Annotated in this window: 43 protein-coding genes and 3 pseudogenes; 19 read left to right on the plus strand and 27 right to left on the minus strand. The window is 57.1% G+C overall.

Translation table 11 applies throughout. The annotated features are described in order from the left end of the window. Nucleotides 1-225 (plus strand): annotated as a pseudogene (locus tag JQ575_RS36135) (sugar ABC transporter substrate-binding protein); the annotation flags it as partial. A 184-nt stretch (nucleotides 226-409) separates the two neighbouring features. On the opposite strand, the gene JQ575_RS36140 reads toward JQ575_RS36135, so the two are convergent. From JQ575_RS36140 to JQ575_RS36170, 8 genes and pseudogenes are all read right to left on the minus strand, one after another. Then, nucleotides 410-775: a phasin family protein gene (locus tag JQ575_RS36140; RefSeq protein WP_212037977.1), complete on the minus strand. Its 366-nt coding sequence runs from the start codon at nucleotides 773-775 to the stop codon at nucleotides 410-412. Nucleotides 776-1,148: 373 nt separating this feature from the next. Continuing rightward, entirely contained in the window at nucleotides 1,149-1,766 is a 618-nt protein-coding gene (locus JQ575_RS36145; protein ID WP_212037978.1) for a tyrosine-type recombinase/integrase, read from the minus strand. Nucleotides 1,767-1,911: 145 nt separating this feature from the next. Continuing rightward, nucleotides 1,912-2,721 (minus strand): hypothetical protein, encoded by an 810-nt coding sequence (locus JQ575_RS36150; protein ID WP_212037979.1) that lies wholly within the window; start codon nucleotides 2,719-2,721, stop codon nucleotides 1,912-1,914. A gap of 21 nt (nucleotides 2,722-2,742) precedes the next feature. After that, on the minus strand, nucleotides 2,743-3,363 hold the full coding sequence (locus tag JQ575_RS36155; protein ID WP_212037980.1) for a hypothetical protein: 621 nt from the start codon (nucleotides 3,361-3,363) through the stop codon (nucleotides 2,743-2,745). A 3-nt stretch (nucleotides 3,364-3,366) separates the two neighbouring features. Then, complete coding sequence (locus JQ575_RS45860) at nucleotides 3,367-3,501, minus strand: hypothetical protein (protein ID WP_283842677.1); 135 nt, start codon at nucleotides 3,499-3,501, stop codon at nucleotides 3,367-3,369. A 119-nt stretch (nucleotides 3,502-3,620) separates the two neighbouring features. Next, on the minus strand, nucleotides 3,621-4,880 hold the full coding sequence (locus JQ575_RS36160) for a virulence-associated E family protein (protein ID WP_212037981.1): 1,260 nt from the start codon (nucleotides 4,878-4,880) through the stop codon (nucleotides 3,621-3,623). Further along, nucleotides 4,877-5,125, minus strand: a complete 249-nt coding sequence (locus tag JQ575_RS36165; RefSeq protein WP_212037982.1) for a hypothetical protein — start codon at nucleotides 5,123-5,125, stop codon at nucleotides 4,877-4,879. The genes JQ575_RS36160 and JQ575_RS36165 overlap by 4 nt, the downstream gene beginning before the upstream one ends. A 396-nt stretch (nucleotides 5,126-5,521) precedes the next feature. Next, nucleotides 5,522-5,959 (minus strand): annotated as a pseudogene (locus tag JQ575_RS36170) (cupin domain-containing protein); the annotation flags it as partial. A gap of 137 nt (nucleotides 5,960-6,096) precedes the next feature. Between JQ575_RS36170 and JQ575_RS36175 the strand changes: the two are divergent. Next, nucleotides 6,097-6,246: a hypothetical protein gene (locus JQ575_RS36175; RefSeq protein ID WP_212037984.1), complete on the plus strand. Its 150-nt coding sequence runs from the start codon at nucleotides 6,097-6,099 to the stop codon at nucleotides 6,244-6,246. Nucleotides 6,247-6,828: 582 nt separating this feature from the next. Here JQ575_RS36175 and JQ575_RS36180 read toward each other — a convergent pair. Beyond that, entirely contained in the window at nucleotides 6,829-8,229 is a 1,401-nt protein-coding gene (locus JQ575_RS36180) for a hypothetical protein (RefSeq protein ID WP_212037985.1), read from the minus strand. A 254-nt stretch (nucleotides 8,230-8,483) separates the two neighbouring features. Here JQ575_RS36180 and JQ575_RS36185 point away from each other — a divergent pair, with 254 nt between their 5' ends. After that, the gene (locus JQ575_RS36185) at nucleotides 8,484-11,186 is read left to right on the plus strand and encodes an AMP-binding protein (protein ID WP_312016082.1); all 2,703 of its coding nucleotides are present in this window, start codon (nucleotides 8,484-8,486) and stop codon (nucleotides 11,184-11,186) included. Between the two features lie 56 nt (nucleotides 11,187-11,242). Here the strand turns inward: JQ575_RS36185 and JQ575_RS36190 are convergent, their stop codons facing one another. After that, entirely contained in the window at nucleotides 11,243-11,737 is a 495-nt protein-coding gene (locus JQ575_RS36190) for a septal ring lytic transglycosylase RlpA family protein (protein ID WP_212037986.1), read from the minus strand. A 691-nt stretch (nucleotides 11,738-12,428) separates the two neighbouring features. Between JQ575_RS36190 and JQ575_RS36195 the strand changes: the two genes are divergently transcribed. Continuing rightward, nucleotides 12,429-12,698: a hypothetical protein gene (locus JQ575_RS36195; RefSeq protein WP_212037987.1), complete on the plus strand. Its 270-nt coding sequence runs from the start codon at nucleotides 12,429-12,431 to the stop codon at nucleotides 12,696-12,698. Between the two features lie 144 nt (nucleotides 12,699-12,842). On the opposite strand, the gene JQ575_RS36200 is transcribed toward JQ575_RS36195, so the two are convergent. The 6 genes from JQ575_RS36200 to JQ575_RS36225 all read right to left on the minus strand — a co-directional run bounded on the left by JQ575_RS36200 (nucleotide 12,843) and on the right by JQ575_RS36225 (nucleotide 21,841). Further along, nucleotides 12,843-13,658 (minus strand): DUF2066 domain-containing protein, encoded by an 816-nt coding sequence (locus tag JQ575_RS36200; RefSeq protein WP_212037988.1) that lies wholly within the window; start codon nucleotides 13,656-13,658, stop codon nucleotides 12,843-12,845. 1,178 nt (nucleotides 13,659-14,836) lie between these two features. Continuing rightward, the gene (locus JQ575_RS36205) at nucleotides 14,837-15,082 is read right to left on the minus strand and encodes a DUF6894 family protein (RefSeq protein ID WP_212037989.1); all 246 of its coding nucleotides are present in this window, start codon (nucleotides 15,080-15,082) and stop codon (nucleotides 14,837-14,839) included. Nucleotides 15,083-15,350: 268 nt separating this feature from the next. Further along, entirely contained in the window at nucleotides 15,351-16,343 is a 993-nt protein-coding gene (locus JQ575_RS36210) for a hypothetical protein (RefSeq protein WP_212037990.1), read from the minus strand. Nucleotides 16,344-17,897: 1,554 nt separating this feature from the next. Then, complete coding sequence (gene galE, locus JQ575_RS36215; RefSeq protein ID WP_212037991.1) at nucleotides 17,898-18,926, minus strand: UDP-glucose 4-epimerase GalE; 1,029 nt, start codon at nucleotides 18,924-18,926, stop codon at nucleotides 17,898-17,900. Nucleotides 18,927-19,050: 124 nt separating this feature from the next. Beyond that, complete coding sequence (locus JQ575_RS36220; RefSeq protein WP_212037992.1) at nucleotides 19,051-20,052, minus strand: hypothetical protein; 1,002 nt, start codon at nucleotides 20,050-20,052, stop codon at nucleotides 19,051-19,053. Between the two features lie 529 nt (nucleotides 20,053-20,581). Then, nucleotides 20,582-21,841 carry a glycosyltransferase family 4 protein gene (locus JQ575_RS36225; protein ID WP_212037993.1) on the minus strand — a complete coding sequence of 420 codons (1,260 nt, stop codon included), beginning with the start codon at nucleotides 21,839-21,841 and terminating at the stop codon, nucleotides 20,582-20,584. 304 nt (nucleotides 21,842-22,145) lie between these two features. Between JQ575_RS36225 and JQ575_RS36230 the strand changes: the two genes are divergently transcribed. The 5 genes and pseudogenes from JQ575_RS36230 (at nucleotide 22,146) to JQ575_RS36245 (ending at nucleotide 29,170) form a co-directional block, all read left to right on the plus strand. Continuing rightward, on the plus strand, nucleotides 22,146-23,507 hold the full coding sequence (locus tag JQ575_RS36230; RefSeq protein WP_212037994.1) for a glycosyltransferase family 4 protein: 1,362 nt from the start codon (nucleotides 22,146-22,148) through the stop codon (nucleotides 23,505-23,507). A 1-nt stretch (nucleotide 23,508) separates the two neighbouring features. Next, complete coding sequence (locus tag JQ575_RS36235; RefSeq protein ID WP_212037995.1) at nucleotides 23,509-24,642, plus strand: radical SAM protein; 1,134 nt, start codon at nucleotides 23,509-23,511, stop codon at nucleotides 24,640-24,642. 286 nt (nucleotides 24,643-24,928) lie between these two features. Further along, on the plus strand, nucleotides 24,929-27,115 hold the full coding sequence (locus JQ575_RS36240) for a type I secretion system permease/ATPase (protein WP_212037996.1): 2,187 nt from the start codon (nucleotides 24,929-24,931) through the stop codon (nucleotides 27,113-27,115). Nucleotides 27,116-27,169: 54 nt separating this feature from the next. Continuing rightward, nucleotides 27,170-27,541 (plus strand): annotated as a pseudogene (locus JQ575_RS46670) (cysteine peptidase family C39 domain-containing protein); the annotation flags it as partial. A gap of 204 nt (nucleotides 27,542-27,745) precedes the next feature. Beyond that, nucleotides 27,746-29,170 carry an HlyD family type I secretion periplasmic adaptor subunit gene (locus JQ575_RS36245; RefSeq protein WP_409364859.1) on the plus strand — a complete coding sequence of 475 codons (1,425 nt, stop codon included), beginning with the start codon at nucleotides 27,746-27,748 and terminating at the stop codon, nucleotides 29,168-29,170. Between the two features lie 23 nt (nucleotides 29,171-29,193). Here JQ575_RS36245 and JQ575_RS36250 read toward each other — a convergent pair whose 3' ends face one another. The 5 genes from JQ575_RS36250 to JQ575_RS36270 all read right to left on the minus strand — a co-directional run bounded on the left by JQ575_RS36250 (nucleotide 29,194) and on the right by JQ575_RS36270 (nucleotide 36,338). After that, nucleotides 29,194-30,468 carry a DUF4910 domain-containing protein gene (locus JQ575_RS36250; protein ID WP_212037998.1) on the minus strand — a complete coding sequence of 425 codons (1,275 nt, stop codon included), beginning with the start codon at nucleotides 30,466-30,468 and terminating at the stop codon, nucleotides 29,194-29,196. A 136-nt stretch (nucleotides 30,469-30,604) separates the two neighbouring features. Further along, nucleotides 30,605-31,897, minus strand: coding sequence for a class I SAM-dependent methyltransferase (locus tag JQ575_RS36255; protein WP_212037999.1), 1,293 nt, complete (start codon nucleotides 31,895-31,897; stop codon nucleotides 30,605-30,607). A gap of 206 nt (nucleotides 31,898-32,103) precedes the next feature. Then, nucleotides 32,104-32,685, minus strand: coding sequence for a dTDP-4-dehydrorhamnose 3,5-epimerase family protein (locus JQ575_RS36260; RefSeq protein WP_212038000.1), 582 nt, complete (start codon nucleotides 32,683-32,685; stop codon nucleotides 32,104-32,106). Between the two features lie 1,484 nt (nucleotides 32,686-34,169). Next, nucleotides 34,170-35,636 (minus strand): undecaprenyl-phosphate glucose phosphotransferase, encoded by a 1,467-nt coding sequence (locus tag JQ575_RS36265; RefSeq protein ID WP_212038001.1) that lies wholly within the window; start codon nucleotides 35,634-35,636, stop codon nucleotides 34,170-34,172. 45 nt (nucleotides 35,637-35,681) lie between these two features. Beyond that, nucleotides 35,682-36,338, minus strand: a complete 657-nt coding sequence (locus JQ575_RS36270; protein WP_212038002.1) for a Crp/Fnr family transcriptional regulator — start codon at nucleotides 36,336-36,338, stop codon at nucleotides 35,682-35,684. A gap of 550 nt (nucleotides 36,339-36,888) precedes the next feature. Between JQ575_RS36270 and JQ575_RS36275 the strand changes: the two genes are divergently transcribed. Beyond that, the gene (locus tag JQ575_RS36275) at nucleotides 36,889-38,112 is read left to right on the plus strand and encodes a lipopolysaccharide biosynthesis protein (protein ID WP_212038003.1); all 1,224 of its coding nucleotides are present in this window, start codon (nucleotides 36,889-36,891) and stop codon (nucleotides 38,110-38,112) included. A gap of 12 nt (nucleotides 38,113-38,124) precedes the next feature. On the opposite strand, the gene JQ575_RS46245 is transcribed toward JQ575_RS36275, so the two are convergent. The 3 genes from JQ575_RS46245 to rfbF form a co-directional block, all read right to left on the minus strand. Then, entirely contained in the window at nucleotides 38,125-38,844 is a 720-nt protein-coding gene (locus tag JQ575_RS46245; protein WP_212038004.1) for a response regulator transcription factor, read from the minus strand. A 559-nt stretch (nucleotides 38,845-39,403) separates the two neighbouring features. Further along, on the minus strand, nucleotides 39,404-40,480 hold the full coding sequence (locus JQ575_RS36285; RefSeq protein WP_212038005.1) for an NAD(P)-dependent oxidoreductase: 1,077 nt from the start codon (nucleotides 40,478-40,480) through the stop codon (nucleotides 39,404-39,406). 9 nt (nucleotides 40,481-40,489) lie between these two features. Continuing rightward, nucleotides 40,490-41,338 carry a glucose-1-phosphate cytidylyltransferase gene (gene rfbF / locus JQ575_RS36290; protein ID WP_212038006.1) on the minus strand — a complete coding sequence of 283 codons (849 nt, stop codon included), beginning with the start codon at nucleotides 41,336-41,338 and terminating at the stop codon, nucleotides 40,490-40,492. Between the two features lie 394 nt (nucleotides 41,339-41,732). On the opposite strand from rfbF, the gene JQ575_RS36295 reads away from it, so the two are divergent. Continuing rightward, on the plus strand, nucleotides 41,733-43,322 hold the full coding sequence (locus JQ575_RS36295; protein ID WP_212038007.1) for a hypothetical protein: 1,590 nt from the start codon (nucleotides 41,733-41,735) through the stop codon (nucleotides 43,320-43,322). Nucleotides 43,323-43,358: 36 nt separating this feature from the next. Beyond that, nucleotides 43,359-44,591, plus strand: coding sequence for an O-antigen ligase family protein (locus tag JQ575_RS36300; protein WP_212038008.1), 1,233 nt, complete (start codon nucleotides 43,359-43,361; stop codon nucleotides 44,589-44,591). Between the two features lie 111 nt (nucleotides 44,592-44,702). Here the strand turns inward: JQ575_RS36300 and JQ575_RS36305 are convergent, their stop codons facing one another. Together JQ575_RS36305 and JQ575_RS36310 are read right to left on the minus strand one after the other, a co-directional pair. Beyond that, on the minus strand, nucleotides 44,703-45,755 hold the full coding sequence (locus JQ575_RS36305) for a glycosyltransferase family A protein (protein WP_212038009.1): 1,053 nt from the start codon (nucleotides 45,753-45,755) through the stop codon (nucleotides 44,703-44,705). A 33-nt stretch (nucleotides 45,756-45,788) separates the two neighbouring features. Then, nucleotides 45,789-46,439, minus strand: coding sequence for a class I SAM-dependent methyltransferase (locus JQ575_RS36310; RefSeq protein ID WP_212038010.1), 651 nt, complete (start codon nucleotides 46,437-46,439; stop codon nucleotides 45,789-45,791). A 21-nt stretch (nucleotides 46,440-46,460) separates the two neighbouring features. Between JQ575_RS36310 and JQ575_RS36315 the strand changes: the two genes are divergently transcribed. The 6 genes from JQ575_RS36315 to JQ575_RS36335 all read left to right on the plus strand — a co-directional run bounded on the left by JQ575_RS36315 (nucleotide 46,461) and on the right by JQ575_RS36335 (nucleotide 52,839). After that, on the plus strand, nucleotides 46,461-46,793 hold the full coding sequence (locus JQ575_RS36315; protein ID WP_212038011.1) for a hypothetical protein: 333 nt from the start codon (nucleotides 46,461-46,463) through the stop codon (nucleotides 46,791-46,793). Nucleotides 46,794-46,798: 5 nt separating this feature from the next. Then, nucleotides 46,799-47,734 carry a hypothetical protein gene (locus JQ575_RS36320; protein WP_212038012.1) on the plus strand — a complete coding sequence of 312 codons (936 nt, stop codon included), beginning with the start codon at nucleotides 46,799-46,801 and terminating at the stop codon, nucleotides 47,732-47,734. Between the two features lie 1,490 nt (nucleotides 47,735-49,224). Further along, nucleotides 49,225-51,165 (plus strand): Ig-like domain-containing protein, encoded by a 1,941-nt coding sequence (locus JQ575_RS36325; protein WP_212038013.1) that lies wholly within the window; start codon nucleotides 49,225-49,227, stop codon nucleotides 51,163-51,165. 195 nt (nucleotides 51,166-51,360) lie between these two features. Next, on the plus strand, nucleotides 51,361-51,750 hold the full coding sequence (locus tag JQ575_RS36330) for a hypothetical protein (protein WP_212038014.1): 390 nt from the start codon (nucleotides 51,361-51,363) through the stop codon (nucleotides 51,748-51,750). 176 nt (nucleotides 51,751-51,926) lie between these two features. Next, complete coding sequence (locus tag JQ575_RS45875) at nucleotides 51,927-52,055, plus strand: hypothetical protein (RefSeq protein WP_283842678.1); 129 nt, start codon at nucleotides 51,927-51,929, stop codon at nucleotides 52,053-52,055. Between the two features lie 439 nt (nucleotides 52,056-52,494). Then, nucleotides 52,495-52,839, plus strand: a complete 345-nt coding sequence (locus JQ575_RS36335; RefSeq protein ID WP_212038015.1) for a hypothetical protein — start codon at nucleotides 52,495-52,497, stop codon at nucleotides 52,837-52,839. 57 nt (nucleotides 52,840-52,896) lie between these two features. Here JQ575_RS36335 and JQ575_RS46675 read toward each other — a convergent pair whose 3' ends face one another. After that, complete coding sequence (locus JQ575_RS46675) at nucleotides 52,897-53,091, minus strand: DUF6538 domain-containing protein (RefSeq protein ID WP_409364858.1); 195 nt, start codon at nucleotides 53,089-53,091, stop codon at nucleotides 52,897-52,899. A gap of 424 nt (nucleotides 53,092-53,515) precedes the next feature. Between JQ575_RS46675 and JQ575_RS36345 the strand changes: the two genes are divergently transcribed. After that, complete coding sequence (locus JQ575_RS36345) at nucleotides 53,516-53,683, plus strand: DUF1127 domain-containing protein (RefSeq protein WP_409364860.1); 168 nt, start codon at nucleotides 53,516-53,518, stop codon at nucleotides 53,681-53,683. The last annotated feature ends 229 nt before the right edge of the window (nucleotides 53,684-53,912 follow it).

A 53,912-nucleotide genomic window follows, 5' to 3' on the forward strand; every position in this document is an offset into this window, starting at 1 on the left:
GCGGCGGATTGGCTCGAGGGGCGGAGCATTCCGCAGGCGATGGATATCCTTCCGAGCCCGCTGACATTGAGCAATATCTCTCAATACGAAAGTGATCTGGCGAATCCCGGCGCGGTTTACAACGACCCGGCGCGTCGCGATGCCTACCTCAAAATGTACGGAAACATTTGCTACGACACTCGCGATCAATACGTCAATTTTCCCTGGTCTTCCGAGCGGAAATAAGATTGGAAGCCCGAGGTCAGGGTGTATATCGGTCCGCAGACTCTTTTCGGATCATCCATTGAGATTATCGCTGTGACCATCGTCGATGCGCTGGATCCTAACAAGTTTATGCTGCTGCGAAAGGCTGCGTTAAAAAAAGTCCCGCGATGAGCAGGGCAATTTCACGCTGAGACCGGGCTAACTCTTACCGATTTGTCGGCATCATCTTGGCAAGCAACCCACCAAAGGGCTTATAGGATTGCATGGCAAGATCGCGATATAACGCGCCGATCTTCTGCGACTCGGCCATGAACGTCTCGAAAGACGACTTTGCGAATTCGCTTTGCAATTCAATCGCCTTGTCGACGGACTTCACGCCTGAGATCTTCTCGACAAACAACCTGGTGTCTTCAAACGATTTCTTGGAGTAGTCGGTGTAAGCTCTGGCAATCGCGTGAATGCCCGCTGGGACCGAATTCATCGACGCTTCGGCGGCATCGATCTGTTCTCTGCTATCTGGCTGTTGCTGCGATATAGTCCGAATTGCGTTATTCTGGTTGGCGTTAGACATTACGGGTCCTTGAGTGTTTCGGGAGTGAGTCAATGTTTCGCGTCGCCATGTTGCACTGAAAGCTAGTTCCCGCTTGTCGCTTGAGCGGTGCTTGTATGGTCATTCGATGTTATCGGAACTCAGTGTTGTGATGGCCGCCTCGAACGTATTCAGACGGGCAGAACTCGGGCAGCGGGCCCAAAGCCTTTTGCCGCGGGGCTATCGCGGATGCCCGGCAGTTGGTGACGGTCAAGATGTGAATGCTTTGGCAGCACCCGCTAAATTACAAAGCGAAAAAACTAGGCCAATTGCTGTTTTCCAAGATCGCAGTGGTTTTACGTTTATCGACTCCTTCTGCAGTTAGGGACGCCTCGATGCGCATGCGGGCGGTTTTTCATTTGCCCCAGATGTTTCTGATCCGTTTGTCGGCCACCGCGGTGTAAACGACCGTGTTCGCGATCGAGCGATGGCCCATGAAGGCCTGAAGCGTTCTCGTGTCGATACCACGCGCGGACAGGGCGTACCCTGCAGCGTGGCGCAACATGTGAGCATGGATTGGGAATGGCAGCTCTGCGGCGACGCCAAGCCGTTCAATTAGCTTCTGAGCGCCATCGACAGAAAGGGGCGCCTTGCGCTCGGACAGGAACACGAAGTCTGCATGAGGTTGCTGGCGCCGTAATGCCCGCAACAGCCGCAGCTCGTCGCCCTGCAAGCCGTGGATGCCAGGTGTACCGTTCTTGGCGCGGCGGATATGGACGGTCGCGGTATCAAGATCAATCTGCTGCCAGCGAATGTCGACCAGCTCGCTGACGCGTAATGCATGCCGGAAGGCGATGAGGATGAGCATCCGGTCGCGAACCGGGTTGCGGCTATTGCCGGCCGTGGCAAGCAGGCTTTCGATCTCGCCCTCCGTCAGATACTCGCGCTGGCGATAATCGGCGTTCTTGGCCCGACCACCGCGAACTGTCGGCTTTTCAGACTGCGAAGCCCTCATCTGTACAACAGTATTCATTGGTAAATTTCCCTTTAAGCAAATTAACCGTCGACATAAAATCTATATTGACGACAGTTGTAAAGGGTATTCCGCATCCCTTGCGGGCAACCACGCCAGCACCCGGGAATTAGGCCGGCCATAAGGCTCAGCTTTGCCAAACGGATTAGCTTTCGATGACATTACGCCGCAGGTCCTTGAGCCGCAGCAGCATGGTGAGCATTCGTTCGAGCTTACGGTCGAGGTGGACCTCGTAGCGTCCAAGTCGCTCCAGCTTGTTAGGATCCAGCGCGTCGCCGAACGCCTGCTCGCGGATCAATGGCCGGTTTGCCAATTCCTTCTGCCGATTTTCGAACCAAGGCAGCACCTCTCCTTCGAGGAAGTAACGCAGGCCCTCGACGTCCGCGGTAGCTGGCTCTTTGCCGTCTGCAAGTTCGTCCGGATCGCCAGCGAGCGTATCCGCCCACCAAGTTTGTGTATCCTGGCGCAACGCCGCCAAGGCGGCCTCGTAGGCGTCGTTTCGCTTGGAACTAAGCAGTTCGAGAGCATCGCGGGTCATGGTCTCATCCGCTGCCATGTCGGTCATATCCTCCTGGGTATCCGCCACCGTGGCCCGTATGGCGTCGACCACGCGCTCAGACTGGCCAGAAGTATCGAGATGAACCAGCGCCACCTTTACCGTCTCGCGGTAGGATGCCAGCGTCCCCTCCAGCCCGCGCCGGTGCGCGGCAGCCTCAGCAAGGCGAAGCCTGCGCTTGCGCCAGAAGATGCCGGCGATCTCCTCGACGAGGTGCTCCTCGGTTGGGCCTAGCGGACCATGCTCGGCCACTAGCGCCTCGACAACCGCGCGGTATTCGTCGGTACTTTCCCAGGGCAGCACCGTGTAGCCCGACAGCACGCCGTGGCGCAGCGCGTTGAAGCGGGTGATCTCGGTGCCGCCGGTCTCGGCCGGCAATGTCTGCGTCGTTTTCGTCATCGTTGCGTTCCTCGGTTCATTTTAGGCGCGGCGGGATGTCCGGCGGCCCAGTCGTTCCACAAAGCCCATCAGGCCCCTCGTCGATCGCTCTTCGGCTACGTCATGGACGCGACGCCAACGCTCGTAGGTTCGCCAGTGCATGCCCTTTGGCTTGTCTGGAAACTCCTCCAGCATGTTTGAGCTGCCACTCAGCCGCATCCGGATCTTTTGCGATTTCCCTAGCCCGCGCTGATGGGCCGACTCCTGCTGGCTTGCGTAGGCAAGCCGATAGCAGTGACGGCAGGCGAACAGGCGTCCGGCGCCGTACAGCTTGATGACCCGGCGACCGCAATAGTCCCCGTTTGCAGCGGCCGAACACTCAAACCAAGGCCGCTCGCCACCGAGTCGGCATGACGTCCATTCTATGCCGACCCGCTGCTCGACGTCGCGCCAACCCTCGCCATACGAACGGCTTCGATATTTCAGCGTCACGCCATGGCGTTGGGTTTCGACGTTGATGGACGCCACCCGCTCGCCATCCCGGGTCCAGGCCCAAGAGAACCATTGCGGCGGTCGGAGATAACCACGCCGATGCCATTCCAGCACATCAACAGACCGGCAACTCTCGACCGTATTTTTTCCGCCGCCTGCAGGGCGCGCCATCCATCATTCCATTTTCGTCGCCAAAATAATCGAAATCGCTTGCCAAATTGATATCTCGTTGCCGTTACTTCTAAGCAGCACTCGCACGCCGTGACGTTGCTCAATCTCCTTTTCGTCACCAGTTGTCACCACTGGCACCGGTCATTCCCTAACACCCTAGGAAACATACCTATTCTCACATATACAAAACTAAGTGGTGACACTGGTGACAGTAGTGACAAAGCCAGTGCCGCAGTGACTTCTCGATGTCACCACTCTCACCCTGTCACCAGCTTAAGGGTGGTGACGTTCTCGTTTCCGTCCTCGGCGTCACCAGTAGTCACTGGTTTTCGGTACTTCCAGACCCGCTTGTCACCAGTCCGAACCTGAATGCGGTGACAACCTTGGGCCTTCAGGCTCCGGGCCACACGACTCTGCTCCGCTTGTGTCCAGCGAGACTTGTCGAGGTGTAATGCGTTCGTTAGGACGTCCGAAACTGTGACCTCTGAATAGAGGTCAATGTACGAGCCGATGATCTCGTCCCAAGGGTCCCCGATGTAGCGATCCCGTTGATGGCGCTCGGCGTCTCGCTGGGTTTCCTGCTTAGTGATCCACCAAGGCACATTCGCGCTATACAGAAACACCGCCTCCGCCCAGAGCTGGTCCCTCATATCGCGAAGCATCTCGACGTTTATCTTGCCGATCTTCACAGGCCAGAATCGCCGGCCACCGGTCTCGTCCTTCAAGTAGCCGTCGGCATTGGTCGTGCCCCAGAAGACGCAGGAACGAGGGCTCTCAATGATCCGGCTGCCATACGGCGGCCGAAAGCGGTCGGTCGTGCGCGTGATGAAGGCCTTGATCCGAGAGACTTCCATACGTGACATCGCGTCGAGCTCGGAGACCTCGATACCCCACACCCCCCGTGTCTGCATTGCCGCGTCTTTGGAGCCCAGATCGGCCAGCTCGTCGCTGAACCAAGGATCGAACAGCGCCTTGACCGCGGTGGACTTCCTAGCGCCCTGGGCGCCCTCGAAGATCGGAACCGTGTCGACCTTGCAGCCGGGTTGGTATATCCGCGCCACCGCAGCGATCAGCATGGCCCGGCCCACGGTCTCATTGTAGGCCGTCTGCTCGGCGCCGAGGCAGGTTGAAAGCCAGGTACCCGACCTCGTCTTGCCGTCGTGCTGAAGGCTTGAGAGATAGTCGATCACGGGATGGAAGGTGCGGTCGCGTGCAACTGCTTCGACGGCCTGCGCCGCCGTTTGGGTGTTCACGGCGATGCCGGCACGCTGCAGCCATTCCGCCGTCAACAAGTCGTCGTGCGACGCCCAGACTCGCGGAGCCCATTCAATGGTTTTGAAATCCCAGGGTGGAGCGTCGCCGACGATCGTTTCCATTGCGAATTGATCGTAGGCCAGCACGCCATGCCAGGGCGGCGCCGCTCGTAGCGCCGTGATGGCATTCGCCAGCAACGGTTTCGGTGTACCCGTGTTCGTGAGAAGAAGATGTTCGCGCCAAGGTTCGGATGTTTCACTCATTCAAACCTCATTAGCACTGGGTAACAAAGATCTAGCGCTCCCCACTCCTCAAGTTTGGCGTCAACCTCGTCAGAGGTCATCGTTCCGGCCTTCAACGATTTGCCGACAATGGTTGCTTCGCTGATGAGCCACTGCGCGCGGGTCACCATGAAGCGCAGTCCGGCAAGCTGGAGTAGCCTACGGATTTTCGGGTCCGTGACGGCTAGCGGCAAAATCGTCTGTAGCGGTTTTGTATGTTGGTTCATCGCGGGCAAACTCCCCAAATCGGAGGAGCAAGCGAGGCCGCCATGCAGTAGCCGACCGCAAATCGCCGACGAAGAGCTGCCGCTTGAAGTTTGCGGACCGTCTCGGTATTCTCTCCGGTGTGAAAACTAGACTGCAACCTCGGGGCGCCCTGGCAGGCGCCCCTTAGCATTTTAGGGCACGGCGGATGCCCAGCTTTTAGTTCTGACATTCTCAAATTCTCCTTCCCGTTCAATGCCGGAACGAAAAGGGAAATTGTCAGATGTGCCGTTGAAATCGCTGGTCTTTAAGATGACTCTTAATCATCGGGTCCCAGGTTCGAGCCCTGGTGCGCCCACCAAGCTTTTCAAGAATTTGGCCAGATAGCCGCCACGCAGCCCGCGAACCGTTTGCGCGGTCGCGGCCGAGTTCCGCAGGTGGACGGGGGCGAGCGTCCGCTTCAGCTTGTTGACGGCGCGAACGGCCAGACCGAGCAGGAACGGGCTGGTCTGGCGGAACACGGCGACCTTTTTCACATAGCCCTCGACATGCCATTTGGCGTGCGCACCGTTGTGGAAAACGATCACGTCACCGACGCCGTAACGTTTCGGTGGCATGTCCTTGCTCTCAAGCACGATCGATCCTTCCTGGATCACGATGGTCTCGTCGACATCGTAGTACCAGTTGAATTTGCCCTCGGTGCAGGACCAGATCACGGTTGTGGCAGCGCCGTCCGCGCTCGTCGACAGCACATGCGAGCGGGCTTCCGGATTGCCTTCAAGGATCCAGGATGGCTCGATCGGCGACGGCTTGAGATCCACGTTCAAATGGCCGGTTTCAATAAGCGCAAGCGGCATCGATCACCTCAGCGGATTGAATAAGTAGGTACGGCTCAACAGCGTCCCGGCTAAGCGAGGGGCCGTTCAGTTGGCGGCCTCTTTCATTGGTCTCTCTTGAGACCCACCCTGGAGCTTTAGGAGAGGAGCGGTCGAAAATGGATAATATCGCCCGAGAGAACAAATCGCCGCACGGCAATGGCGACATTGCGGTCTTGCGAGACGATGAGCTTGATGGCGTCACCGGCGGAGTCGGCAAGACCATTGGAGCAAAAGCCAAAATTATAGACGGTCGGTTTAGTACATGACCCTTGGTTTGCCCGCATGGAGCGCATCGCCGACGGCGGGCGAGGGGTGCGCTGGCCCATGAAAGCCGAGCATTGCGCATGTTCCACGCCTTGCACGCGATCTGATCCGCGTTCTTGAGCGCCCACGGGCCGGGACGTTTTCGGGTGCGCATGCCGCATCGAAACGGCAGCGCGCGGTGAATGCAAATTATCAATCCTTTGGGGATCGAAACGGCGCGAACCCACTTATGTGAAGATCCACGGAACGCTGCCGTAGTGCGAGGTTGCTAAGTAGCGAAGTTGAATAGTCGAATTTTATCAGCAAGCCGTTCGACGTTTGAGCGGAAGCGGTCCCATGATTTTTTTGTTCCATGTACTTGAGCTTTTTCAAAGGTCGATTCTGATAGCTATTGATCATCGCGAGGTCAATTCCAAGGAACGTCCGGTGTACATTGGCAGCCCCCAGAGATTCATCTGCATTGACTCTATCAACTCTCAGGTCCTTTTTTTTCCAGCATATAGAAGTCATGGGGACTCGCCTCGAACGAACGGTCGGTAATGGTTTCAGAGACGGACAGCAGTCTCGATGAATTGATCCGCCGGTTATATCTTCTGTACCGTTCCCATTTTGAAGGCTTGAGAGCTCTTTAACCATAACGATCTGCTTAGCGAATAAAGACACTCCGCGTAAAGCAAAGCGCCTGCTCCATAGACACACACATAGGCGACGATGAACGTGTCGATGCTCCAATGAAACAGAAACATAAGAGCGCTGATCAGTGCCATCCCCGCCAGGGTGATGCTGGCGCGACGGGCGAGTGCCTCAAATTTTCCCGCGCCGACCAGCACAAATGCGCACGTTGTTTGTATCAGCATGAACACGAGCATTGCACAAAGTGCCATGCGCATGGTCGGCGAGACTATTCCGCTATGGTTCAAAATAGTGCCAAATATCCTTTCGCCGAACATGGAGACCGCGACAACGCCCAGTGTCATCGGCAACAAGCCCAGCAGGAATCCGGCTGCAGTTGCTCTACCCAATCCGAACGCATTTTCGTTATGTAGCGCGCGCGTTTGATGAGGCAGGACCGTCTCTGCGCCAATCAGATAGGTCATCATCGCGAAGCGCGACACCTTATAGAACATATCGAACGCGACAATTGCCAATCCATCCCCTGTGGCAGACAGCAAGTAGTACGGAAAAATGCTGATCACAAACTTAGCCGATGACAACACGACTGCCGCGCGCGCCTCCCGAAATTTGCGCCTCAGAAAAAGCACACCCTCGAGAAACACTCCACTCTGCAAGGCAAAGCCGTGTGGGCGGGCGAGCCAGACCAGGGCTGCTATCGACGTTACCCATATCAACAAGCTCAGCGTGCCATATGCGACAAGCGAAAGCCCAAAAAGCATCGCGATCGTCACCGCCAGGATCGCAACACGTCTAGCCAGTTCAACGCTCTCAGTCCAAACAAAGCCATCCCTGGCGTTGATGGCCATGCGAAGGGGCATATGCGGCAAAGGACAGACAGCTCCGGCGAAAATCAGGAAGTATGCGATGCTATGATGTGCGACAGGAACAATGCCGGCAAAGAATGCAACACCCAGAGTTGCGACGGCGATGGCAGCGATCGCGCTGTAGATCGTCACGATCGCTAGCACCAGGTCGTGGTCGTCCTGGTTCGCCTTACGTTTGTGGGCCTCACTCAGGTAGTGAGACCGCAGTTCAGAAAATGTCAGAACGGCAATTCCGAGATCGCACTGCACCACAAGAGCAGAGACCGCCAACAAGCCCGCAATAAATGCATACGACTCGAGGCCAATTGTTCGAACCAGCACATACGCCAGGACAAAATTCGATACCGCCGTTAGTGCGGCATTGAGCCCCTTCAGCACAAGAAGAGCTAGCCAGCTATGCGCGCCCCGGCCCAGGCCCGCCAGTATTGCGCTTCTCAGGCCACGTTTGCGAATTGCTGGTTGTGAGTTAAACCGGAACAGTGACATAGCAATTATCCGCGCCAGAGCCGGGCCGGCCGCACGTCAGGCCCTGCGCCATACAGAGCTCTATCGCGAGCCCGACACCCTACCAACGGATACAAAGCTCTATAGGTACAATTCACCTAACCATCCGAGGTACTCACCATTGCCAGTTGTCCAGTCAATGGGGAGGTGGGTGTAATATTTGCCACTGGCGATTGCAGTGGCTTGGTGTAGCGGCGGCACACAGCGCTCACATTTTGTGGTCACGGGAGGCTTGTGTGACGCATTTGCTCCTGGAGAACGCGAATTTGGCTCGCGTGATCTGGCCCGAGGGAGCCTCGTCCGTCCGCGACGGCGCAGAGCCCGAGGTCCAATGCACGCTGGGCCAGGTCATCGGTCGGACTGCCGGCCGATTCCCGGACCAGCCTGCGATCGTCTCCACCAAGTTTGCGCCGCTGACGTACCGCGATCTTCAGCGCCAGTTGGACGGTATCCGCCTGCAGCTTCGTTTGGCGGGGTTCGATTGCAAGGCCCGTATCGGGGTACTGATGCCGAACGGCGCGGAGGCGGTTCTCGCCATCGTGGCGGTAGCCTGCTGCAGCATCGCGGTTCCTCTCGATCCGCGACTGTCCGAGGCGGAATTCGATCAACGTCTCGACATGCTGCGCCTGAATGCTCTTATCGTGCCGCAGGGCCGGGCCTCTGAAGCACGTCAGGCTGCTGAGCGGCGAAGGGTTGCCGTGATCGAAGCCGCTCCGATCGGACACGGTCAGCTTGGACTAGATATCGCCGTGCAGGTCTCCAACTCGCCTGCGATCGACGTTGAACCTGATCCGGGCTCGCCCGCTTTCATCCTGCAGACGTCGGGCACGACCGCGCAGCCAAAGCTCATTCCGTTCAGTCATAGTAATATGCTGGCGGCGGCCGCACGGCTTCAGGCCTGGTTCGGTCTCACGCCTGGGGACCGCTGCCTGAGCGTGTCGTCCCCCCACTACTCCCATGGGCTCAAAGTAACGGTCTTTACACCACTGCTGACGGGCGGCAGCATTGCTGTCCCGGCGAACTTTGCCATCGTGGCGCTCGATGAATGGCTCGATGTGCTGCGGCCGACCTGGGTCTCGGCGGGTCCCACGCTCCACACTGCCGTGCTCGACAAAGCAAAAAGCCTTGAGGATGCGCAGGCGGCGCACACTCTGCGGTTCGTTGTATCGGGCGGCGCGCCACTCCCGAAGGGAGTGCAGAACGACCTGCAGGGCATTTTGGGCGTGCCGGTGCTGGAACATTATGGCTCCAGCGAAGCCGCGCAAATCGCCACCAACCTGCCGCCGCCTGGTCCAAACAGGCCAGGGACTTGCGGGCAACCCTGGCCTGATACCGTGGCCATTGTTGGTGAGGATGGACATCCCTTACCAGCCGGTGAGCGGGGCGAGGTCTGGGTTCGTGGCCCCACCGTGATATCTGGCTATTTCGATGCGCCGGAACTCAATCAAGCTGCTTTCAAGGAGGGTTGGTTTCGCACGGGCGATATCGGCAGCCTCGATCAGGACGGCTTCCTGTCGCTGCACGGGCGCCTGAGCGAACTGATCAACCGCGGCGGTGAGAAGATCGCCCCTGCTGAGGTCGAATCCGCGCTACTGCGCCATCCCGCCATCGCCGAGGCCGCTGCTTTCGCAATCCCCCATCCACGCCTTGGCGAGGACGTCGCAGCCGCCATCGTTCCCCATCCTGGCGCGCAGGCGACACCTGCGGAGCTTCGCCAGTTCCTGCAACGCGCGTTGGCCTCGTTCAAGATCCCGCGGCGCATTCTGATCCTCGACCAACTGCCAAAGGGGGCGACGGGAAAGGTTCAGCGGCGACGGCTGCGCGAGTCGTTCGACGGGCTGTCGGGTGATCAGGGCGCGATGTCCGTGCCTGCTGTGAACAACGGGCCATTGGATCTGGAAGCTGAATTGCTGACCCTGTGGCGGAGGCTGCTCAAGTCCGAGGCTGTGACGGTCGACGATGATTTTTTCGCCAGCGGTGGTGACTCCCTTCTGGCGATGGAAATGCTCATCGAACTCGAGCGGCTCATCGGCCAGCGCGTACCGGAAACGATTCTGTACGGGGCAGAAACGATCCGCCAACTTGCCCCAAGAATCGCCATGCAGACAGGTACCCCGGCGACGCCGTTCTTCCAGTTCGGTGCCAGCTGCGATCGGCCTCCCCTGTTCTTCTTCAATGGGAACCTCGTTACCGGCCACTCGGGTATGCGGCGGATAGTCGAGCTTTTCGGGCCCGATTACCCGATCATTTCCATCGATCCCCATGGTCTTCGTGGGGAGCGGATTCCGCCGTCGATCGAAGAGATGGCCGCCGACCGCCTGCCGCTTGTTCTGCAGAGGCAGAGCAGCGGTCCTTTCCTCCTGGGCGGCAAATGCAACGGCGCCATGGTGGCGTTTGAAACAGCCCGCCTGCTGATGGCCGCCGGCCACAAGGTTGAGATGGTTGCAATGGTCGACCCGCCGACCGTTAGTGCCCGTCCGGTGCCGCGGGCGATCATCGGGCTGATGAAGCCCCTGCTTCCGCTTTACCTTCTGCGCTGGACATATGAAAAAATGGCGGAGCTGGAGCGTCGCTCCAAGGCGACGACGAGCGCGCCGATTACGACCGCCGAGCACGAGATTCCGCCGGCGTTGTGGCACGCTTATTCATCCGCCATGGCGCAATATCTTCCGGCACCGCTTGAGGTCCCTGTGACTTTTTACGCAGCCGAACACGACGGCCGGGCGTGGCGGCATCTCAGTTCTCAACTCGACGTGGTCGAGGTGCCATGGGGACATCATGGCTGCCTGACTGTCGGCGCTGAACAGCTCGTTGATCATCTGCGGCAGAGAATTGACGTTCTGGTTGACGGCGCGCCCTCTGCCATTGAACCGCACAGGTTGCCGATCGCCTCTCACGGGGCGCAAATCGGCGGCCCCGCACTCGGCATCGAAACCTGAGAATCGGACCAGGGCGGCAGCAACGCAAACTGCGCGGTGCCGGCGCCTTGCGATGTTCAGCCAACCGGTCCGGGGATCCAATAGTCGCCGGAAAGCGGCCTGACGCTTACGCCATAAATTACCCCGAGCTGCAGGCTTGGATCGAAATGGCGCATCGTCCGCTCATTGAGATCAATGATGCGGCCAGGCGTTAGTGGCCCCACGTCATTTATCTTGACGATGACCTTCTTGCCTACAGCCTCAACGAGGGCATATTTCGGCCTCGCGCCGTATCGGACCCCACCAAATTTCTGGCGCAGACTCGTCTTGATGGCAGCCGCCCAGACAGTGGGCTCATAGCGCTCGCCGGAGGCTGTGTTCGGGCCGCCCTCCCGCCATCCGGGCCGGAACGGATTGTACGTGGATGCTGCGCCAACGATCGCATCCCCGGAAGCGGCAATGACGACGGCGCTTGAATGAACTGCAGCCATTTCACTTCGAGCAACGGTAACAGAAATGGCGAGCAGCACTACGACGCCGCAAATTGCGGCGCTCGAGCGAAACAACATCATAACTCCTCGATTGATTTTCTGGATCGTTCGATTCCCGATCCCGCAAAAAAATGGTCAAGCGAACGCGGATGCGTTGACGAGCTTGCGCCGATTTTTGCGGATTCGTGCCGACACTGGCGACGGAACCGTTGTGGGAACCAGAGCGGTCCTTCCACAGGTGTCTTTCCCACCGACTAAGAAAGAAATTGCGTCATCAGCATGACTGAATAGAGGCACTTGGTGAGCGCGTGAGCAGGCGCGCGCGTCTGGCCGATGTCGGCTCAGGTCACCAGCGGACGTTCCAGCTGAGCAAGTCTGCTTCGGCCTCACCAGCGGACATGCGAGGCGACGGCGACACGTGATCAGGTAAGCGTGAATCCGGATGTGAGTAAGAGAAGTTTGCCTCGGTCCATTGAGCAGCGGTCGAGGACGAATTTAGAGGCGTCACATGGTCGGGAAATTCTTCGGCCAGATTCCACTGCCGGCCCCCCGCTCGGTGGGATCGAAATTTGCCTCCGTTGACAGTCTCCTCACAACGGGCGTTTCCGCGTTAGCTGAGTGGCGCACTCCCGTGGTCCTTGGCTGCCCCTTGTGTGCCAACGTCGCTTTTGCATCGTGGGCGGGCACGCCGCATTGGCGTCACTTCCCGAAGGGTACAGGTTGCTGCAAACTGCATCTTTAATCTCGCGATTCGTAGATGTCTTGAGGACCCATGAACGAGACCTTGATATCCGCCTGCACGATGTTTCTCATTCCAGCAACGCTCTTGTTTGGCGCTTTAGGTGTCGCGAACTCGTCCTTTCTCAAGATGCTGGTCTGCTTGCTTGGCATCGCCACGACAGGGTTATGGCTTTACCGGATATGGTGGTGGACAAGCCTGTCCTTGATTGATCGCAGAACGGCGCTCGGTCTCGCGGGCATGTTTGCGTGCGCATGGCTGGTGACATTCCTGGTGCAGTTGAAGAATGTGTTCACGCGCTAACTGACTTCGTTCTGTGGGCTGCATCGGCTGACAGCACCTTGGCTCACGACGTCGTCGGCGACGGGTGGCGTAACAGTATCGGTCGACAATATCCGTTGTCGTGCTTCGATCCGAGCCACCGCTGCCTTGCCGAATCGCGGCTCGTTATTGGTGCCCGGCAAGGATTTGCGCGGCGGCGCCGATGCCTTGCCGGAAGGCCTCGTCGAACGTGACAGCCGCAAGCTGCCATTGCTGCGACCTGCCCTGCCAATCGAGCTGCCAGTCCGAGTTCCACCGCAGCTCCTGATCGTCCCAGACGAGGCGCACGATCAGCACGACCTCTCCGCCCCGCCTGGCCACGGCTTCAGCGATCTTCGCGGGCGCGATGCCCGCAAGCGGAAGCTCATTGGCGCCGACGCTCGCCAGCGCTGCGGCATCGGGCAGCACGATGGGCATTCCCCGCTTGGCCGCGGCCGCCAGGAGAGCAGCCCGCTGCAGATCCGTCTCTTTCGAGTCGCCTGCAACCACGTATCGTCGCGCGCCCGGCTGCATCTCCACGAAGACGCCAAGCACCGGGCGGCGGGTAAGCCATGGCTTGACGCCCAACTCGGCAAGCATGCCATTGATGGCGGCCTCGTCGAACTCGGCCGTCAAAATGAAGGAGCGGTCGCGGGTGCCCTGCTCGTCGTTCTTCGGCTTGCCGCCCTTTTCATCACGGTAGGAAAAGTCCCGAACCAGTTTCGCAGCATCGGCCTTGTATGGGTCGAGACGCGGGTCGCCCGCGAGCCGCAGCATGCCGCTTACCTTGACGAGAACGTCTTCCAGGCACGATGCGAAGCCAAAGATACGGTTTGCCTCGCCCTGCCCCGTCACGATGGTTTGCGCGCGATAGAGTTCTGCCGGTGGAATAGCGTTTGCCGCGTTGGCGAGCCACGGTTGCTGCGGCGTGTCCGCGGCGACGGCGGGGAGCGCAAGCAGCACTACCGCCGCGATTGCCGCCAGAAGGCAGGGAATGGAGCGTGTCGTCGCTGGATGCGTCCTCACGGCCGAAAGCCCTCACTTGATGCTGGCTGGCGACGCAGTGCTGATCGCACCTGTCTCCAGGCAAGTTCTCTGTTGGCTATTTTACAGGAAAACTGACGATATTGGCGGCCAGCGAGAGCTGCCTTGCAGTTTCCGATTAGAGCGCGAACGTGACCAGTTGATACAGCGCATAGGCCAGCTGCACGCCCAACACGGCCAAGGCTACGATCATCAAAAAGGAGCTGAAATGCATGAGGGTTGAAACCAAAATGCCCTCTTGAACTGACAATTCTCGCAAGAAGACTTCGAACTGATCAGTATGTCATGCTGCCCTACAAACGTTTGGCAGTTCGAAAAGGAGGCTTCCGCCGCCGCGGAAGTAATGTCATTGCCGCGAACCTCTTCTTGGCCGGAGGTCGCTTGTCGGACGGAAGTTTACGCCTACGTGCCGTAGAAAATCTTCATCCCCCACACCACGACGATGACAGCCGACACCAGCGTGGCTGCCGTCAATATACTTTCTAAGGAAGCGACTCTCATACTACTACTCCGCTTCCCAGCCCCGTTTGCGGTCTAGTTGATTCGTTCGGTCCGCCGCAATCGCGGGAGCGACTGTGTTGAACGCTCGCACGGCAATTGTGGTTTGCGGGCCACATCATTCCCGTAGAATTACGGACGCAGCGAGGGATTCGAACTCCTGGTACGGTCGAGCGGCAGTCGTGATCGAACCAGTCTCCGCCGATATTCTCCGCAAAACGGGACTATCCGGCGACAACTCCGCAGACATCGGCGATTTCCACCCGGGACCGGCGAACTGGGAGTCTGGAGACGAAATCGAATGCGCGAAAAGCCGCGATGCCCGGCCCTATCTCGCGTTTCTTGGAAAGCCTCGTCGAACGCCGGCGCTCTGGCTGGCGACGCAGTGCCAATCGAACGTGTCTCCCGGCAGACTCCCGGAACCAGATCGGTCAGACGATCCGTCTCTGGAAGACACGGTTAGCAAGGGCAGGTCCGGCCGCAGCTGGGGTTTGCGCCCGGCGAGTACGCCGAGACGATGCTGATGTCGATCAGCACCTTCCGCTCCAAAGCGAGAGGTCGAAATGGCGACACCGGGTAATGACAATTAGCATGCGACGCTATTTCCTTAAGCGCTCCGGCAAAATATCCTTCACAGGAATCGCCATAAGTTCCTGCCCGCTCTCGTCGGTGATGATCGCGGCCTCAACCGGTGTCTTAGAAGCCGAATGTATGTTTTCAGCCAAAAGCTCGCGAAGAGAAAGCAGCGCCGCTTCAAAGGCCTCTGCCAAACTCGGCAAATCGATGCCCACAAGGTCCTTGTTGATCTTATCGCCTTGCCGGAAATTTATGTGATATCTGGCCATGCCACCTCCGTCGCCAAGAGTTGACGTCAAGCGAATGGTTCCCCGCGCCAGCGATATCTCACCCGGCAGCCAACAAGTTGCGATTTAGCAACTCGACCTCACATCTCGCGCACGCTCGCCCATCGGTATAGGGCTTTGCGATTCGGTCCAATTCGTGGTCGACGATGCCGCGGCGCAGCAAGCGCCCTCGCGATCGTTCCGATATGACCTACGCGGCCAGGCCCGGTGATAGCGCGAGAGCCTTCTGGCGCCGAAGCAAGCAGAAATGTCATGAGCGCGCTCTCTCCTGCGGAACGGATAAGCAAGGCGAAGAAGCGTTCGTGCGACGTCGGATGATGGCTGCTTTTTCTTCAATGGCCGAGTCGGCGAGCGGTGGAGGCGGGTCCGCTTGAAGCTGGGCAATGCTCCAGGAATAGAAGCGTAAGGTCGACCACCGTGTCGAAAGCTCAACCCAATTACTCTGGCCTGCTCCTGAAACGGTAACGACATCGGACAAAACGCCCGCGCTCGCATCGAGCCACCAGTCGGCTCCGACGCTGGCGACAAATTTCATGTTCGGGTCATTTGTTCGCATGTCCATTTGCACATACACGCCATCGACACTTCCAGCCGCATATTTGCCTCGTTGGGCTGGCCAAAAATGATCGTTGTAACCGGCCGGAGGAGCGCTAATGACAACGCTGCGGTCCGGTTGCGAGCTTAACTTCATAGGCTTGCCCGCATTCGGCGAGAAGTCCGCGACAAAGTGAGCTCCGGTGATCTCATCGGTGGCCTGGTCCTGGACTAACACCCATTCCCGGGTAGTGCTGAGGTGGACGTAGGTTTTTGCGTTCCTAATTGTGATGCCGTCTTTACCCGAAAACGCGCGCGCGCCCTCTTTTGGATAAATCTGTCCTTTTGCGGTAACCGCTGTGAAATTGGAAGGCGGCGGGCTGTCGCCTGCGGGCTTGTACCAACCGCCGCACCACGCAAAGCCCCTGGGCACTCCGACAGCATACCCTTCGCTCTGACCGGGCGTATTCTGAAATATGGCATCCAACAACGGTGTGGCTAGCGTAATCTCTTCTGAGTGGTCTGCCTCCGCGATCGATGGCAGATCCGCAGGTGACAAATCGGCGCCCCGTTCCCAAAGGGTGCCGGCATAGAAAGAACTCACCGACAGGATGGCCCCCACGACGAGCGCCGCAAGATAGGCACGAGCCGGACGAATCGAGCGAAGTTCGTTACCGACCTCGGACCGGACCAACAGCGGGCGCGGCATTTTCTCTTTCCACTCATGTTAAACTTGAAAACTACATATCGGCTCACACAAGACGGATGTCCCGCTAGAACAATCGTGGTCCAAACGCGGCACCAAATATCACATTTTGTCGCGCCAGCAGTATTGAGGATCGTCAAGTCTGGGCCAAGCGTGGTGAGCAAAGTCCTTGCTAGCCTGCTGAATACCAGACCGCCCTCGATAGGGCCGTCGCCAAGGGCTGACCTTGGAAAGAAAACTCCAACGCATCTGAAGTGAGCATGTCGCGTTGGGTGACGCACAGCAATTTCTGGACACTCGGAACTTTGATCTGGCTGATCGCGGACACCCCATCTCCGTATCCATCAACTGGCGTCGACTTGCCAATTCTTTTGATCGATGGGGCGCTTGTTATGAGCACGGTAGTTACGCATCACCCCCGGAAATTGTCATCGACTGTGTGGTTACCGCCGGCGTATGACGCCCGCCGTTCCCGGTTCATCGGGTGCCACGAGCAAATTTCCCGGCTCTAAATGGATTCTGGGCGAACGCGCAGGAGAGAGCTCGCCCGTGTTCTAAATACCCACCTCGGTCCGAGCAGCGATCGCGAGACCGTCCTCGAGCTTGCCACACAGCATGTGCAGGAATCCAGCGAACAACGCCCCGGAACGCTGATATCCTCTTTGCACCAGTCACCTGGACTGCAGTGCAATTGTTCTTCTAAAGGCTATCGAACGTCGGCGAGATCCGCTACGCGATATCCACTTCAACTAATCGGCGACACACGCGGCTGGCCCTGTGCCGCCACTATGCTCCCGTGGGCGTCAGTTTGATCAGCGGGAAGTTGATCAACGTCAATAGATCATGGAATGCGACAGCTAATATGGCATGTCGGCTAACTGCCGGCACTCATAGTTAATCCATGACTAGGCGGCCTCGACTTCCCCAGTCGTGGCCGCCGCTTTGTGTCTTGGGAAAGTTACGTAAGTGAACTGTAATCGGACGACATAAATCGGGCTCGACCAAATCCGTTGGGCGTCTCCTATAACATCGCTGCGCTGAACCCCTTCCCTGGCTCGCCACACCGCAAATGCATGCCGCACCATTTGCTCTCGCGACCTCAGTTTCCGAATGAACTACGCTGGTGCCACTGCTTGTGAAGTGCCTGCTTTGACACCCCCAAGCAGAGGCCAATCATTTCAAGCGAAGCTCCCTTCGAACGAGCCTTTCCAACCGCAACGGAGAATGGAAGGCCGCCTCTCAGTTCGATCGCGGCCTGAATCGCGGCCGACGATCGCTCCTTGTTCCGAGCCACGCGACGCTCGCGCCTTGCCTTTCTTAACTGCTCATCGCGGTCGACCTGCGAGGGGTGTCGAACACCTTTGAGGCGATAGTACCGACTGGCCACTGATCCTAGCGGCAAGCGAAGCTGAAGCGATATCTCGCGAAAGCTCAGACCTTCCGACTTCAGCTGCAGAATGGTTCCATCGGTTGGACTTTCCTTACGCACTGGCATCAGCTACCTCGCGTTCGACGTTTCAATTCTCAATCGGAGTCACGCAGGCACATCGAAACGCGCTAAACTAGCGAGAGGACGGTCTGCCTTGCCTCGCGCGCTTTGGCGCGGTGAACGCGTTGATGCCATCTCCACGCTGAGCCAACGATTGTCGAGGGGTCCGAATATTGCGGGACAAAGCCCAGAATTGCTTTGGCTCGCGCCGGATCGGCAACCAGAACCGGCGGATCTCCCTGACGCCGCGGCTTGACGGCGAACGGAGACTTCTTCCCGGTGTAGACGCAAACCTGGCGAAGGATTTGCCTTACGGAATACCCTCGACCCGTGCCCAAATTGAAGCAACCGCCCGCTCCGCCCGAAACAAGATACTTCAGTGCCAGCACGTGGGCCTGTGCCAAATCCATGACGTGAATGTAGTCGCGGATCGCCGTGCCATCAGGCGTATCGTAATCCTCCCCATAGATCGCAAAATCCTCGATCTTTCCTTGGGCGGCCAAAAGCGCGCGTGGTATTAAATGCGTTTCCGGATCGTGATCTTCCCCGATTTCGCCCGACAAATCCGCACCGCTTGCATTGAAGTAGCGAAGGCAAACCGGCGCCAGCGCGTATGCTTTGTGAAAATCGGTCAGCATTTCTTCAATAATCAGTTTTGTCCTGCCGTACGGATTAACGGGTCGCGGCATTTCGGTCTCGCTTATCAAGCCTTGGTGCGACTCCCCGTAAACCGCCCCGCTGCTTGAGAAGACCAATGACTTGCATTGCGCCTGGCGCATTGCGCGCAGCAAAGACAGCGTTCCTGCCACATTGTTATGATAGTATTTCTGCGGATCGCTGACAGACTCCCCGACCAGACTTGACGCAGCGAAATGCAAGACTGCGATCACACCATGCTGCTTGATGCTATCTGCAAGATGCGACTGATCGTGAATATCACCCTCAATAACGGGTCCCCATTTTACGAAATCTCGATGCCCCGTCGAGAAATTGTCAAAACAGACTGGCCGATAACCAGCGGCAGCCAGCGCTTTACAACAATGGGACCCAATATAGCCAGCACCGCCCACCACAAGAACGCGGTTATTGTCACTCATTTTCTTACTCCCGGACAACCGCCCAACCACTCTCGATCATCTCACGTTCGGGATAGAGCACGCCAAACAAGGAGGTGGCCGGTAGAAACGAAGACGCGTACCAGCTTCCGTTCTCGCAACGGCCTCATTGAGCTGCCCCCTCTACGACCCGTAAGCAAGGCGTCGGAGCGCCCGCTCGGCGTCGCGCCATGGTCGATTTTGTAGCCGGTGCCGAATCCATAAGCGGTGGTGGCGGATTTGCTTTGAATTTCGCGGTGTCCCAAGAATAAAACGAAAGGGTTGACCATCGCGTTGAAAGCTCAACCCAGTTGCTCGCGCCCGCTGCCTTGTTGTTCGTAAAGCCCCGCTCGTATCCTGCACTCTGGTCGCGCCACCAGTCTGCTCCAACATTGGCCACAAGCTTGATGCCCGTGTCGTTCATCTTCATGTCCATCTGAACGTAGACGCCATCGATGCTCTCAGCCTCAAACGTGCCTCGTCTGGCTATCCAGAAAAGATCATTGTATCCGATGGGTGGACCACCAATCGCAACGGTACCGTCGGGCTGCGGCTCCACCTTCATATCGATGCCCGCATTTCGACCGAAATCAGCGGCGAAATGAGCGCCACCCATTTCGTCTTCGGCCTGGTCTTGCACTAAAACCCATTCTCTGGTCGCACGAAGATGAACGTAGGTCTTTGCGTTTGCGACCGTTACGATCGCGCCTGGGTTGGAAGACGGAGCAGGCGCAGATTTCGAACGTTCAAGCTCCCACTTCGGATAAATCAATCCCCATCCCGTGACCGCCGTGAACCCTGAAGGAGGCGCGGCATAGTCATAGGGCTTGTACACGCCGTTGCACCATCCGTAGGTCCGGGGAACTCCAGCCGGATAACCTTCGCTATAGCCGGGGGTATTTTGTGCTATGGCGTCCAGCACCATGGGCGTGGTGATCGTTATCTTGCTGGATGATAATTCGGATTCGCTTGCAACGGCCGCCTCCCCGCCCATTGTACAAGACAGCAGCGACGCGCCGATCGGCAAAAGCAATGCAACAAGCTTGCTTGCGGCAGGACGCATGCGGCGATACCCGGCGAGCGTGAATGAAAGAAAACGAAGAACAAGCCAGTGAAAGCCAACCAGCATCGCAATACTCCTCACCTGCATCGTACAGGTCACGCTGGTGGGAAACTTGATACTTCTCAATAGCGGCTTGTGTTATCCATCACAGCCGACGAGCCACGACTGGTCTTTCGCCTGCGAAATTCCGCAGGCGCGCCCTCCAATTGGAGCAACTTCAAATATTCTCGTGCGAGCACAAGCGGCCACCGACATCAGGTCAGATGTCCCAGGCGGCTTTCGAACTGCTTCTACAACGAGTACCGAGCCCCAGAAGATCAAGATTATGAGGCGCCACATCCGGGCTGCGCTTCAGGCTCAACGTAGCTTCGATGCAACGTAAGCGGCTGCCTTCCCGTCGAGCAAAACACGAAACGATCTGCCACCTGGGTTGGCGCTGACGATCACACCAGCGTGGCTCTTAAGTTTGCGGCATCGCTCAATCCCCAACTCGGACAGTCGAATACGAGCGCCAGCGAAAAGCTGCGAGTTCGTTAAGCTTCTTCCATGAGGTCAAATTAAGTCCAACCTGAGTCACCGCCCCAAAGCACGTCGCTCAGCCACGTAAGTTGCTCTTTCCCACCGAATCTGCCGCTGGAGTTGCCGAACTGCGCACAGCGACGGCTTGAGCTGATCTCAGCCGAAGATTGGTAGCCCGTTTCCCCATCGGTTTCGACCGTGCAATCACGTCATTCGATTTCATGTCGATAAGCCCGTCGTAGGCTGCCGACGTCTTGCGAGCAATCTCAGTCCAGTCATAGCGACGATAGCAATCGCGCCTGATGGCCTGGCGTTGTGCCTCATCTAACTTCCCGTCGGTCAAAGCCGTGATTTTGGCGCTTAGCTCCTGAGTATCCCCCAAGCGAAACACATGCCCGGGATCGCCAACCACTTCCAGATTGGAAGGTATATCGCTCACCAGCACAGGCAGGCTATAGCCGAGGGCCTCGAGGAGTACGATAGGCAAGCCCTCGTGCGACGAAGGCAGCACAAACAACCCGGCATGGGCGTAGAGTTGCCGCAGGGCCTCCCCAGTCTGGAAGCCGGCCATGACGACATTTTCCATCGAGGCTGCCTCCGATGCAAGGAGATCGGCATACTTGTTTTTGTGATCAATCCGGCCGACGATTGCCAGCTTCCAGCCTGGCAGCTCCGAATCCGCGAACGCGCGCAGGAGGTCCAGTTGCCGCTTCTCGGGGACAAGTCTTCCAACCGTCAATACATACCGGCCAGGTTCCAAACCGAGGTCGCGTATCTTATCATTCTCTGACGGTAACTCCGAGAAGGCCACACCGTTCGGGATGACCTCGCACGATTTTCCATACTTGGTAGCGATCAGTTTCTCGATACTGCGGCTGATGGCTATTCGTTTGTGGGCGAAGCGCATCCCCAACGCCTCGCCGAGGCGCAGGACCGTGCGCGCCGCCCAACCCCACTTCTCTCTGTTGTAATCCTCCCCGTGGTGCGTGACGACAACTCGTAAGCCCAGAACGCGCAGCAGTGGAGTAACAAGCGCGGGTCCAATGCCTTGGACGTGTACGACGAGCGGTCTGCGGACTCCTGCCACCACCGCGCAGACGAGCGAATGCACCACCGCCTCGAGATATGTATTCCGCAGCGTCCAAAGCCGAAGCAGACGCACTCCTTTCCATTCCTTCTCGCCTGTCGGATCGGCGTACGGCGAACGCAAGCAGGCAGTCACACGATGACCAAGCTTAACGAGCTGCGGAGCAAGGTTTTCGACATGGCTCTCAACACCACCCTGAACATTCGGAAAGCCCCGAAACCCGAAAATGTAGATCTCACGTTTTCTCATCTCAAATCCTCCCGTAAGAAACGCTATCGCTTAGTCACCGCTCGGGCCGAGAAGCCTTGATCAATCGTCTCAAGTAAATTCGAATGCCTTATTGCCGGTCCGTAACCAACGCGTCGAATACCGGATTATCATCTTGTACATCGGTCTTGGACTTGACTTGACGACCGTCAATATCGGCATGCCGCGCGCGGATAGTCTTCTGCAATCGTCGTATCCCCGACCTCAGAGGAAAAGCGATGCGAGCGCTGGCAGCTCATGGCTCGTTCGGGGTTTTGGAACGTGAGTCGGCGGCAGGAATGGCTCCATGAGAGGACCATCGACGGATCATGACGTCGACACAATTGTCGCAAAGCCACCTGGGACGTGGGGTCCGACCCAAGTCGATCTACCCGCCATCGAGGACACGCGGCACTTCAGCTCACCCGAACGATCCATCAAGAAAATACTGTTCGCCAACAAGTTCTTTTTTTTGAACGGCGGCTCTGAAGTCGTCATGTTCGATGAAATGGAACTGATGAAGAAACGCGGCCTGGAAGTGGTCGAGTTCTCCATGCACGACGTGCGTAACTTTCCGTCGAAATATGATTCCTATTTCGTCTCGCAGAAGGGTTACCGTTCGAACTCACCGTTCGGTCAGATCAAGTCCGCACTTTCATTCATTCATTCGCGGGAAGCGGTTAAGCAGATTACACAGCTGATCCGCGACGAGAAGCCAGACCTTCTGCACTGCCATAACATCTACCACCAGTTGACCCCCTCCATCATCAACGCTGCAGCACGGCTAAAACTTCCAGTCGTTCTCACACTTCATGATTACAAGCCCGTCTGTCCGGTTTATACCCAGCTCGCAAACGGCCAACCCTGCACAAAATGTTCTGAAGGCCGATTTGGCGCCCTGCTCTCACAACGTTGCGCCGGTGGTTCGATCGGCCGAAGTGCGCTGCTCTGGGCCGAGGCCCGCTATCATGCAGCCGCGAAGAGCTATCAACGCGTTGACAAGTTCATTGCTCCCAGCCGGTTTATGCGCGACGCCGTTGTCCATCGTTTCGGCGAGGACAAAGTCGTGCATATCCCGAATGGAATCGACAGCTCCCTCATCGAAGTGCCGCGGCAGGATAAAGGCTTCGTTCTCTACCTCGGACGTTTATCGCCGGAAAAGGGAGTCGAGACCTTGCTGCAAGCTCACGCCGCAGATGATGCGGCGTGGCGACTAGTCGTCGCCGGAACAGGGCCATTGTTGCAAGACTTGAGGTCGCGCTTTTCGCTTGCGGAATTTACTGGTCACCTCACGGGCGACGCTCTCAAGGCCAGGCTTCGGGACGCGTCTGTCGTTGTCGTTCCGTCCGAATGGCATGAAAATAGTCCGCTTTCGATACTCGAAGCGATGGCGCACGCGAAGCCAATCGTGGCGGCGCGCATCGGCGGAATTCCAGAACTCGTTCGCGACGGCGAGACCGGCTTTCTATTCAATCCAGCGAGCAGGCAGGAACTGTCCAGTTGCATAAGGTTGCTCTTGGATAGTTCCGATTTGCGAAGAAAGCTAGGTAGGGAAGCTCGACGGATTGTCGAGACGCAATATTCGCTCACGAGACACGGAGCGTCGCTCCTCTCACTTTATGAAAGCTTGGTCATAGCAAGCAAATCATCCAGCAAGGTTGGACCATAAAATGGACCTCACAGTCATCTCAACGTTCCGCTGCAATTCAAAGTGCCAGATGTGTTATATTTGGAAGAATCCGACAGATCCCAGGGAGGAGGTTTCTCTTGAGACGTTATCGAAACTGCCGCCAGGTTTCGATAACCTCAACGTGTCCGGTGGCGAGCCGACACTTCGCAAGGATCTCGCTGAGATTGCCGATATTCTCCACCCGAAAGCCAGGGTCATGGAGATTTCGTCCAACGGACTGCACCCTGACCGGCTCGTTCCGATCATCAAGAAGTATCCCAATATCAAAGTACGCTTTTCACTGGAGGGAGACCAGGTAACAAGCGACACGATCCGGGGCGAGAAGGACGGTTTCGCCACCAAGGTCGCGGGGCTACGCATGCTGAGGGAGGCCGGCGGCACGGACCTCGGCTTCGCCATGGTCATTCAGGACGAAAACGTCGACCAGCTTGTCAGTGTCTACGAGTTCGCGCGAAGCGAAGGTTACGAGCTTGCAACATCCGCACTTCATAATGCCTGGCAGTTCTACAAGAACGACAACTATTTCTACGAACGCAAGGCTGTTGCTCGAAAGGTCGAAGGACTGATCGAGGCGATGCTGCGGAGTAGCAAGCCGAAGAATTGGTTTCGCGCTTATCTCAATCTTGGCCTGATCGAGAAGATCCTCGGCCATGATCGGCTCATTCCGTGCAGCGCTGGAAAGGATTTTGCCTTCATTGATCCCTGGTCGGACGTATGGGCTTGCAACGTCCGATCCGATCTCCCGATGGGCAACCTCGCGCGGCAATCGTGGGATGAAATCCTCAATGGCGAGATTGCTCAAAAGACTCGTCAGAAGGTCGCAGGCTGCGATCAGAACTGCTGGATGGTCACGACCGCCCGCACCGCGATGCGTTCCAACATCATACCGCAGTTGCCCAAGAACGAGCCGCTGCTGTGGGTCCTCAAAAACAAGCTGAAGGTGTCGATGGGCAAGTCGATCTGCTTCGACAGCTATATCAATTACTCGGACGTGAGACCATCGCCGATCGTCAAACGCGTGTCCTATCTAGACAAGACCGTCAAAGCGCGGCTGGTCAAAGGACGGATAACGCCCGATGAGCATTATCCGCTGAAGAATTTCGTCAACAACTAGCCCGGCAAACCGCCGCGGCTCGCAACGAGAGACAACAACGCATCGCTAGGCCGTTTCTAGTTCGGCCGACGCCACTTCGGGGGCTTACTGCCGATTTGATAGGCACATTGCGATGCCGGCTGCCGTAGATCGACAAGGTTCTGCCCTTGTTCGGGCGAAATGCCGGATAAGCGTCGAGTCAGCCCTTAGTCCGGACCGTATCTCGACGCTTTTTAACAAGCGGCAGGAGGCACCTTTGGGTCGCCTCGATGCGATCGAGGGCTGAGGCCGTTTGCATACAGGATGAATGGGGCGGCGGCGAGCCGCCATTTTGGGGAGCAGGACAGTGCAAGAGCACCGCAAAGCAACCGGTGCACCACTTGATCCAGGACTGATCGCGCTGGTCATGATGCTTCGGTTTCAAGGGCTTGGTGTCGATCCGGAGCAGATTCGTCATCAGTTCGGCGGAGCACGGATCGGCCTTCCCGAGATGCTGCGTTGCGCGAGGGCTTTCGGATTGAAGGCTCGTCTCACCACGACCAACTGGGGCAGACTGCCGAGTACCCCGATGCCCGCACTAGCCGCCCTGCGCGACGGCGGCTTTTTGCTGCTCGGTAAAGCCGGTGAAGGAAAGGTCATCGTCCTGGAGCCGGGAAGTCCGCGGCCGGCCATCATGACGCAAACCGAACTGGAACAGGTATGGGATGGCCGCCTCGTGCTGATGACGAAGCGGGCCACCCTCAGCGACCTTTCGCGCCGGTTCGACATCACGTGGTTTCTCGGCGCAATTCACAAATACCGACGGCTTCTGGGCGAGGTCCTGCTCGCTTCGTTCTTCCTGCAGTTGTTCGCGCTGGTTTCGCCGCTATTTTTTCAAGTCGTCGTCGACAAGGTGCTCGTGCATCGCAGCATGAGCACACTCGACGTGCTTGCAATCGGCCTCGTCGCCATTGCCATCTTCGAAACGGTGCTTGGTGTACTCCGCACGTATCTCTTCTCTCACACCACCAACCGTATCGACGTCGAACTCGGCGCACGGCTGTTTCGACATCTGCTCGCGTTACCGATCGCGTATTTTCAGGCGAGACGCGTCGGCGACTCGGTCGCTCGCGTTCGCGAATTGGAGAACATTCGCAATTTCCTGACCAGTTCCGGACTTACCCTGGTTATCGACCTGTTCTTCACCTTCATATTCATTGCGGTGCTGTTCTTCTATTCACCCCTGCTGACCTGGATCGTCCTCGCCTCCTTTCCATTCTATATCGGGATCTCGGTCGTGGCGGCCCCGCTATTCCAGCAACGGCTGGACGAAAAGTTTCGGCGAGGAGCCGAGAATCAATCCTTCCTCGTCGAGAGCGTGACCGGGATAGAGACCCTCAAGGCAATGGCCGTCGAGCCGCAGATGCAGCGGCGTTGGGAAGAACAGCTCGCCGGCTACGTTGCGGCGAGCTTTCGAGTGATCAGTCTCGGAAACACGGCGAGCCAAACGGTTCAATTCGTGAGCAAGCTGGTGACAGCAGCTGTCCTGTATGTCGGAGCAAAACTCGTCATCGACGGCGATCTTACGGTCGGTGAACTCGTCGCCTTTAACTTACTGTCGGGCCGCGTCAGCTCCCCGGTTCTGCGGCTTGCGCAAACCTGGCAAGATTTTCATCAAGCACGTCTTTCCATCGCCCGGTTGGGTGACATTCTCAACACCACGCCGGAGCCTGCCTACAATCCGGGCAGGATGGCGCTCGCCGCCATTCGCGGCGACGTCACCTTCGAAAATGTCTCTTTCCGATATCGCATGGATGGCCCGGCAATTCTGCACGACATCAATCTGGACGTGCCGGCCGGCCAAGTCATCGGCGTTGTTGGCACCTCCGGATCAGGAAAGAGTACCCTGGCCAAACTGGTGCAGCGCCTCTATCTGCCCGAAAGCGGGCGTGTGCTGATCGACGGAGTCGATGTCGCGCAGGTCGATCCGGCCCGCTTGCGCCGGCAAATCGGCGTCGTGCTCCAGGACAACATGTTGTTCAACTGTTCGGTCAGGGACAATATTGCCCTGGTCGATCCTGCCGTTCCCGCCGAAAGCATCATAGCAGCCTCGACACTGGCCGGCGCCCACGATTTCATTCTAGGACTACCCGAGGGATACGACACAATCGTAGGCGAGCGGGGCACCGGCCTGTCGGGAGGGCAACGTCAGCGTGTCGCCATTGCCCGCGCGTTAATCTCCAATCCCCGCATACTCATCTTCGACGAAGCGACCAGCGCGCTGGACTTCGAGAGCGAGCGTATCATCCAGCAGAATATGGCCCAGATTACCCAAGGGCGCACGGTGTTCATCATCGCACACCGGCTCTCGGCTTTACGAATTGCAGATCGCGTAGTCACCATTGAGCACGGTCGTCTAGTCGAGGATGGCTCCCACCTCGACCTGATCAAAGCCGGCGGGCGCTACGCAAGCCTGTACCGGCTTCAGACACACCTTCATGAGCATCTTCCATGACACGGTTTTTCATCCATCACTGCACAACGAGGGTTCGGCGACATAGGTGACGGCATGGAAACACACGTCACCAACTCACCAGATGATCCCGGGTTTTTCGTCCTGGAGATAATGCTTCGCCTGCTCGGCGTTGGCACTGACCCCGAACAGCTGCGACAAGCCGTCGGCCGCCAACCCGTCGGTATCGAGGAAATGGTCAACTATGCCAGGACCATCGGTCTTGCCGCCCGCTGCTTGACGTCGAACTGGGCGCAGCTATCGAATCTTCCGTTGCCGGGAATCGCTGTGCAACGAAACCGAAGCTTTTTGGTACTCGGCAGGGTAACTGACGACATGGCGATCGTTCTAGTTCCTCGAGCGGCCCGGCCAGTGTTGATGACGCGATCTGATTTCGAAGCGTTATGGGATGGCCGCCTGATACTAGTGAAGAAGCGCAGCGGCTTCGCCATTCGATGGCGGAGAATTGCAGCTACCTGGAGCCGACGGGCCGAAGGAGCCACCCGAACGATGGTCGAGCGGCTTCAAACGACTCTGCGAAGAGCCTCGACGCCGGGTACCGATAAAGCCAACCCGACGCAGGCAACCGCCGGCAGCACGGCGATCGTCGTCCTGGCCGACCATGCTCGCAAGATTGGGCGTGCGATCGTACCATCCAAACCTGCCGAGAATGGCTACCGCGCCCAGGAAATAGCCTTTCTGCCGGCAGCACTCGAAATCTTGGAAAGTCCACCCTCCCCACTTGGGCGCGCAATAGCGTTCAGCATCGTCGCGATCTTTGGCATCGCCCTGATCTGGGCGTGCCTTGGGACCGTCGATATCGTCGCCGTCGCCTCGGGAAAACTCATTCCAGGCAGCCGCACCAAGACCATCCAACCTTTCGAGACCGGCGTTGTGCGATCAATCGAGGTTCGTGATGGCCAATTAGTCAAAAGTGGCGATGTCCTCATGACGCTCGACACGACCATAAGCGACGCTGATCTCGGGCGCCTGAAGAGTGACTTGATGGCGGCCCGTTTCGACGTAGCGCGGCTGAAGGCAGCCCTCTCGGGGAAACGCGATCCGCTCGCGGCGTTTATTCCGCCCAACGATGCTCCACCCAACCTTGTTGAGATGCATCGTCGATTCCTGATCAGTCAGATCGCGGAACAAAACGCCAAGCTTGGCGCCATTGACGGACAGGTGGCCCAAAAGGAAGCCGAGCGCACCACGTTCAAGGCCTCGATCGAGAAACTGCGAGCTACGCTTGTGCCCCTGCAGCAGCGGGTCGAAATTCGCCAGCAATTGTTTCAGAAGGAGCTGGGCTCCAAGCTCACCTACTTGAGCGAACTGCAGGAATTGGTCGGTCAACAACAGGAAATCCTCATCCAGCAAAGCCGGTCCAACGAGGCCGACGCCGCGATCTCGGTGCTGGCGGAGACACGCTCGAAAGCGGTAGCGGAATATGAGCGCGCCCTGCTCGAGGGCTTGGCCAAGGCAGAGGAAAAGGCAGCGGGCCTGGTTCAGGACGTGATCAAGGCCGAGCAGCGTACGAGCCTGCAGATTCTTAAGGCTCCCATCGATGGCACCGTGCAGCAACTCGCTGTCCACACCATCGGCGGCGTGGTGACCCCTGCGCAGATGCTGATGCTGGTTGTCCCGACCGAAAGTCGGCTGGAGATCGAAGCCATGATTTCGAACCGAGACATCGGCTTCGTCGAGGTCGGTCAGGACGCAGCGATCAAGATCGACACGTTCAATTTCACCCGATATGGCCTATTGCAGGGCAAGGTACTCGTCATTTCCCAGGACGCCATTACCCGCAACAAATCACAGGACAAGACAGGTGATGCTCCCGGAGGCGCACAGACAACCAGCAGCGAACCCAAGGGACAGGAGCTGGTCTATGCTGCGCGGATCTCGCTCGATCGAACCCAAATGGAAATTGAGAATAAACGTGTCAATCTTTCACCGGGAATGGCAGTCACTGTCGAAATCAAGAATGGATCGCGCAGCATCATAAGCTATCTGCTGTCCCCGCTGCTTCGATACAAACAGGAAAGCCTGAGGGAGAGATAGGTCGTTGCCGACAGGTGTGTGACTTACTGTGCCGATGCCGTCGGATCGACTGGCTGCAGCAGACCGGCTGTGCAAAGGGCCCCCAACGCTTCCTTGATCGTGGTCCAAGGCAGATTGGCTCGGGTAGCGATGTCGAGCACCGAATTCTCGCCGTCGGACATGTTGAGCAACCAAAGCAGCGCCATCTGAAACTCCCCGGCAGCGAATCCGCCGATCGTGCTGTACAATCCGTAGTCGCCCAGCTTCGGTTCGCAGAATGGCTTCAAATTGAGATATTTTCGGTTGTGCTCGATAACGTCGATTGTCGTGAGCGCCTTCGCCAGCGAGTCACCCAGCGAGTCGGCGCACACGAGATCGATATCGTCTGCGGAGGTGTGGTACTCGGGAAACTGTCCGTGAGGAGTACGCATGAAACACCCCACCGGAAGATTAAGTCCGGGGGAGCAATATTGCCGCTCGTCATAGCCAAATGGAGAAAACGGCAGAATATCGAAAGCGGTTCCGCTTTGCTTCAGGACGTACATCCACGCATTGTCGATTTCCGCGTTACCCTGCCGACTGAGCTTGTAGGTCGGGGACCCCGCATCCCCGACGCATGTCAGCACGAACCCGTGCTTGATCTTGCTCAAATGGGATTGGCGAATTGCGGCCCAGGTAATCGAGCCAATGGTGCCCGGAATAAACAGGAATCGATACGAGTATCGCAAATCCATACTCTCAAGCCGCTTCGCGAGCGCGGTTGCGATGGCAATACCCGAAAGGTTATCATTGCAGAGCGACGGGTGACACACGTGGCAGGATATCAGCACCTCGTCGGGCGACCGGCCACGCAGCAGGAGCTCCCCATAGGTCAGATGCCCCGGCTCGAGCGACGAGTCGATGCAGACTTCGTAATCGTCTTCCGGCAGAGCGAGCAGCTGATTATGCGGCAGACAAAATCCCCAGGTCGGCTTGTAGTATGACGTGCGATAGGGAATCCAATCCGGCTGCTCGGGATCCGAAAACAGGTGTTCCTTGAGTTCAGAAAGACCGAGGCGCGCGCGGACAGGAACACTGTACCCGACGACGTGCAAGTTGCTGGCACGAAAGTCGATGACACGTTCTCCGGCGCTGTTCTTTACATACGCATCCCGGATGTTCCATTCGAGTGGAACGGTCCAGTCAAAGACCCGCAAGCCGGACGGCACCTCGCAGATCGTGAGCGGGATATGCTCAAGAATCAAATTGAGGGTTTTTCGAACACCGTCGCCCGTGATGCTCCGGCATATCGGATAGAGCTCCGAAATGAACCGGTGCATCGACCGACCTTCGTCGTCGATGGATAGTTGTATGTCGGTCGGCCGCCCGTCGGGCTTCCCGAAATCAGGGCTCCGGACCCCACCATGCATCGCCTGACCTCGCTGTTAGACACCCCCGGGACCTGATAAAATCGGATTACTGGATAATCTGCGGCTCCGGAATCGGCACTACGAACTGGGCACCCCAGGCGCGGGCGAACGATAGTTGGTTGATAATCTCATCTTTGAGATTCCAGGGCAAAATGAGGATGTAATCGGGTTTGGTCACGTTGATTCGCTCCGGCTCAAAGATCGGAATGTGGGTCCCCGGCAAAAATCGTCCCTGTTTGTGCGGGCTGAGGTCAACCGTGTACTCAACAAGATCCGGAGTGATGCCGCAATAATTCAACAGCGTATTACCTTTGGCAGGAGCTCCATATCCGACGACACGCTTCCCAGCCTGCTTCGCGCTTATCAAGAACTCTATTAGCTTCTGCCGCGTCCGCATCGCACGCTCTTCAAAGGCAAGATACCCACCGAGGTCGGCGAATCCGGCGGCTATTTCACGTTCCTGAAGCTCTCTGACGCGCTCCGAAATCGGTTGACGCCCGCTAGCGTCATGCTGCGCAAAAATGCGCAGCGAACCGCCATGCGTCGGCACTTCCTCGACATCGAACAACGTCAATCCGTGCGCTGCGAAGATCTTCTCGACGGTGAGGAAAGAAAAGTACGAAAAGTGCTCATGATAGATCGTGTCGATTTGACACTCGGCACACAGCTTCATCAGATGGGGGAATTCCATGGTAATGACGCCCCGATCAGCCAGCAGTATCTTCAATCCCTTGACGAAATCGTTCAGGTTTGGAACGTGAGCAAGCACGTTGTTACCAATGAGAAGATTGGCGCGCAGCCCCTCCCTGCGCAAAGTACGCGCAGTAGCTTCGCCAAAGAAGTCGGCACGTGTTGGGATCCCCCTGGAACGAGCTACCATGGCAACGTTGCGCGCCGGCTCTATGCCCAGCACCGGAACTCCCCGGTCAACGAAGTACTGCAGCAGATACCCGTCGTTACTTGCGACCTCGACGACTTTGCTCTGGGGCCCGATCCCGAAGCGCTCGATCATTGCACCTACGTAGGTCTTTGCATGGCGGAGCCACGACTCGCTATAGGAAGAGAAGTAGGCATAGTCACCGAAAATATTCTCCGGGCTCTCCCATTCCTCGAGTTGAACCAGAAAACAATCGCTGCAAACAAAGACTCGCAACGGAAATTTCGGCTCGTGCCCCTTGAGATCCTCCTCCTTCAGGTACGAATTCGCGAGTGGCGAAAGGCCAAGGTCGAGAAAGACGTGATCCAGTTCAGATCCGCAGAACCGGCATCCGCTGTGGTCACGCTGAACGCTCGTGGCCGAAGCGCCAAGTGATTGGACGACGGGCTCATGGCTCAGCATTAGCGGCTCCTCTTCTGCAAAATGGCGCTTCAATGGATTACATTCGACTGATCGACTCTATCTCTCGCCGCGACGGTCCACTTGACAGACGTCAAGTCAGCCTGACTGCGGCAGACTTTATGCCGATAGAATCGCAACCACATAGAATCGCAACCACGCCGCGGCCGCCAATGCTGGGTGGCGGCAACTCGCTCGCGAGAAATACGTCAACCGTACGCGGCCTCATTGAAGCTCATGCGCGATTTTAGCTGGCGTTCGATCTCGACGATCGGCTTCCATGCTGTGTCACGCTCCGAGATAACGTGCACGGCGAGTGGCCACTCCACCCCAAGCATAGGGTCGTCGTATCGAAGTCCGCCTTCGGCATTCGGCGCGTGTGATGCGCCGATGAGATAGCTCAGCTCGGTGTTTTCCTCGAGCGTGACAAAGCCATGGGCGAAGCGCTTGGGTATATAAAGGCCCCTCCCGTTCTCGGCCGACAGATGAACCGACAGGTGCTCCAAATAGGTGGATGACTCGGGACGAAGGTCGACAATGACGTCAAATACGGCGCCCTTCACGCAGCGAACGTACTTTGTTTCGGCTGCCGGAGGGTACTGGAAGTGAAGGCCGCGTAATGTACCACGTTTTGCGTTGAAGCTGAGACTTGCCTGCGCAACCGAGAAATTCAGTCCGTACGCAGAAAATTCGTCTCCGCAGAATACACGGGCAAAGTGACCGCGGTTGTCTTCTCGTCGATCAATGTCGACAGTGTAGGCGCCTGCAAGCCTGGTTTCGACGAAAATCATTCTTCTCGAACCCGTTCTTTCGCAAAATCCCGATCAAGCAACCGCTCAATGATCGATGGGCCGTCCGTGCCATTTCGGCCCTGGTGTGCGGGGCGAGCCGAAGGGCTGAGCCTATGGAATCGAAAAGCTCATAATTTGAGATCGATCAAGTTTGTTTCGACGGCCAAGCAAACCCGGCGTGGGGTCGGACTGCGGAACTATTGGCGCGGCAAATCTCTCAGAAGAAGACGAACTGACACGCGTACACCGCTGCCCGGAACAACAGGTAGATCCACGCCAATGTGCAACCGAGAGCGAACGCGACGACAAGAACCGCCCAATCGACCCTTCGCCTTCCATTTACTTTCGCAGCGGCTACGTCAGCAGACTGACTATACTGCGGCGCTAGCTCTTCCATCTGAGACATTCAACCGCTCCTGGCCTGACGGGAGCGTGCAATCTAATTTGTCGGCAGCGATGCCAATCTGAGAATGGTCAATAACGAAAATTAGATTTGCAAATTGGTGGTCGAGCGCAGGATGCGAGCCACCTGGTTGGCCGTCCGGGCACCTCCACTCCCCTGCGCGGTATGTCCCCTGAGGAGGTGCCAGGCGAATGCCCGAAATTGTCGATGTTGCGACATGCGAATTCTGGCAGGCAAGCATGTCTAAAGGAGAATACTCTGACGTCAGGCGCACTGTGCCATGACTGTCCAAATGGCTTAGAGCGATTGACGATCGTTGCTTGCTGGTAATTTTTTTTGCGCGGTGCTTTGCGGCGAACCGCGTCGGTTCTTGCCGCGGGCGGAAACCGCTATAATGTCTCGGAGTTAGCTTGAGGACCCTCAGTGCGCGCCAGGAAATAATGCACCTTTCCTAGGCACTCCTCGCCTGTCAAGCGATCGATTCTGCGAGCTCGCCGCCACTCCTTCTCCAGCAGCACGGCGGCCCATAGCATATGAGCCAAAACCCATAACGCAAACAGGTGCTGCAACCAAAGCATGGCATTCAATCCCGAGAGGAGACTAACGATCCGCGACCTTACGATGACATTCGCGCGAGCCGAGTACGCTCTTCGCGCGTGCGTTGGTTTAGGTCACTCGGAACCAGCGCGTGACGCAATGCAGCACAACTTGCGTTAAGAAACTCTCTATCTCGAACACCAAGATCCCCGGCAGGCTTCGCCGCCAGGATGATGTGTTCGCCGGACTCGGATTTTCGTCTCCACCGCGCGCGGCTCAATGCGTCACGTTTAGGCGGAAGGCAAGCGTGCCGCTGCTAACGCCCATGCGTTGATCTGTCAACCAGCGAATCGAGGTGGTACAGCCTTTTCGGAAACGAGTGTCGCGGCCTCGCAGACATTGTGCGACGCAGCGTTTCGTGGCCGTTTTGGCCAAGGCCCTAACCTAGGGGCCGTTGCCGCTCTGACCACAGCGGCCGCGGGCATAGAAGGGCGGCGACGCTGCCTCGCCGCTCCGCGCGGCGCATACGAGACAGCCCACTACATCAGTAAGCGTCACGCGACTTCAGAACGCGGACAACCGTTACAAGCAGAATACGAATATCAAGCCAGAGCGACCAGTACTCAATATACCAGAGGTCGCTTTCAACACGCTGCTTCATCATTCCTATTTCGGGCGTCTCGCCGCGGAATCCGTTGACCTGCGCCCAACCGGTGATGCCAGGCTTCATCTTGTGACGAACCGCGTAAGTTGCAATCAGTCGATCATATTCATTGTCGTGCGCAAGCGCATGAGGACGCGGGCCGACCAATGACATGTCACCACGTAGGACGTTGAGCAACTGCGGGACTTCATCGATGCTGAGTTTTCGTAGGAGCCGGCCGAGTTGGGTTATGCGTTTGTCGTTTCTCGTGGCCTGAACGATGACCGGGCCGTCATCCATGGTCGACATTGTCCTGAACTTGTAGATCCTGAACGGCCGGCCATTAAAACCAACCCGCGCCTGAAGGAACATCGCTGGCCCATGCGACTCCAGACGTATGGCCAGGGCGATCACCGCAAAAAAAGGCGCCAGAAGCACCAGGGACACCGCAGCCAACAATTTATCCATAGCTTGCTTCAAATTGCGTTGCGCTGCACTAAGAGGCGCGCGCTGCAGCTGAACTGCCGTAGTCGGACCCAGTTCGTACAGTGGGCGATCGAGCACACGGCCAATAATCGTATCCGGTACCAGGCTGACCGGGATCGGCAGCACTCGCAGTTCACTTTCGACCGCAAAAATGACGTTGGACAAGCTCCACGGAACGGCGACGATGACTTCGTCAACTTCCGTTTCCCGGACGAGGCGGATGACTTCCCGCATACACGCCTTCAATGCGTCCTCCGAGGCAATTCCGTCTTGGCTGACGGGCAACGTGAAGACGCCCACTACGGCGTAGCCATACTCTTTCAGGCTGGATAGTGCATCGTTAGCAGCAAGCTCCTGAGGTAATCCGACCAGAACTACCCGGTTAGGCTTCAGGGCGCCTGACGAGATGACAAGAGCACAAGCTCGCGCAACGCCAAGCCGCATGGCCGCGGTGAGGAGAAGACCACCGGCCAAGAACAACAGCATCCCGCCGCGCGAGAATGCAGCTCCGATCTTGAGCAAGAACACAAGGGCTGCGAGAAATACAAACACCATCAGCCAGATCAGAGCGGATCTTCCAATCTGCCATCTGATCCGAAGCAGGTTCTGCGCCCGGTAGAGTTGGGCTGCGTGGGCAAATGTCGAATAAAGTGTCGCGACGGCGATCGCCGGACCAAGATGCCGTTCTGGTCCGCCGCCGCCCCCAAGGAATAACAAGTCGTACACGGTGCCCGCCACGACGCCCAACAGAACGATCCACGTCAGGTCAAATACCGCAACCAGCGGAGATACGACACCGAGCGAGATCGGTACTGCAAACTGGTCGCGAGACTTTGAGCGAGCCAGATCGGCTATGATGTTCGTGTCGTGTGCTAGAGCCATTTCCCTCCCCTGAGCGATATCGCCAAGGACGATTCCTGTTGCGGGTCAATCACCGGCGACGCGCTGCAGGCCCGGCAAATTAATAAACCGGATGGTCTTGCGGTTCGGCAGATCAATGAGCTTTTTCACCTTGAACTCCGCGAGCGTGCGGCAGACGGTTTCGAGCGACGTACCCAGGTGATCCGCAATATCGGCGCGCGGAAGCAGGAGCACGGAAGCGAGGGGACGCTTGGGGTCTTCGGGCAAGTGCTGCCGAATTCGCAGGAGAAACTGTGCAATTCTGGCAACGCTGTTCTTCTGGCTCATGGTGACCAGCAAAGACAGGGTCTCGGCTAGAACCTGGTGAGTACCGCAGGGCTCACTCTGCTGACAGATCGCGGAAACGGTGGAACGCAAAACCCTGCAATTCGTAACTGCTTCGGCTGTAAAATGTTGGCAAGAAGCCTGGGAGGGCATCACGACATCGCCCGGCCAATAGAAAGCCAGAATCTGCCGGTTACCATTCTCGAGGAGCCGAACGGCCCGGACCACACCCTCGACGATTTCGATTTTCTGGGCTTCGTGTTCACCTTCCCAGAACAGGGCGCGGCCGCGTGGAACAATTGATGCTGTCAAATATCGACGGTTTTCAACCAATTCTTTTCGGGGCAAGCCGTATGGAAGCGGCGCAGCCCCACAAGTGCCGATCTGTGGAATACCCATTTTACCTAACCCTCACTACTCCCGGCGAAGTAGAGGGTTGCATGTGGAAAGATTTAATCAAATTCAGCTTGGTGCACTAGATTTCCGGGTTCCAACTAGGCCGTTCGACCTAGGCTGGCAGGCGGCAAAACTATTCGTTCAGTTCTCAATTGAGGAAATCTGCACAAGAAAATCGCTGGCTGCATTCGTCCGCGGCTTTTGTCCGCAAATATTTTGTGCGCTACGAGCGCACAAACGGCCGAGCCTACGAGGCCTTACATAAATTATTCATAAAAGGTCTCACACAAATGTGAGGCCGATTTAGTTCGGCATCGCAGCCAAACAAGGGCAACGCTCAACTCCGAAGGGATTTTTTGTGGTCGAGTTCCTCAACTGAGGAGCGGCCATGCTACGAAATGCTCGAGAAGTCAGCTTACGAACCGATTACCGAAGTCGAGGCAATCAAGCGAAGCTCCGCCCACCTTCTGCCAAGTCCGGCCTGGCGTTTCGAGGAGGCTTTATACCTCCGCTACTCGGCAAATTCTTTATTACGTCCTTTATCGTTGTCGTAATGCGGGCCACCACGATTGCGTCCAAGTTCGGACTGGCGATTTTCATTGGACGTTACATTGATCTGTCGTCGCTCGGGCTCTACGGGCTGGCCGCTGGCGCCGTTGCGATCGTGCCAGTCGCGATCAGCATGGGAATGGTTCATTCCATCATGCGCGAGGCAGTGACGCTGAACGCTGGGCAATTGACCAATAACCTGCGGCATTATTGGTGCTTTACGACGGCGGCATATGCCCTAATGCTCATATCGGCAGTCCTGATCACTGTCGCCTTTGGTCTCCCCGAACTGTGGCCGCTGGTCATCGTCATCATGCTGTTCGAGCATATTGGAAACGATGTCTTTCAACTTCTTTCGAATCTCGAACGGCCGCTGCTGGCAAACACAAACGCCTTCCTTCGTGGGGCAGCCTGGATTCTGGTTTATATCCCGATCGCCATCTGGGAACCCGCCTTTAGATCCATCACCATCCTGTTCGAGTTTTGGCTTGCCGGCAGCGTAGCGGCATTGCTCGTGTTCGCATGGGCCACCCGATCTTGGCCGTGGAAGAGGGCGTTTTTTCTTCCTTTCGAGCCAGCCTGGATTTCGGCGAAAATCAAGAGCGCTTTCATCATTTACATCAGCGATCTCAGCTTCATTGCGAGCCAATACCTTGACCGCTATCTGGTGACTTTGTTTTTGGGACTGCGGCTTGCCGGCGTCTATTTTCTTTATTGGTCGGCAGCAAATGCCGTCAGTACGTTCGTCAGCATTGTCGTTTTTCAGACGCAGCGTCCTCGCCTCATCAAGGCCCATCACGATGGCGGAACGCCGGCCCACCGACAGCTCAGTACCAGTTTCATGCGAACCACCATCCTGGCCACTGTCGTGTTCAGCATAGCAACAGGATGTGCGTTCTATGTACTAATGCCATACCTGAAGCAGCCCGCCGTAGCCGACTATCTGGCCGCGTTCTGGCTCATTATCGCGGGAATGGCACTGCGCAACATCGCCGATTTCGGGTCCATGGCCCTCTTCACCTCCCATCGCGACCGCGTCATGACGCTCACAAACGTAAGTGCAGCCGTTGTGCTGACGGTCGCTCAGGGGCTGCTGCTGCCTACCGCGGGGCTCTACGGCGCGGGCGCCGCTATCCTGTTGACGTTTTCTGCGATGGCGTTCTGGCGCTATAAGCTCTTGTTCAACCGTTCATTCGCTGCATCCGGTTCAAACGATGCCCGAGCGTAACGGCACCGAATATTATCGTCTGGTGACTCGCATCCCGTCGGCTGGGCTGCGCAGCCCTTTCATAACAAATCTCTGATTCTTGAATCGATCGTCCGCGCGCTTGTTGGAACCGACAAGCTTTGCGGCCATGAATGCCGCTTCCGTGCGGTTACGGGCACCGAGGGCACGCAGGAGGGCCGCTGTGTGAATCTTGGTTGTCCCTTCGGCTATGCTCAAGTGTTGGGCAATCTCCTTGTTGGACATGCCTTGCGCTATTAGGGGCAGGATCTCATTTTGTCGACGCGTGAGCCTCAGGCTCTCCAGCTCGGCGTTGATCGAGGGTGGAATCTCGGGCCTGTCTTCGTCGCCATCCACCAGCCACTGCGGAACGTAAATTCGCCCGGAAAGCAAATCGTTGATCGCTGTAATCAACTCTTGATCCGACTGGAGCTTGTGCACGAAGCCATGAAAACCGGCTGACAGGCAATTCAGCACATCGGCGCGAGTGGTCGACGTCGACATGAGTGCAAAGCGTGTCGCCGGACACAGTTCGTGCACTTCCTTCAAGTCGTCAAGCAGCCGGTGACTAAGGCACCCGGAGTCAACCAGGATAAGATCAACGTACTGGCTGGGTGCGAAACCCTCGAACTCCGAAGCTTCGACTACGCGAGAATGTTGAACCCGCGTCTCAATCAATTCCCGGATACCACTCCGGTAAACGCTGTGTTGGTCGATCACTAAAATTACTGACACGGTGAAATCCCTTGAGTATCATGGAAGAAAAACCTCCAATCGCCGCCCCCAAAGCCTCTCCCACCATCCTCATTTCATTCTTTTGCCCAAGAACACCGACTGCCTCCAGACAGTCGACATTGCGATTAAAGTCGCAGCTCAAGCGCAAGAATTTTCACCTCCAAACTGGCACTAACGTCCAGAAGAACCAATATCGCAATGCGGTAAAGGTAACGCTAACATTCTAAATTGTCAAAAATTTCTGTCTCTACTCTGAGAGCGATCGAAATCAGTTTTCTCTTTTCGATCAAATGGACGCCAACGCTGATTATACGCTGGGCGCACCCTGCTGAGAAATTGTGCGATATCAGTGTTCCAGTTTCGAGAACCGCACCGACGATGCAGGTCTTCTTGCGAGCAAGTTCGGGACAATCCGGCAACCTATGGCAGCCGAATTACCCAGCGCGCCGGCTATTTGCCGGTACTGGTCGGGCCAACCGGGTATCGCATCAGCATTTTTTGTGCTCCTGGGGCCGCGTTCAACATGTTTGTCCTGCAGGCCTGATATGACCCCGGCCCTTCAAAAATTTGCCGCAGCGGGAAGCATTTCACCGGCAGGAAGCATCTCACCGATTGGCGTCCATAGAAGTCTTGGATCGAGCTGCTTCGTGTGCCGCAGGTGGCGCAACTCCGACAACCGTGTGAACGGTGCGGAATTGAACATCGCCTCGTCGAGCTGGATCCGCTGGAACACTGTCTTCAACTGCAGCGCTCCCCGCTCCGCGCTCCACTGACAATGGAAATCCGGCATACGCTCCTTTATCTTCGCGAAGGATACGCGATAACTGCGGTTGTCAGGACCGCTCGGCCCAAATGTGACTTCGCAACCGGAAAAGGTCTCGCCGACAATTTCGGCGATCTCGCGCACGGTATAGTTTTGCACTTCAGTTCCGACATTGAATGCTTCGCCGCATACGGCCTCCCGCGGGGCTTCGAGCGCGCAGAGGATCGCCTGGCAGATATCCTCGACATGGACGAGCGGACGGCACGGCGTCCCATCGCTCATCACACGGACCTTACCTGTCGTGAAGGCAAAGCCAGCCAGATTGTTGAGGACAATATCGAAGCGCTGCCGGGGCGACGCTCCGAACGCGGTCGCATTGCGCATGAATACCGGCGTGAAGCGCGAGTCGACCATCGCGCTCAATTCCTGCTCGACCAGCACCTTGCAGCGCGCGTAAGCGGTCTGGGGATCGCACAATGACCGTTCTGACTTGTATTCGGCACCTGCGGCTCCGTAGATGCTGCAGGACGATGCATACACAAACCGTGTGACGCCGGCGGCTTTGCATTTCCTCGCAAAACCAACCGATCCGCGATAATTGACTTCCATCGTGATGTCGGGATCGTTCTCTCCCAGTGGGTCGTTTGAAAGCTCGCCAAGATGAACGACCGCGTCGAACCGGGCCAGATCCGATTGCGACAGTTGGCGAACGTCTTTGGAGATCACCATCGGCCGCGTCCGACCGTCGTCGAACAACCAACCGCGACGATACAGCCCTGTGTCCATGCCGGTCGCGTCATGACCTCGATCAAGCAGTTTCGGGCCGAGTACGGTACCGATATAGCCGTCTGCGCCTGTGTAGAGAATACGCATGGTGTTCCTTCAGATGCGAGCCTGAGCGACCATCGCCGGCTGGGCGTTCTTGGATATGTCTTTGGACGGAGTCGCAGGCTCTTTATTCCACACGCACCACGGCGGTTTGCCGCTATCCCAGAGCTCTTGCAGGACGGCTTTATCGCGAAGCGTGTCCATGTTTTGCCAATAGCCTCGATGCCGATAGACCGCGAGCTGATCCTGTTCGATCAAACGCGCGAGTGGCTCGTTCTCCCAGCTCGTACCGTCGTTGTCGATGAGGTCGAGTACTTCGGGTTCCGCCACGAAGAAGCCGCCATTGATTACCTGCCCGTCAACAGCGTCCTTTTCACGGAAGCCGGCTACGCGTGGCCGGTCGGACGACAGATTGATGGCGCCAAAGCGACCCGGCTGCTGAACGGCCGTAACCGTTGCAAGTGCCCCTTGCTGATGATGAAAGGCGACCAGTTCGCGAATGTTGACGTCGCTGACGCCATCGCCGTAGGTGAGACAGAACGTCGAATTCCCCAGATATTCCCTCACCCGCTTGAGCCTGCCACCGGTCATCGTCTTCTCTCCGGTGTCGACAAGCGTAACCGACCAGGGCTCACTCTCGTTCCGGTGGGTCTCGATCCGGTTGCGCTGAAGGTCTATCGTGAAATCTCCTTGATGGGGCAGGTAGTTGAGGAAGTAGTCTTTGATCACCGAACCCTTGTAACCACAGCAGATGACGAATTCATTCAGACCGTGGTACGAGTAGAGCCGCATGATGTGCCAGAGGATCGGACGACCGCCGATCTCGACCAATGGCTTGGGAACGACAGAGGTGTGTTCGCTCAGCCGCGTTCCATAGCCGCCAGCAAGAATGACTACCTTCATTCGCTTCTCCTGCCTCTATCGTCGCGGCCTGGTCAATCGATCGATAGGCCATCGCTCGACAAAAGGTAGGCGATGACGCCCAAAGCAAGTTGATAAGCGTCAACTCTAATCGGGGGCGCGATGTGGTGTTTTGTGCCCAGAGACAAATTCGACCTCCGCCCGACCTTTTTCACAACGTAGACCTGCTGGAGTCCGCTGGAGCGATACCCGGTCGAGGTTGAACGCGAACTGCGCCAACCCACTTCCCCAAATCCGGTTTCCAATCCCCTATCAGGCGTCGCAAACTCGCACCCTGCCGACGGTGACGGTTCGGGACCAATGCACCCGTCCGCCCTACTCGAGCCTGGTGAGAACGGCGTGCGTTCAGCAGACTCCCGAGCGGATCACTTCCCTGTTGAGCGACCGCGAGGACTTGACGGCCATCAACTCATGGGCGCGGCGGGCACGCAATGTTCGCTGGGAGCACTTTCTTCCGGGTAAGCCACCTCAACGTGCATTTCTACTTTGCGCCTTGCCGACCGTGAAATTCGGAGTTTTCGCCGTGAGAGATGCCAATCACACACCGATCGATTTTCCTCGAATTCTTTTGCGTCGAAGGTATCTGATCCTTATCGTCATGATCCTGACGTCAGTTGCTGCCTTCTTGTACGCCAACGCCGCAGGTGAACGCTATGAGGGGTACACTCTTCTGCGCGTTGGGCAAGGAATTAGGGATCGGTCGGCCAACTCGGTGGGAGGTCTGGGAGAGAGCGCCGACCTTTCAGGTCGCATCGATTCCCTGGTGCGGATTACAACAACCAACCAGGTGATCGGGCTGGCAGCCTCGCGGGTCGGCTTCAACCGTTTGTTCAGAAAACAGGAAGACAGCAAATTGTCGAAGCTGCTTCTCGGCTCTCTGGCTGCACTGCCCCCACAACTCGATTTTCTCAAATACTTGTCAGAAACGAAGAAACAACCGGATGTCCAGGACACCCATCTGGCAGCAATTTCGTCACTGCGTGATCTCGTCTCCGCCAAGGCGGAAGGCCGCTCGGATCTTCTGCGGATCTCATTCCGTCACCCTGATCCGTCGGTCGTATCGGACTTTCTGAATGAACTCTCGATCGCATTGGTCGCCACACAGGCAGATCTCGTTCAGGTTCCCGGCGCCGATGTCTTCTTCCAGCAGCAGACCAAACGGCTGGAGCAAGAGACCGAAAAAGCAGGCGCCGACCTTCGGAACTTCTCCGTTGGGGCCTCAATCTACTCGGTCGCGGAACAGCGCCAGCTGCTTCTCAGGCGTGCTGACGAACTTGGCACGCAGATCGCCAACACGCGCGGATCGATCGAAGATCGCAAAGGACAGAAGCAGGCGATTCTAGATCAACTTCAAATACTACGACCGGTATACCAATCGAAGACGGTTACCGGAATCGTAGGCAACCTTCGCGGCCGCGATTTCAAGGAAAGCGAAAATGCCGTCGGAACGGTACCTAACACCGATGGGGAACTCCCACCCTTGCTGCTTGTCAAAGTGTATCAGGATGCCATGGCGAACCTTCTGAAGGTCAACACCGATCTAAACGGTTCACTAAGGCTCGAGAAGCAGCTTGTTGGTGAACTTCAAAAGATCAGTGACGAACTTGCTGCTCTGTCGTCGAAGGAGGCCGAATACGACCGGTTGAAGCGCGTTCTCACAAGAGCTTCGGCGGCCGCCGACCACTACGGAAGCCGGGTAATAGAAGAACAGATCAATCTGGATATCGCGAAAAAGACCCAGCTCTCCAGCGTTCGGGTGATTCAATCGGCAGAACGGCCAATTGCTCCGGTGTTTCCGCGAACGAGCCACCTTGTCGGACTGGGGGTGATCGGAGGCATCGCACTCGGCTCAGCGTTGGCGCTGATGCTGGAGTTCGCGAAGGCACGCCGACAAGACTACGAGGCCGGCGCGTCCAGCACGCGCTCCGTGCGGCTCGTTAACAGCGACATCCAGGCCGCCGAGTAGTCCCACGTCCCGACGAGAGAGCGCCTTGGAGGTTCGATGACCGACCTGACAGACAGTGGCGCAGGGTTTACCAAGGCCGCCGGTGAAACGGCGAATGCGCAATACTTCGTCACAATCCTGGCTTCGATCACCGCCCTGAGCGTTCTTACGTTCCTATATCATTTACTGAATGCTCCAGTCTTCAATACTCTCAGCAATGCCGGCTGCATGATGCTTATCGCCTATTCCGGCATTACCGTATTGCGGTCACCGCATACCAGCACAATGAATATCCTGTACCTTGCCGCTGCCTGCATACTTACGACCCTAAGCATTGCCTTCAACTGGTCGCAGTCGTCCGTGACCGACGGAATCAAGTACTTGTCGATCTACATTTTCTATGCCGCCGGCCACGCCTACGCAGCCCCGCTTCGCTCAATCGAAACACGCTACATCTGTTTTCTTGCGATCTTGCCGATCGCGTTCCTGGTGGCAGTCGGCGATAGCAGAGTTCCAGATTTTGTCGCCAACAATATCGGCAATACATTTTCCTACTTTGCTAACGCTAACATAGCCACCCTGTATTTTTCCGCTCTCGTCTTCGCCCTGTCGGATCGACTTAAGGGGCGCGCGATTTTCTTGCAGTTCCTGAATGCGGCGCTGATGAATAAGATCGGAGCGGCCGTGGCGACAGTCGTGGCCGTCTGCCTGTGGATCCTTATTCCATTAAGGAAGGAATCCGTGATCGCGTTAACAGCCTTTGCTGCTGTTTCAGCCATCGCTTTTTCGTTGGGCGCCTTCGACCGTGCTGTGACTCTTCTCGGAAGCATGAGCCTGCTCGTCGAACTGGGCCCTGAGGTGGTTTCCAGGATGTCCTTTGGGAAGTTGGTCGAACTTACGGGCACGACAGATCTATCCGGATTCTTCCGCGTCATACACTGGGCCAACATATGGGACATTTATTCGAGCGGCGGCCTTGCCACCCTGCTCTTTGGATACGGGATCGGGCAAACACCCTATCTGACGGTCCTGCAGTTCGTGCCGCACAACGACTACCTGCGCATTCTCGCAGAGTATGGACCGCTTAACCTGATCGTTTTTGTGGGCTTTCTGCTCCACGTATTGTCAAATCTGAAGACAGGTCACGCTAAAGTACTTTTCATGATTCTGCTGATCTACTTTTTTTCGGAGAACCTGATCGACCATTTTGTGTCGATGACTCTGTACTTCACCTACGCAGGACGATTCTCGGCAATGCCGGTGGAAACCGAGGCCGAAACGGTCCGATGACCAACCGCATGCCTGCGCTAGTCAACGAAGGCGACTCGCTGCCGGTGGGCCAAAACGGGGTAGCCGGGATCCATCTCGGCACGGCTGCTCCCTGCCTCGCCAGGATCGTCTTTATCCGGGTCTGACTGCCGTTTGGCGATCCCGCCAGCCTTCCGCGAGCGATTGCTTCAGGTGCCGAAGGCGGTCCGCTATCGGTCTCGGACACAGAATGATCGCGGCGAATCTCAGCACCGACAATTTGTCCGCGACCATCAGGTCGGCCCGGGAGCGCCAGACCAACGTTAAGATTTGAAACAAGCTGGCACCGTTGCTTCGATGATATGTCAGGAACACCAAGCCCCGGCGAGAGAAACAGCGTCTCGCTTGCAACTTGACTTCCTCACGGCGCAATCTGTCCTCAATACGTTCATCCGCCATACATCCGATAAGATTCGTAATCTTCCGGCCATCGAGCAAGATCTGCGCTACACCCAACTTGCTTGTCTCCGAGTCTTCATGAAAGTTGTAGGTCGCGCAGGCTTCATTGACAAAGCCCACCTTGCCTTGAAAGAGCAACGGTGCCCACGCTGCGACGTCGGCAGTGTGAGGAAAGTCGAGGGGAAATCCTCCCCTCGAACGCAATGCTTGGGTGCGCAGCAAAACGCAACACATCGTTACGTCTATCTGATCCGTCAGATATTCCGAAAGGACATCGATCCCGTCCCGAAGCCCTGATACGATCCGTTTACTTACGCGTGCCGGCTTGGTTCGTCCTGACGAGGACAGGCGAAAGTTACTCAACGCGACGACAATCGGAACTTCGGAGTGCATTGGGATAGTATCAACGCAGCGATCGAGCAGAGATGGAGATATTCTGTCGTCATCGGAAACGAAAACTACGTAGTCACCCGCGGCTGCCGCCAAACATGCGTTCCAGTTGGGCAAGAGGCCGATGTTTGTTTCCTGACTCAGCACCCGGAGCCGTTTGTCATCGAACTCCCGCAACACCTCAGACGTATCGTCCGTCGACGCATTGTCCGAAACAAGCACCTCAATATTCTCGTAGGTCTGCGATAGCGCCGATTCAATACACTCCCTGAGTAGAGCGGCCCTGTTGAATGTTGGAATGGCAATTGTAACGAGCGGACGGCCTGCGAATTCGAATGCAACTTCAGAGGATCGCATGCTCACTCCTGTCTCATAAGACCATTGATCACGTCAGGCTTTGTTGATGATCAAGTACGACTTGGGTATGAACAGGAACCGTTCAATGACCAGTTGCCCCTCGGGGAAAAGACTTCGAAATTCCTTTGCGGTCAGCAGGTTGATTTCGTCGAAGAATTGCCGCGTCAGCATTGCATTGCGCTGAACCAGTCCGAACGGTGAGAACTTTGCGAGAGCCCGCCCGACAGGTCTCGGCAACCAATGCAAAAACGGCATCAAAAAGTGAAGTTCAAGCGGGAACGCCTTGGCGGGCGTTTGAATGATATAATTTCTGGCAACTCGGCTGATCTCTCGCGCGAGCCCGACGCGATCACCAGGTGGAACGTGTTCGATGACCGAATTGCAGACCAGTATATCTATCTCCTTGTCATCTACTGGGATGTGCTTTCCATCGTAGACTGTTGCCTGGATGTTGCCCGCCTCCCGTAGATTTGCGGCATCAAATTGACTGTCCAACGCGATATTGTAAATCATGATCTGCTTTGGCTGCATTTCCGATTTTACGAGGCTCCAGAAATGAAGCGAGCCACCGATGTCGGTTATCGATCGATTTTCGATATCCGGGAAGGCTCGTTTGATCCGCCGGGCGCGCGATATCCGAAACCGTGTCATGAATGGCGATATGACATTGAACCAGCCTGACATCGGTCACCTCCTGAGCTTCATTTGGATATCGCGGCAAGCTGCCGGCGCAGCCGGGATCGCTATTTGTCGGACAGTATTGCAGCAAGCCTTTCCGAAATTGACGTCCATCAAGTCACAAACGACCGAATCTTCAGGTTTATGCCGCCTGGTGACGTCGCGACCGAACTCGGTAATGACAAGAATGCAGTTCGATTTCATGAGGCCAGCGCCTGGTCGGTGCTCGGCATGGCGATCGCCGCTCGTCCAGGATTCGATCGCAACGGAGCCGTTCGCACTCCGCGGTCGCGCACGCGCTTATTGAGTATTGTCAACTCGGCTATTGGCGCGATCGGTAATCTTGGCTGGTGGGTGTAATCGCCATGCAGTTCAGTTATTGCAATTTCAGAATCTTCTTCCTGCCACTCATCGTCGCTCGAAACGTTGCCTTGGGTTCCGCTATCTTTTTCTTGCTGACCTGCGCGGCGATTCACTTTTGTGCCATGGCGGCAATTCCTGTTTCAGCGGACCCATCAAAGCCGCCACGCGATGATCTTCCCGCAACAGGCTCACTGATTTCCGAGGCAATAAACCAGAACACTCCAGGTCAGAGCCAAGGCTACGCACTCGGAGTGCCGAGGAACTACGGCTGGTACAGGGGCTTGTACAAGCCACCCGGTTACAGTGCACCGCCTCCCCTCTTCACGGCCGTCACCGGGTGGGGCCAAGTTTATCCAAGGTTGGGGGCACCTGGTTACTCTAATCCAAACGGCCGCATCACCATCGCCAACGCAAGAACCTACGTTCACCTCAACGCTACCGGCGAATGGATACTGGTGCAGAATCAGGCGACGGAGCGGATGGCAGGGGCGCATTTTGCCGCCGATTTTGGAAAGAAAGCGAGCATCCCAATGAAGATGAGCTTTCTGTCGGACGGTAGCGTGGCCATTGGTATCCCGCCGGCGGGACATAATGATCATTTCTGGCTGGCTAAGCGAGGCACCTATTCGGCTGGCAGTGTCGACGGCGTGTACGTGCAGATGGATATCAAAACGAATGACCCAGATCTGAAACTCGTTGCCAACGTTGGCGCCGATTGGTGGCGCGACGCGGAGGCTGCGTACGTACAAGGGTTTGAAAATAATCCAGGCGCAGGCATGAGCAACTGGGTTGAACTATCGACGAAATGGTCCAGACTTCACTTCTATTCCTGGGGCAACTCGAAGCTTCGGGCCAACCCGCCTCCACCGCTCGCCGAATCCCTGCTTGAAATGAATCCTGCCGTTCTCCGACGTCGCGCAAGCACTTCAACGCCTTGACCTCAGCAGGCGGGGACCCGATCGACGTGCAACGCAAGTGCCAGAATAAGATCCTGCGGCCCGGCTTCCGATCTACCTACATGCCGCCTCGATCGCCGTAGGTCCGATCGCGCTTTGCGCGGTGCTGCTTTGTCAACGAGCACCGCCCGACAATGTTGCAGCACCGACGGAACCGGCAAGGCGCAATGAGTAACGATTTCAGCTCGAGCCCAAAATTAAACCCCCGCGGTAACCGAAGAGGAAACAGCGGGGGGCGATCAGATGGATGGGGCGAGGCAAGGTGTAACTTGGTGTCGCTCCAAGGACCTGCCCAAAGATCAAACCGCGGCGATGAAGTTCCTGCAAGACGATATTATGAGCAGTCGTCCTTGAGTGTATACGCGAACGCGGCAGCGGACCGCGTCCGCGCAAGGTGGCGCCGTTCGCCAATTACACACGCGATCTTAAGATCCAGCCCGAGCCGGGAAATCCGCGCGTCCCGGGCGGTAGAGGGGGCGAGACGGGAGTCATGCGCCTGCGGTAACCATCCAGTTCTATGACAATTTCTGACGGCGATGCGCTAATGACCCTGCTGTTGGCAATCGCCCCGTCAACCAGAAGGATCGGCAAGTCGATACCGCTCGGCGGAATCGAAGGAACCCGGTCCGCTTCAAATGAATTCGTCAACCAGATCAGCGTGCCCGTTCCGAGTGTCCATGCGTGGGTAAGTGCCGCCCATCCCAATGCGCCGTCTCCATAGATACGGCTTGTGGCGATATACGAGACGCGAGGCCTCGAATTTGATTTTGGATAATAACGGTCGGTGACAAATTGCCGCTCGCGTTGATCCGTGCCCAGTCCTCGTCGCACCACGTTCGCCGGCGGCCTCCACCGGCAATCACCTCAAGCCGATGAACCGGCTTCGTCATGGCTCATCCACCGTGTCTAACAGTCATCAGAACCATCAGACTCGCAGACCAGGACATCATCAGGAAGGTGACCTCCGGCACACCGCTTACGCAGCAACCGTGACGGCGATGGCTAGTCACCCGTATCAGATTGCACAATATTTAAGCTAAGATTCTCCCCCTTGAGATAAGCCTCTCGCCAACCCAAGGACGGACCGGGAATCATTTTTTAACTGACGTTTCGTGCGGAGCGTTAGCCGACAGCGTTTTGACATCAGGGAATACGGCAGCGCAACCTCACGCCGCCAATTTTGGAAGTCCGTGGCGTCTTGCGGGGGACTTCGGCGGCGGTGCTCAACATGACATCACCGGACATCACCGGATTGTCGAATCACCCAACGAGCCGTTAGATTCAGTTTTTGCTTCTGTCGTTGCGTTTTGTCGCAGTGCTCAAAACACATTGACGACAAATTATATTGCCAGCGTGATTTGCGATTCGGGACAGCGTGAGCGTGTGGCCGTGCTCGGGCATTATGCACGGTTTGTGGGCAGCTCCGCATCAATATCAATGCCTCCGCGGACAATCAGGGGACAAAAGCGCCAATGGCAATTTCACTCTCGGACATCGTTGCGCAGAACACAGTCGGTCAAAGCGAAGGACGTCCTGTTGGCGTTCCCACAAGCTGGGGATGGTACAGCGGGTTGTACAGGCCGGCCGGTTACAGCGCGGCACCCGCCAATTTCACCTCCGTCACCGGCTGGGGACAGGTTTACCAGAAAGCGGGAGCGCCCGCGTATTCGAATCCAAACGCGACGGTCGAAGTTGCAAATTCGAAGACCTATGTTCATCTCAAAACCACAGGCGAATGGGTACTGGTACAGGACCAGGCAACAAACCCGATAGCCGGAGCTCACTTCGTCAATGATTTTTCCGGGCAGGCCCGCGGAATGGAGATAAGCAGGCTACCGAACGGCAGCGCGATGCTTGATACCCCTCCAAACGGATACAACGATCATTTCTGGCTAGGCGCACGAGGGGTCTACGGGGCTGGAACGGTCGATGCCGTCTATGTCCAAATGGACATGAGAGTGAGCGACCCAAATCTGCACCTCATTGCCAATGTTGGTGCGGACTGGTGGGTCGGTCCGAACGCCCCATTCCTGCCCAACATGAGTAACAATCCTGGCGCCGGCATGAGCAATTGGGTTGAACTCTCGACCGATTGGTCCACGCTGGGCTTCTATTCCACAAGCACCGCCCAGTTTCTGGGAGATCTCCCCACTCCGCTGGTCGGCTCCACACCGGAGCCGGAAACGAAGCCGACGATTACTTTGTTCTCGTCCGACAGCGGCACCGTGGGCGATCGGATCACCAATGACGATACTCTGACGTTCACAGGCACGGCGAAGGCCAGCGGCAAGATCAATGTGTATGACGGCGCGACCCTCATCGGTACAGCAACGGCAAATGCGAGTGGAGCATGGAGCTTCACGACCGCGAAGCTGTCGAATGCCACCCATAACTTCACAGCGAAGGCGACTGACAATATCAGCCTGACGTCGGCGACGTTGACCGTAACGGTGGACACGGTGGCGCCGGCTATGCCCAAGATTACCGCGTTCGTGCCGGACACCGGCATCGCGGGAGATGGGATCACAAACGCGAACCGTCTGACGCTGACGGGCACCGCGGAAGCCGGTAGTGTCGTCAGAATATTTGACGGCACCACGGAGATCGGCGCGGCCACGGCAAACACAAGCGGTGCCTGGCGTTTTGCAACTGTTCAGTTGTCGAACAGCACTCACAACTTTGCAGCAAGAGCCAGAGATGCGGCGGGCAACACCGGATCGGCTTCGTTGGGGCTGACCGTAACGGTTGACGCAGCATGGTCGCCGCAACCAGAAACCGGGGAAAATCTGCTGGTGAATGGATCGTTCGAGATGTCGGCTGTTGCGGGAGGCAGATGGGCAGCCTTCAGCTCGATTTCTGGCTGGACGGCGGTGACCGGCGGCACAATCGAGTTGTGGAACAATCTTAACAACGTAAAGGCAACCGACGGAGTGAACTTCGGCGAACTCGATTATCTCGGCGCGCGTGACGGTCTCTACCAGACCGTAAGTACCGTTGCAGGCCAGAACTACGAGCTTTCGTTCGATGCACGCGCGCGGCCCGGTTTCACCAGCACAACCACGACAATTGAAGTCTTGTGGAACGATTCGGTCATCGCCATCGTCCCGCCGGGCAGCAGTTGGAAGACCTACCAGTTCGCAGTGACCGGCACCGGGGGACAGGACCGCCTCACGTTCCGAGAAGCGGCCGGCCAGGGCGCTGACGGGCTGGGCGCCCTTTATGACAATGTCAGCCTCGTCGCGACATCAACTGCCAGCATCGCTCCAAGTATGATGCAAGCCGCCGATCAGGCGATGGGACTCGTGACGCAATATTCGGCCGCAAGCTTTGTTGAGTCCGGCCCTGGATTGGGCGCAGTATTGAGTGTGGCCGACACGGTAAGCATGCCCCCGCTATTAGCTAAGTCGCAGTAGAGAATGAGCCTCGGCGCGACGCGGCTCTCTGATTTCCGTGTTCAAGAGCTGCCGATAGATAAAGCCGGATGACTAGATTTTTTGCAGCCTCGTCCGCGCGCAGGTCCTATAATGCGATTATCATAGAATCATATTTCCCAACTGGCTTGGCAGGGACAAGGCAGGATGAACTGCGAACGCCTCAGACGACTAGCGATGCTCCTGGACGCCTATCGCGACAGCGGCGTGCCTCGTTTCGACCTTCAAAGCTGGGGCGCATCCAAGACGCAGCGAGGCGGATTCCTGTGGTTGCGGCAGCACACGTGCGGTACGGCAGCATGCGCTGTGGGCCTCGCGTGCGGTTCCGGCGTATTTGCAGGAGAAGGGCTGACTTATAGTTCGGACGAAAGTGGCGGACTTACCCCGATGTTCGGCGAACTCGAAGGTTGGAACGCAGTCAAATCTTTCTTTGATCTTGAACAGGATCAAGCCGTCAGGCTGTTCGCCGAACATTCCTATGACGTGACGCAAGGCGAGGCCGCAGCCCAAGCCGTGGCAGCACGAATCCGTGAGGCGATAGCATCTCAGGACGTGTCGGCGCGATAGCCGCACCGAGAAGCTATCGGTGGGCTGGATGGCCCGGAAAAATCGGTGCGCAAGTCGCCTTCATTTCGTTGCGAGCATCGGCGACTGCATATGACCGCTCTGATGGCGCCGCTTGCGATAGGGAACGCTACGGCGGTGTCTGCAGCCCGGGTGAGCGCGAACTGCTCAAGGCCATCTTGCTGCTCTGCGATTTCGCCCTCGTCGCCGACGAAATCTCCGACGGCGATGCCTATGGCAACATGACGCGCTCTGGCAGCTATTTCCGTCACGCCTTCGCGGCATGCATCGTCAACGCGGGGTACTGAACTCTCTTCGAGAGAAATCCTACGGTGGTCTTTGCATTGCAAATTCATGTGGAGGCCGGCCTCGGCGAGATTGATTACCGCCCTCAGTTGACCGGCACCAGCAACTAAAAAGAATCGAGAGACTGACCTCGATGGAAAGAAGTGGCCCATCGATCCTTGAGAATATAACCGTTCGGGACCATGAGGTCGTACACGGGTGCACGCGACGATCGCGCGCTTTCCAACGAGCAGTCCTCCATTCGCTTCAGTGCCACAATTCCAGCGGCTCCAACGCAAGTGCGCTTTCAACCGTTTAAAACTATGCCCGCGCCCTCCTCTTCGCGATCCAATCCCGTAAGAGTCCTTCAACGGTACACGCTGCCCTCCATAGCGGCGGTCGATTTCACCGAGTGCAAGCTTCATCCCCCGAAAGTAGGTCCCTTGGGCCACACTGACGTTCATGGCGGTCGGTGCGGCCGCCACGCCCTCGATCATTTGCAAGGACATGGTTCTTCGTCGGGACCAGACCGTTCATCTGGAGCATCGTCAGGTGACGCTCGACGGCCTCGATATCGGCGTCCGAGAACCCGTCGGAGATCATGCGCGAGCGATCTTCCTGACGTACGACAGCCGTGGCGCCCTGTGCGTCGAGCAGGGTGTAGGTCCACAACGCCCGCTTGTCGTCCGACCGCGCCTGGTCGACATCGAAGCCGAATGCGCTCTTTGCGGCGAGCGCCACCCGCTCCAGCTAGGTCAACTGCCGCTCGACGACAGCGCCAAGCATTGTCTTGATTTGAGACGATGACAGGTGCAGATCGGCGTTCTCGGCAAGCATCGCGGCGTCTTCCAGTATGGCGTCGAGTTAGGTTGCCAGCCGACGCGCGATCACCGGGCTCGTCGTCCTCAGGCTCAAAAAAAGGTGCGGGCGGTTCAGGCAAATGGCAAGCGCGCGAGGCGTGCGACGCCGCCAATAGTAGGTCGCCTCGCGGCGAAAGATGTGGACAGCCATCAGGACGCGACTTCCCGTGCAGCAGGAGTGTGTCGCAGAGCTGTGCATCAGTTCCCCAGCCAGGCCGATTTTGCAGTGTTTTCAGCGGTGGTCGGCGCGCTGGCTGGCGACGCAGTGCTGATCGCACCTGTCTCCGCGCAGATTCCCTGCTAACAGGGAATTTTACAGGGAATCTAGCGGTTTGGGAGGCTCGGAGACATGGCAAGTAGTCAGAAACCGCTGCACTACAGCCGTTTTCTGGGTCAATTCCCTACTCCAATTAGCAGGGAATTTTTTTGGCCTAACAGGGCTATCCTCGCAACGTAACAGGGAGTTTCGCTGGTCTTTCGATCTGTTGTGTGCTGCTTGCGATGGCGACTGAGGTGTTGAAGGCCCGTCGAACGGGCGTGTCACTTCTGGGAATTTATAGTGGTCCAAGGATGTCCGATGTGCCCTCAACATCGGACATTGGCCGCCGACTCCGCCGCTCGAGATATACTGGGCTGCATTTCAAGAGTGGCGCAAACGCACGAGGCTACAAGCCGATTTGATCGACCTAAGCGACCGCGAGCTGATGGATATCGGTATTTCGCGTGGCGAAATCGATTACGTCGTCTCGCACCGAGGCAGTGATCCGCGAGGCATCAGATCTGCTGAATGAACGTCCGTTGCCTGGCCATGTAGTGCCGCGGAAGGCCAGAGGCCGACTTCCGGTATGGGTCATTCGCGTCGTTTTGACCGAGCCACGGCGACTTCCGGTCTACACCGGTGACCGGACATTCTCAGGATAGGCGGGGATGTCTCAAAGGTGCAGATTTTGTTGCAAAAGTCGGCTGTTTGCGATGGATAGTTCGGCTACGTCGCCAGGGGCGGCCGGCTTTGATCCGCCG

It is taken from the genome of Bradyrhizobium sp. JYMT SZCCT0428 (assembly GCF_018131075.1).
Taxonomy (GTDB): domain Bacteria; phylum Pseudomonadota; class Alphaproteobacteria; order Rhizobiales; family Xanthobacteraceae; genus Bradyrhizobium.

What these genes read in the sequence shown, in the direction of transcription:
- JQ575_RS36140 (WP_212037977.1), bottom strand. Translation starts at nt 775, where the DNA reads ATGTCTAACGCCAACCAGAATAACGCAATTCGGACTATATCGCAGCAA.
- JQ575_RS36145 (WP_212037978.1), bottom strand. Translation starts at nt 1,766, where the DNA reads ATGAATACTGTTGTACAGATGAGGGCTTCGCAGTCTGAAAAGCCGACA.
- JQ575_RS36150 (WP_212037979.1), bottom strand. Translation starts at nt 2,721, where the DNA reads ATGACGAAAACGACGCAGACATTGCCGGCCGAGACCGGCGGCACCGAG.
- JQ575_RS36155 (WP_212037980.1), bottom strand. Translation starts at nt 3,363, where the DNA reads ATGGCGCGCCCTGCAGGCGGCGGAAAAAATACGGTCGAGAGTTGCCGG.
- JQ575_RS36160 (WP_212037981.1), bottom strand. Translation starts at nt 4,880, where the DNA reads ATGAGTGAAACATCCGAACCTTGGCGCGAACATCTTCTTCTCACGAAC.
- JQ575_RS36165 (WP_212037982.1), bottom strand. Translation starts at nt 5,125, where the DNA reads ATGAACCAACATACAAAACCGCTACAGACGATTTTGCCGCTAGCCGTC.
- JQ575_RS36175 (WP_212037984.1), top strand. Translation starts at nt 6,097, where the DNA reads ATGGATAATATCGCCCGAGAGAACAAATCGCCGCACGGCAATGGCGAC.
- JQ575_RS36180 (WP_212037985.1), bottom strand. Translation starts at nt 8,229, where the DNA reads ATGTCACTGTTCCGGTTTAACTCACAACCAGCAATTCGCAAACGTGGC.
- JQ575_RS36190 (WP_212037986.1), bottom strand. Translation starts at nt 11,737, where the DNA reads ATGATGTTGTTTCGCTCGAGCGCCGCAATTTGCGGCGTCGTAGTGCTG.
- JQ575_RS36195 (WP_212037987.1), top strand. Translation starts at nt 12,429, where the DNA reads ATGAACGAGACCTTGATATCCGCCTGCACGATGTTTCTCATTCCAGCA.
- JQ575_RS36205 (WP_212037989.1), bottom strand. Translation starts at nt 15,082, where the DNA reads ATGGCCAGATATCACATAAATTTCCGGCAAGGCGATAAGATCAACAAG.
- JQ575_RS36210 (WP_212037990.1), bottom strand. Translation starts at nt 16,343, where the DNA reads ATGCCGCGCCCGCTGTTGGTCCGGTCCGAGGTCGGTAACGAACTTCGC.
- galE (WP_212037991.1), bottom strand. Translation starts at nt 18,926, where the DNA reads ATGAGTGACAATAACCGCGTTCTTGTGGTGGGCGGTGCTGGCTATATT.
- JQ575_RS36220 (WP_212037992.1), bottom strand. Translation starts at nt 20,052, where the DNA reads ATGCTGGTTGGCTTTCACTGGCTTGTTCTTCGTTTTCTTTCATTCACG.
- JQ575_RS36225 (WP_212037993.1), bottom strand. Translation starts at nt 21,841, where the DNA reads ATGAGAAAACGTGAGATCTACATTTTCGGGTTTCGGGGCTTTCCGAAT.
- JQ575_RS36230 (WP_212037994.1), top strand. Translation starts at nt 22,146, where the DNA reads ATGAGAGGACCATCGACGGATCATGACGTCGACACAATTGTCGCAAAG.
- JQ575_RS36235 (WP_212037995.1), top strand. Translation starts at nt 23,509, where the DNA reads ATGGACCTCACAGTCATCTCAACGTTCCGCTGCAATTCAAAGTGCCAG.
- JQ575_RS36240 (WP_212037996.1), top strand. Translation starts at nt 24,929, where the DNA reads ATGGGGCGGCGGCGAGCCGCCATTTTGGGGAGCAGGACAGTGCAAGAG.
- JQ575_RS36250 (WP_212037998.1), bottom strand. Translation starts at nt 30,468, where the DNA reads ATGCACCGGTTCATTTCGGAGCTCTATCCGATATGCCGGAGCATCACG.
- JQ575_RS36255 (WP_212037999.1), bottom strand. Translation starts at nt 31,897, where the DNA reads ATGCTGAGCCATGAGCCCGTCGTCCAATCACTTGGCGCTTCGGCCACG.
- JQ575_RS36260 (WP_212038000.1), bottom strand. Translation starts at nt 32,685, where the DNA reads ATGATTTTCGTCGAAACCAGGCTTGCAGGCGCCTACACTGTCGACATT.
- JQ575_RS36265 (WP_212038001.1), bottom strand. Translation starts at nt 35,636, where the DNA reads ATGGCTCTAGCACACGACACGAACATCATAGCCGATCTGGCTCGCTCA.
- JQ575_RS36270 (WP_212038002.1), bottom strand. Translation starts at nt 36,338, where the DNA reads ATGGGTATTCCACAGATCGGCACTTGTGGGGCTGCGCCGCTTCCATAC.
- JQ575_RS36275 (WP_212038003.1), top strand. Translation starts at nt 36,889, where the DNA reads ATGCGGGCCACCACGATTGCGTCCAAGTTCGGACTGGCGATTTTCATT.
- JQ575_RS36285 (WP_212038005.1), bottom strand. Translation starts at nt 40,480, where the DNA reads ATGCGTATTCTCTACACAGGCGCAGACGGCTATATCGGTACCGTACTC.
- rfbF (WP_212038006.1), bottom strand. Translation starts at nt 41,338, where the DNA reads ATGAAGGTAGTCATTCTTGCTGGCGGCTATGGAACGCGGCTGAGCGAA.
- JQ575_RS36300 (WP_212038008.1), top strand. Translation starts at nt 43,359, where the DNA reads ATGACCGACCTGACAGACAGTGGCGCAGGGTTTACCAAGGCCGCCGGT.
- JQ575_RS36305 (WP_212038009.1), bottom strand. Translation starts at nt 45,755, where the DNA reads ATGCGATCCTCTGAAGTTGCATTCGAATTCGCAGGCCGTCCGCTCGTT.
- JQ575_RS36310 (WP_212038010.1), bottom strand. Translation starts at nt 46,439, where the DNA reads ATGTCAGGCTGGTTCAATGTCATATCGCCATTCATGACACGGTTTCGG.
- JQ575_RS36320 (WP_212038012.1), top strand. Translation starts at nt 46,799, where the DNA reads ATGCAGTTCAGTTATTGCAATTTCAGAATCTTCTTCCTGCCACTCATC.
- JQ575_RS36325 (WP_212038013.1), top strand. Translation starts at nt 49,225, where the DNA reads ATGGCAATTTCACTCTCGGACATCGTTGCGCAGAACACAGTCGGTCAA.
- JQ575_RS36330 (WP_212038014.1), top strand. Translation starts at nt 51,361, where the DNA reads ATGCTCCTGGACGCCTATCGCGACAGCGGCGTGCCTCGTTTCGACCTT.
- JQ575_RS36335 (WP_212038015.1), top strand. Translation starts at nt 52,495, where the DNA reads ATGGCGGTCGGTGCGGCCGCCACGCCCTCGATCATTTGCAAGGACATG.
- JQ575_RS46675 (WP_409364858.1), bottom strand. Translation starts at nt 53,091, where the DNA reads ATGCACAGCTCTGCGACACACTCCTGCTGCACGGGAAGTCGCGTCCTG.